Genomic DNA, 52,780 nt, shown 5'->3' with positions numbered 1-52,780 from the left:
ACGTGTCAGCCTTCAGGAAGGCTGACACCACAAACGAATTCGTTCGAGCCCAGACGATGAGCGCCATATTCCACCACATACCCCGTCCCTCGGCGCTGGGCTTCGATATAGGCCGTACGCTGATCAGCGTAAACGTCGACAAAGTGCCACGGATGACGGTCTCTCAATACGCCCCACCCCAGTACCCACCCTGGATTGTAAGGATCGGCAGGCAGGTTCCTCGTAAGACTACGGATACTCATCCGAGACTCCTGTATTGAACGGTTGAATGAGTGGGCTCAACAGGTGTAGAGGATGGTGTAGGACGCATCACACTTGGGTACGATTACGACCGGTTTTTCGAACAACAGGTTGCCGTGAGTGCTTGTTGTGAAGTGCGCCTTCTCCAGACGCGCCCACAGGCCCAAATCATGTATTTCAATGCGCGTGGCAACCCGCGCCTGGTGGCTGAGTTCATGTTGGATTCGTTCTACAACATCGCGCGCTTCTTCTTCTGTCATGACAATGGCTCCTGTTGAATCAGAGACGTCCACGTTCCGTGGATGCTGGGCCGGAGACGGGGATGCCTGTCTAAGTAGAGCGCAATATGTGGGCCTTGGTGACCTTCTCCGACGAACGTAACAGACCCGATAGCTGTTCAAGGCCAGAGTAGATCAGGGCTGATGTGATGTCGGGACAGATAAACACAGCAAGGACTGCTAGTCTCAAGGTACCTGTTGATCGCTTTGGCTGAACCTCGCGCGGCAGTAGGGGTCATCAAGTAAGAGACCCACGATTTATTGCGTTTTGCGTTGCCAGTTTCTGAAAGGTTGGCTCGCTATGATCAGGCTCATCAGGTGAACACCTTCCGCAAAGGAGTCAGGCAATGGACTATTCCAGCATGGTCGAATCTTTGAACAAGATGCTCGAGGCGGCATCGGACGAGCGTGAGCGTGTGCAGGCGTGTGTAAAGGCCAAGGACACAGGTAAGAAGCCGCATACCGAAGCGCAGGATGCCGAGGTCATGGCACAGCTGCCAGTATCTCAAGTGTGGGTATATGAGGGGCGCAGCCGTAAAGCGACCACATCAGCCTGTGCGGTTCGAAGTCATGGCCGTTGAGCGTGGTGCTCATCAGTCTACAACCGCCACCGCAGTGGCCTGCGACCCTGACGGGCAGGGCCGCTGCCTATTGCGCAGAGCTCGAGTGAAGTGCCCCTGGTTCAACCCTCGAACTGAATCACCATTCGGCCCTTGATGCGCCCATCGAGCATCTCTTCGAAAATCTGGTTGATGTCCTCGATGGGACGCAGGCTGACTTTTGGCACCACCTTGCCTTCGGCAGCAAATTGGAAGGCCTCTTGCAGGTCCTGGCGCGTACCCACCAGCGAACCGATGACCTCAATGCCATCAAGTACCAGGCGTGGGATGTTCAGGTTCATCGCTTCCGATGGTAGGCCTACGGCAACCAGTCGCCCACCGGCACGCAGCGCGTCAACGGCCGAATCGAAAGCGCCCTTGGCCACGGCGGTAACCACAGCGGCATGGGCGCCACCGGTCTGGGCCTGGATGACCTTCGCGGCATCCTGGCTGGAAGGGTTGATGGCAAGATCGGCACCCAGTTCAGTCGCAAAGCGCAGTTGTTCTTCGTTGACATCGACCGCAATGACCTTGGCATTGAAGACATTCTTGGCGTACTGCAGTGCCAGGTTGCCCAGCCCGCCAAGCCCGTAGATCGCGATCCATTGGCCGGGACGAATATTGGATGTCTTTACTGCCTTGTAAGTCGTCACGCCTGCGCAGGTAATGCTGCTGGCCTCGGCAGACCCTAGCCCCTCCGGTACCTTTACCGAGTAGTCGGCCTTGACGATGCAGGCTTCGGCCATGCCACCGTCTACGGTGTAACCGGCGTTCTTGACCTGTCGGCACAGTGTCTCATTGCCGCTGGTGCAATACTCGCAGTGACCGCAGCCCTCATAAAACCAGGCCACGCTGGCGCGGTCGCCTGGTTTGAGGGACGTTACGCCAGGACCGACCTCCTGTACCACGCCAATGCCTTCATGGCCCAGCACAACACCCGTCTTGTCGCCGAAGTCGCCGTTCTTGACGTGCAAGTCAGTGTGGCAAACGCCGCAACACTGCATTTTCAACAGCGCCTCGCCGTATTCGAGTGGGCGAATACATTTTTCGACCACCTCAACGCGACCGCCTGGGGCTACGACAGCAGCTTTCATGCGAACCTCCGTGTCTATCCGGTTGACTTGAAAATAGCCCACGCACAATAGCGCCAGCGTGCAAGTGAGAAACTGCCGCAGGTCATAGAAAGGCAGGGGCGTGGAGGGCGGGGACAAAAAGAAAAGCCCGCGGCAAGAATGCGGCGGGCTGCAAGAACATACGGAGCAGGTTCAGATTGCCAAGGTGAATGTCATCATTTCGTGAACGGAAGGTGATGGATGCGTCGTGCGCCAAGAAAATGTGCGAGACGGCAGTGACAGGCCCTGCAGAGCGACCGACAAAAAAACGCCCGCCAGGAACCAGCGGGCCAAGAACGTTTTGAAGGGAGAGCCGCTACATTGGACGCGTGGAATTAACCTGGAATTAAATCACTGCGGCGTTGACCTCAGAGGCAGTTGAGCCTATACAAGCGTGCCACTTGAACTAAGGCCCATTATGCGCGACGACGACCTGCACGAACCTGAGCATGATCACTTGCTGGATCATGAGTTTCTTCATGACGAACAAGACCCGTTCGAGCCGGATGCTCACGGGGCGCAAGACGAAATCGAGGAGTCGTCGTTTGAGGAACTCGAAGAGGACGAGCGCAATCATCCTGCGTGGTTCGACGACTGCGAAGATGAGTAATGGCAAACCAGCAAAGGGCAGGCAGCAAAAAAGGCGCCCTGGGCGCCTTCTTCAGGATGTGGTGCGAGTGGCGGGACTCGAACCCGCAAGGCTCACGCCGACAGATTTTAAGTCTGCTGTGTATACCAATTCCACCACACTCGCACGTTTGAAAGGGCCACGGGTGGCCGGCTCGCTTCAGACAGAAGGGCTGTGCAATCAAGGCGGCTTTATAACCCACCGTTATAGCAGAGTCAACCTTGGCTGCCGTATTCCGCACATCACATCCCATCACGAGCAGCCGATTGACAGTGTCATGAGCTTGGCCCAATGTTAGCCAAGTCACTGGATGTGATGGTCGGGCTGACGACTGCGCAACGACGGTGAACAGCGTGTATCAATGCCTGAGATGTAGTCGTTTGGATTATGTTTACCTGCCGTGCCGGTGGAGCTCGCATGGTTTCAACTGATTGCCAGGTCAATTCAGAAATGCCTGCTCATCGTTACGAGCAATTGGTCCAGTCCGTGGTGGACTATGCCATCTACATGCTGGACACCACCGGTCATATCGCCTCGTGGAATGCTGGCGCCCAGAGAATCAAGGGCTATAGCGCCGATGAAGTGGTGGGCCGTCATTTTTCTCTGTTCTTCACGCCTGAAGACTGCGCCGAAGGCAAGCCGGAGCAATTGCTGCGTCAAGCGCTTGAGCACGGCGTGTCGCGGCATGAAGGGTGGCGCCAGCGCAAAGACGGCACGCGCTTCTGGGCACTGGTGGCCCTCGATGTGGTGCGCGATGATCAAGGCCAGATCGTCGGGCTTGCCAAGGTCACGCGGGACATTACCGATCGACGCGAGTCGGCGATGCAGCTGGACGCCGTCAGAGCGCAGTTGTTCGAGGCCCAGAAGCTCGAGGCGCTGGGTCAGCTGACCGGGGGGCTGGCACATGATTTCAACAACCTGCTGACCATCATTCTCAGCTCTGCGCGCTTGGCCCTTGCCGCATCCGACCCAGAGCGCGCTCAGCGCATGCTGCACAATATTCTCGAGGCTGGCCAACGCGGCACCGACCTGACCCGTCAACTGCTCAGCTTTGCCCGCCACCGCAAGCTTGAGGTGACCTGTATCGAGCCGGCCAAATTGATCGACGCTACCCATGGACTGCTTGTTCATGCACTGCCCAGTTCGGTCACACTGGATGCGCGGGTGCAGCCTGATCTACCCAGCATCGAAGTGGATGCTGGTCAGTTACAAATGGTGCTGCTCAACTTGCTGTTCAATGCCCGGGATGCCATTGCCGAGGAAGGCCACATCGTCCTGACCGTCGAAGCGGTATTGCTGACAGGCGAGGTCGACGGCCTGCATGGCCGCTTCGTGTGTTTCGAGGTGCAGGACAGCGGCGAGGGCATGGCGGCGGATGTGCTGCCACGTATTTTCGAACCCTTCTTCACCACCAAGCCGTTCGGCAAGGGTACCGGCCTGGGCCTGAGCCAGGTGTACGGATTTGCCAGGCAAAGCGGCGGTGCCATCAGTGTGCACAGCGAGCTGGGGGTCGGCACCCGCATGCGGCTTTATTTGCCCGTCCATTCAAGCCAGCCAGGTGTCGAGCCGTAAGGGGCGCAGCATGACTCAGACACTCAAGCGATTGCTGACAGGTATCGACGGGCTCGATGCCCTGCTCAAAGGTGGGTTGGTGGCAGGGGCGTCGTATATCGTGCAGGGCCCACCTGGCGCAGGCAAGACGATTCTGGCCAACCAGCTGGCCTGCGAGCATGTGCGCAAGGGAGGGCGGGCGCTGGTGGCAACCTTGCTCAGCGAGTCCCATGAGCGGTTATTTCAGTACCTGGGCACGCTGGACTTCTTCGACCCCTCGATGGTCGGCGACCAGATTCAGTTCGTTAGCGCCTTCGATACCCTGGAACAGGATGGCCTTGATGCCGTGGTCCGGTTGCTCAGGCAGGAGATCAGTCGACACAAGGCCAGCCTGCTGATCGTCGATGGCGTCCTCAATGCTCGCGTACATGCCGAAACATCGCTCGATACCAAAAAATTCGTCTCGGCACTACAAGGTCATGCGGCTTTTGCCGGCTGCACCGTACTGTTGTTGACCAGTGCGCGGCTTGAGGAAGGCAGCCCTGAGCACACGATGGTCGACGGCGTGATCGAACTGGGTGAGCAGATGGTGGGTAGCCGCGCCGTTCGCACGATTCAGTTGCGCAAGACCCGTGGCAGTGGCGCCTTGTCCGGGCGCCACGAGTGCCTGATCGACGATACCGGTGTGACGGTGTTTCCGCGTCTGGAGTCCTTGTTCGCCAAGCCCGTTGCGCCCTGCAATGCAGCCGCATCACGAATCAGCAGCGGTGTGTCGACGCTCGACGACATGCTCGATGGCGGTCTGTCCGCCGCATCGGTCACGCTGCTGATGGGCCCCTCGGGCATTGGCAAGACGTCGCTGGGCATGGCATTTCTGGCGGCCAGCACACCCCAGGCCCCCGGTTTGCATTTCGGCTTCTATGAATCACCCGATCGCCTGCACAGCAAAGCGGCTTTACTGGGGTACGACTTTGCAGCCATGGAGCAGGCCCAGAGCCTGACACTGTGCTGGGAGCCCAGTACGCAGGTGCTGTTGGACCAGCTGGGTGCGCGCTTGATCGAACAGGTACAGGCAACCGGCGCCAAGCGAGTACTGATCGACAGCCTGGGCGCGTTGAGCCGCCTGGCCACGGAGCCCGGGCGCCTGAATGCCTTCTTTCGCGCGCTGACCGGGGAGCTGCGCGCTCGCCAGGTGAGTGTGATGCTGACCTGGGAAATGCGCGATATCTTCGGTGCGGAGATCAGCGCGCCGGCGCCCGACTTGTCCAGCATCGTCGACAACCTGGTGCTGATGCGATTCGTGGAGCATGACGGCACCTTGCGCCGCATGCTCTCAATCCTCAAAGTGCGCGACAGTGCTCACGACGCGTCCTTGCATGAGCTTGTGATCGCTTCAACGGGAATCACACTGCGCAGAGCATTCGAAGGCACCAGTGGGGCCCTTTCTGGCACAGCCGTGCCGCAAGGGAGCCTGTAGGTTTCAGTTACATGAAGACCGTGCTGATCGTCGACGACGAATACCTGATAGCCGACATCTTGGCGTTTGCCCTGGAGGATGAAGGGTATGCAATCGAAAAGGCGAGTAACGGCCGAAAAGCACTGGAGATACTCAACCGGGTGCAGGTGCAGTTGGTTATCACCGACTACATGATGCCCGTACTCAACGGCCAGGAGCTGGTGCGTGCCATGCGGGCTGACCCTGCGTTACAGACGCTGCCGGTCATCCTCATGAGCGGCGCACAGGCCAACGAGGGATGCCCGGCATTATTCGCAGCAATATTCGACAAGCCATTCGACATGGGCGAGATGATTGCGACCGTGCGTGGCCTATTGGGCGGCTGAGGCTTTGGGCGCATCCCTGCTGCCCGCTTGAATGACCAGTGTCAGTCGTCTTGCTTTTCAGGGGCCGGGCTGCCGGCCTGGATGCGTTTGAAAATCTCCTCGCGGTGCACTTGAACATCCTTGGGTGCGTCGATGCCTATCCTCACCTGCATCCCTTTGACGCCCAGAATGGTGACTTTGATGTCGTCGTTGATGACGATGCTCTCGCCAACCTTACGGGTGAGTATCAGCATGTACTTCTCCTTGGTGATAAAAAAGTCCGCAGGCCATGTGCTCTGGCGGTGGGAGCCTATCCCTTTTCCTTCTCATTAAAGACGCTTCAGAGGCCTAGTAATTCCCAGAATGTCAAAATCTATGGCACGCAAAGGGGAAGCGGACAGCCAGGCGTTCCATGAAGGCTTTGTAGGACAAGGTGCTCTGTGTTGAAGGATAGTGATGGCGTCGTTCAATGGGAAATACCTTTGCATCATCGGTTGGATAGACGCGCTCAATGTGCGGCCTGCTGTTCCAATGCCTTGAGAAAGACCAGCAACGCGACCTCTTCCGGGTCCAGCCCCTTGCGTACTCGGCTCTTGGGCAAGGCGGCCAGGCGCCCGAGCGTGTAGTGCTCCAGTACCGCTGGGTGGATATAGCAGCGTCGGCATACCGCAGGGGTGTTGCCAAGGCGCGAGGCGACTTGCTTGACGATGGCAGCGACCTGGCGTTTGGCCTCGGTTTCCGGCTCCCAGGCCAAGGGCCTGAGCAGGTCCAGCGCAAGGCTGCTGCCGGCCCAGGTACGGTAGTCCTTGGCCGTGAAGTCGGCGCCAGTCAGCTGTTGCAGAAACTGATTGATGTCGCTCGAACCAATGCTGTGACGCTGGCCATCGGCATCGAGATACTGAAACAGTGCCTGGCCGGGCAGTTCCATGCAACGCTTGAGCAAGGCCGCCAGGCGTCGGTCGCGCAGCGTTACATCGTGTTCGACACCACGCTTGCCGCGGAACTGAAAGCGGATGGTACTGCCCTTGACCTCTACATGTCGATTACGCAGGGTTGTCAGCCCGTAGGACTTGTTGTCGCGCATATAGCGCTGGTTGCCAATGCGGATGAGGGTATGGTCCAGCAGGCTGACCACCAGGGCCATGACCTTTTCACGGTCAAGGCCCGGTCGAGACAAGTGGGCTTCCAGTTGTGAGCGCAGCTTTGGCAACGCCTGGGCGAAGGCGAGCATGCGGCCGTACTTGTGCTGGTCACGGGTTTCACGCCACTGGGCATGATAGCGGTACTGTTTGCGGCCACGGGCATCGCGGCCAGTGGCCTGCAGGTGCCCTTGCGGGTCTGCGCATATCCAGACATCGGTGTAGGCCGGTGGGATTACCAGTGCAGCGATACGTGCCAGTGTTTCAGGGTCGCGTACCCGTTCACCGTTGGCGTCCAGGTAGATGAAGCGGTCGCGCCAGCGGCGGCGAGTCAAACCGGGCTGGCTGTCGTCGACGTAATGCAGCGTTTCGGGAAGCGGGCAGTCGAGCATGGGCGGCAGGCCTCGATCAAGTCACTGATCAATGGACAACAGCCGCTTGGCCGTTGCTCCATTTCCGCACGTTAGCTGAGCAATGCAACCGATTTGATCTGTGCATACAGGCGCTGGCCTGGGTGCACCCCAAGCTGGTCCGCCGAGAAACGGGTAATGCGGGCGAGCAGGATGCTACCGTCGGCATCCAGGCTGACCAACAGATGGGCTGGGTTGTCGGCAGCGTGGGTGTCGCGTACCTGAACGTGCACTCGGTTAAGGATGCTTGAGGTGCCGTCAGCGGTGAGCGCCAGGCTTACGTCGCGCGCATGGACCTTGACCCGCAAGGCGCTGCCCAGGGCGCGCATGGGGTGTGCGAAACGTAATACGAGCCCTTCGTTGCCAGGCAGGCGCAGCTCAAGCAGATCGTAGTGCGAGTCGTGCCCTGTCACCTGGCCTTCGAGCACCACACCGGCATCATCGCCCTGGGCCAGCGACAAGTCCAGACGGGCCAAAGTAGGCGCAACCGGACCGCTTACCACCACACGTCCGTGCTCGAGCAACACCACATGGTCCGCCAGGCGTGCCACTTCGTCCTGGGCGTGGCTGACATAGACCACGGGTACGTCCAGCTCCTCGTGCAAGCGCTCGAGGTAAGGCAGGATTTCGCGCTTGCGGGGCCCGTCAAGAGCGGCCAGGGGCTCATCCATCAGCAGCAGTCGGGGGCTGCTGAGCAGCGCACGGGCAATCCCGACGCGTTGCGCCTCGCCTCCCGATAACGTCGAAGGTCGGCGCGCCAGCAGGTGACTGATACCCAGCAGCTCGCTGGCATGTTCCAGGCTTACCTTGCGCTGGCTCGACGGGACACGGCGCCAGCCGAACTCCAGGTTGCTACGTACGCTCAGGTGTGCAAACAGGCTGGGTTCCTGGAAGACGTAGCCCACCGGGCGCCGGTGGGGCGGTAGAAAGACGCCGCGAGCGGTGTCCTCCCAGACCTCGCCATTGACTTGCACATACGCCTGACCAGGGCGCTCCAAACCGGCCAGGCAGCGCAGGCAACTGGTTTTGCCAGACCCGGAGTGCCCAAACAAGGCGCTGATACCGCGCCCTGGCAGTTGCAGGTCGACGTCCAGCGTGAAAGCGTCGCGTGCCAGTTTCAGGCGTGCCACGATCGAGTGCGTCATGTCAGTTCCAGCCCGTATTGCCGCGTTTGCCTGCGTACAGCAACAGCAGCACCAGGAAAGAGAACACCAGCATGGCGCCTGCGAGCCAGTGAGCCTGGGTGTAGGCCATCGCCTCGACGTGGTCGAAAATCTGCACGGACACCACGCGGGTCTTGTCGGGAATGTTGCCACCGATCATCAGCACGACACCAAACTCGCCTACGGTGTGGGCAAAACCCAGGATGCTGGCAGTGATGAAGCCAGGACGGGCCAGTGGTAGCGCCACATGCACGAAACTGTCCCAGGGCCCGGCGCGCAGCGTGGCCGCCACTTCCATGGGGCGTTTACCGATGGCGGCAAAAGCGTTTTGCAGCGGCTGGACCACAAAGGGCATCGAGTAGATGACCGAGCCGATCACAAGGCCCGAGAAGCTGAACACCACACTGTCCAGGCCCAGTGCTGCAATCGCTTGGCCAAGCCAGCCATGCGGGCCTAGTGCGATCAGCAGGTAGAACCCGATCACCGTAGGCGGCAGCACCAGAGGCAGGGCAACGATGGCACCTATCGGGCCGCGAAGCCATGACCGAGTGCGTGCCAGCCACCAGCCGATGGGTGTGCCCACGATCAACAGGATCAGGGTGGTCAGGCTGGCCAGCTTCAGGGTAAGCCAGATGGCGCCAAGGTCACTGGCATCGAGCGGCATCAGATTTCATAGCCGTAGGCTTTGATCACCGCAGCTGCCTTGGGGCCCTTGAGGTAGTCCACCAGGGCCTTGGCAGCCGGGTTGTCCTTGCCTTTTTCCAGGATCACTGCGTCCTGGCGGATGGGGTCGTGCAAGGAAGCCGGGACGATCCAGGCCGAACCACTCTGTACCTTGCCATCCTTGAAGATCTGCGACAGCGCCACGAAGCCCAGCTCTGCATTACCGGTAGATACGAACTGGAAGGCTTGGGTGATATTTTGACCCTCGACCCATTTGGCGCGCGTCGCCTCGGTCAACTTGAGCTTTTCCAGCACTTGCGTGGCCGCCAGGCCATACGGCGCGGTCTTTGGATTGGCGAGTGAGAGGTGCTTGTAGGCATTGCCTTGCAAGACCGCGCCCTTGTCATCCACATACCCAGGCTGGGCCGACCACAGGGCCAGTGTCCCGACGGCGTAGGTAAAGCGTGAGCCCGGCACGATGGCGTTCTCTTGCTCGAGCTTGGCCGGGGTGCTGTCGTCTGCTGCCAGGAACACTTCGAAGGGGGCACCGTTCTTGATCTGGGCATAGAACTGCCCGGTAGCGCCGTAGGCTGCGATCAACGTATGGCCGGTGTCCTTCTCGAAATCCTTGGCGATGGCCTGGATTGGCGCGGTGAAGTTGGCGGCGACAGCCACCTGGACCTCGTCGGCCCAGGCAGTGTTCAGCGTGATCAGGCTGGCGAGGGCGGCTAGATGGGGCAGGGGAGAACGCATTGGGACAGCTCCTGGTTTTCGTTATATGCCTGACTATATAGCGCTTCGCCAGTTGCCTGCAGCTGTTTTTGTTGAATAGAGGTTGGAGCAAGTTTCGAGCGGTCCAGCTAGCGGCTTAGTCGAGCCAGTGCTTTGTCTGCAATGTCACGGGTCAGGTCTGCAGCGGACATGTGCCGGCCAAGGCGCAGTGCCTGGCCTGCCCAAAGGTTGCTGAAGCCACTGTCGCCTCGAGCCTCAGTGATCGCTCGCAACGGCATCAACGCGCCACCTGCCAGTGGAAACCGCGGTGCCTGCGCGCTCATGGGGCCCAGATCGCGCATCAGGCGATTATTGATGCCGCGGGCCGGGCGGCCAGTGAACAGGTTGGTCAGGGCTGTGTCGCTGGCCGGCGCACTGTGCAGCGCCTGCCGGTGAAACGACGACACGTTGGCCTCGGGGCAGAACAGGTACGCAGTTCCGATCTGCACCGCAGACGCGCCCAGTGCCAATGCGGCCAGCAAACCACGATGATCGGCAATACCACCGGCCGCGATCACCGGTACATCGACGGCATCGGCCACTTGCGGCACCAGGGCAAGCGTACCGATTTGGGTGGTGATGTCTTCACTGAGGAACATGCCGCGATGTCCCCCAGCCTCATAGCCCATGGCGATGATCGCATCGCAGCCACGGTCCTGTAGCCAGCGCGCCTCTTCGACAGTGGTGGCACTGGACAGTACCCGGGCGCCGCTGGCTTTGACCCTGCGTAGCAGGTCAGCTTGAGGCAGGCCGAAGTGGAAACTCACCACTTCAGGGCGCAGTTCCTCAACCAGCTGACAGCTCTGTTCGTCGAAGGGGGCGCGGTTGGACACCGGTGCAGGTGCTTCGAAATCAGCCCCCAGCGCTCGATAGTAGGGTTCAAGCGTCTGCTTCCACGCGGTCAGGGCGTCGGCATCGCAAGCCGGTATCTGGTGGCAGAAGAAGTTCAGGTTCAGGGCGCGGCCAGGGCTGGCGGCTCGAAAGGCTGCGATGTGCTCGCGTACCTGCTGGTGGGTGAGCATGGCGCAAGGCAGGGCGCCAAGACCACCGGCCTGGCTTACCGCAATGGCCATCGCCGTGCCCGATGCCCCAGCCATCGGCGCTTGAAGGATGGGCCTTTCGATACCCAGCAAATCGAGAATACGGCGATCGGGCCACTGACTCATGCAACGCTCCTTCAGCGCAGTGAATGGGGGCTGGGCGATTAGAGTGCCTTGCTGACCTGGATGTCGCTGACCTTGTCGACGTCTTCACCATGGATCTTGCGCAGGGCTTGCAGGGCCTGTTCCGGAGAGTCGTCTGACATGAGGGCGAAGTCCCAGCGGCGCTGGCCTTCGAGCTTGTATTTGATGACGTACTTGATGGTCTGGGTCATGGCTGGCCTTACCTGAGTTGCGACGAGGAACGGCGGATGATCTTGATCTTGTGCGTGAGGCTGGGCTTGCGCGTGACCGAGATCGGACGGGTCGTCACGGTATCGATGGTGATGTTCCAGAAACCGGTGCTGGGCACGGTGATCTTGGCGGGGAACTTGTCGAAGTGGCCGCCGTGATAGGTGTGACGACCGCCATTCTTGAAGCTGCGAAAGTTGGCGTCGTTCATCAGACGGATGTTGCAGCGCTGGGAACACTCGATGACGACGATGTCGTCCTCGTTGAGGTGCTCGCGCTGGTGTACGAATTTCATGTGTGGCTCCGCAAAGTCTGGTTTTGCAAACGCGCACGATACCACGATGCGCGGTGAGCGCGCCGGGCGGCTGATCGGGCGCAGATAAATCTGCCAGTCCAGGGAGCAAAAGAGCCAGATCACGGTCGAACGGGGTTCGTGATGACAGAGGTGCAGCAGATGAAGTGGATGTTGGCGGCGTGGATGCTGACCCTGGCCGGGTGCGCCAGTGTGTCTGACCTTGAACAGTCCCATGAGACGATGGATGTGATGTCAGGCAAGACGCCACGTGAATATGCCGACTGCGTGAAGGCGCGCCTGGCCGACTCGCGTGGCCCGTTGACGGAAGAGAAACGCGGCGATGGATTGCGTCTGATCGTGCCGCAGAAGTTCTCGCCAGGCGAGGGACCAGGCGCGCTTCTGGATATCAGCCAGCGTGGCAACAATGGCAGCAGCATCAAGTTGCATGAGCGTCTGAGCAACTTCCCATTGCGTCCGGGTGATGTGCGCAAAGCCGCGACGGCTTGTATTTCCGGGGATTGATCCAGCGCAAGTGACCCTCCTCCTTTTGCTTATATGTTTTGGGCCTAAGCATATAACAATAGAAAAGGAGGTTCGTGATGAGACCGTTCAGCGTCATGGTGATCGGTGGCCTGATGTCCCTGGCCTGGGCATCGGCCCACGCTGCAGATGGCCAGAAAGTCTTTACTCAAGGGGGCGCAGACCCCGCTGCCCTGGCCTGCATCGGGTGCCACGGTGCCGATGGCAACGGCATCGGCGCAGCAGGCTTCCCCAGGCTCGCTGGCCTGCCGGCCGCCTATTTGAGCAAGCAATTGCATGACTGGCGCAGGGGTACTCGACAGCAGGCAGTGATGGCGCCCTTGGCAAAGGCGTTGTCCGAGGACGAGATCACGGCTGTGAGCGCCTACCTGGCCAGCTTGCCGGCACCGGCAACCGGTGACCTGCGCCGTCAGCAAATTGCCGATGATCCAACGCTGCGGCTTGCGCTTTATGGCGACTGGGACCGGCACATCCCCGGATGTATCCAGTGCCACGGCCCTGGCGGTGGCGGGGTGGGCGAGCACTTCCCTCCGTTGTCAGGCCAGCCTGCAGCTTACCTGGTGGCACAACTCAACGCCTGGCGGGATGGAACGCGCAGTAACGATCCCAACCAGCTGATGGTCGGCGTGGCCAAGGCCATGACCCCTGACGAGATCACGGCCGTTGCCGAGTTTTTCGCCCGTCCCGCCAACCTGGAGGCCAAGCCATGAAGCCTTTGCTTACAGCCCTGCTGCTGGCCGCAGGCAGCGCTCACGCCAACCCCGTGACCATGGAGGACCAGTCCCAGCTCAAGGTGCCGGATGCAAAGGCGCAGCCGCGCTTCGTGCCGCCGGCCGAGGGCGAGTTGCCGGACAATGCGTTCGGCAAGATGGTGCGCGAGGGGCACGCCCTGTTCGTCGATACCCGGCGACTGATGCCTGAAGCGGTTGGCAACGGCATGAACTGCAGTAACTGCCACCTAGATCAAGGGCGCATGGCGCACTCGGCCCCCCTGTGGGGCGCCTATCCGATGTACCCGGCTTACCGCAAGAAAAACGACAAGGTCAACACCTATGCCGAGCGAATCCAAGGTTGTTTTCAATTCAGCATGAATGGCAAACCGCCGGCGGCTGATAGTCCGCAGATGACTGCGCTGTCGGTTTATTCCTACTGGCTCTCTACCAAGGCGCCGACCGGGGTCGAGTTGGCCGGGCGAGGTTATCCGGAAGTGGCGCCGCCAGCGGGTGGCTATGACTTCACGCGTGGGCAGAAGGTGTATCTCGAACAATGTGCGATCTGCCACGGCAAGCAGGGCGAAGGGCAGAAGGTGGCGGGCGAGTATGTGATGCCGCCGCTCTGGGGCAGGGACGCCTACAACTGGGGGGCGGGCATGCACCGGATCAATACGGCGGCGTCATTCATCAAGTACAACATGCCACTGGGTCGACCGGGCTCGCTCAGCGACCAGCAAGCCTGGGATGTGGCGGCCTGGATAAACCGGCACGAGCGGCCCCAGGACCCACGGTTGGTAGAGGGCTCCATCGAGAAAACGCGCCTGAAGTTCCATGCCAATGACGGGGTCAACCTCTATGGCCAGAAGGTCGAGGGGGTGTTGATCGGGCAGGGCACCGGTCACTGATGACCGGGCAAGGGCCTGGAGGGGTGACGTACCGGTCAGGAATATTGGGCGACCCTTTGAACTATCCGTGAGCGGTTGCCTCTATGTTCCCAACGATCGGCCACAGGCGGGGCATTGTAAGGTGACCGCCGCCTGATTAGACTGCGCCGTAACCCCCAGGCCTAGCCTTTGTTAAGGACGTTTATGATCAAGAAATGCTTGTTCCCGGCAGCCGGCTATGGCACTCGCTTCCTGCCCGCCACCAAAGCCATGCCGAAGGAAATGCTGCCAGTGGTCAACAAGCCGTTGATCCAGTACGGCGTTGAGGAAGCATTGGATGCAGGGTTGAGTGAGATCTCCATCGTTACCGGTCGCGGTAAGCGCGCGCTGGAAGATCACTTCGACATCAGCTACGAGCTGGAAAACCAGATCAAGGGCACCGACAAGGAGAAGTATCTGGTAGGCATTCGTCGCCTCCTGGACGAGTGCTCGTTCTCCTACACCCGTCAGACCGAGATGAAAGGCCTGGGCCACGCTATCCTCACCGGCCGTCCGCTGATCGGCGACGAGCCCTTCGCCGTAGTGCTGGCGGACGACCTGTGCGTCAACCCTGAAGGCGACGGCGTGCTGACCCAGATGGTGAAGCTGTACAACCAGTTCCGTTGCTCGATCGTCGCCATTCAGGAAGTCGATCCGCAGGAAACCAACAAGTACGGTGTCATTGCCGGCGACATGATTCGTGACGACATCTTCCGTGTGACCAACATGGTAGAGAAACCAAAACCTGAAGATGCCCCGTCCAACTTGGCCATCATCGGCCGTTACATCCTGACCCCGGATATCTTCGACATCATCGCCAATACCGAACCCGGCAAGGGCGGCGAAATCCAGATCACCGACGCCTTGCTACAACAGGCCCAGAATGGCTGCGTAATCGCGTACAAGTTCAAAGGCCAGCGTTTCGACTGCGGTGGCGCCGAAGGCTACATCGACGCGACCAACTTCTGCTTCGAGAACTACTACAAGACCGGCAAGGCCTACTGAGCCCCTGCTGCAAGCCAGGCGCGTTTTTTCTTGCCGCCTGATGCTTGAAGCTTGAAACTGCCGGTACCAAGCTGCAAGTGACAAGCCACGCTGCCCGTTGTGCAGTCTGCCGCTTGAAGCTTGCAGCTTTTTTTTGGAGAACGAAAAGTGGCCTACGATTTTGATCTGTTCGTGATTGGCGCCGGCTCCGGTGGCGTGCGCGCCGCACGGTTCGCTGCCGGTTTTGGCGCGAAGGTAGCGGTTGCCGAGAGCCGCTACCTGGGCGGCACCTGTGTCAACGTGGGGTGTGTGCCTAAAAAGCTGCTAGTGTACGGCGCCCATGTGGCCGACGAACTGGAGCAAGCGGCTGGATACGGCTGGACCTTGGAAGAAGGGCACTTCGACTGGGGTACGCTGATCGCCAACAAGAACCGTGAAATCGAACGGCTTAATGGCATCTACCGCAACCTGCTGGTCAACAGCGGCGTAACCCTGATTCAAGGCCATGCGCGCATGACCGGGCCCAACGAGGTCGAGGTCGAAGGTCAGCGCTACAGCGCCGAGCACATCCTGATCGCCACCGGCGGCTGGCCCCAGGTGCCGGACATCCCTGGCAAGGAATTGGCGATCACCTCCAACGAAGCGTTCTACCTCAAGGACCTGCCGCGGCGGGTGCTGGTGGTGGGCGGCGGCTACATCGCGGTGGAATTCGCCGGGATCTTCCAGGGGCTGGGCGCCGCGACCACGTTGCTGTATCGCGGCGATCTGTTCCTGCGCGGCTTCGATGGTTCGGTGCGTACCCACCTCAAGGAAGAGCTCGAAAAACGCGGGCTCGACTTGCAGTTCAATGCTGACATCCAGCGCATCGACAAACTCGAGGATGGCAGCCTCAAGGCGACGCTCAAGGACGGGCGCGAACTGGTTGCCGACTGCATCTTCTACGCCACCGGCCGGCGACCGATGCTGGACAACCTTGGCCTGGAAAACACCGGGGTCGAACTGGATGACAAGGGCTATGTGCGAGTAGACGATCAATACCAGACCACGGCGCCCTCGATCCTGGCCATTGGTGATGTGATCGGCCGCGTGCAACTGACGCCTGTGGCACTGGCTGAAGGTATGGCCGTGGCCAGGCGTTTGTTCAAGCCGGAGCAGTACCGCCCCGTGGACTACCAGAACATCCCCACGGCAGTGTTCAGCCAGCCGCCTATCGGCACGGTAGGGCTCACCGAAGAACAGGCCGTCGAGCAGGGCTATGAGGTCAAGGTCTTCGAAAGCCGCTTCCGCGCCATGAAGCTGACCCTCACCGACATCCAGGAAAAGACCCTGATGAAGCTGGTGGTGGATGCCAAGACCGACAAGGTGCTCGGTTGCCACATGGTCGGGCCGGATGCAGGCGAGATCATCCAGGGCCTGGGCATCGCGCTCAAAGCGGGCGCGACCAAGCAACAGTTCGATGAAACCATCGGCGTGCACCCCACGGCAGCGGAAGAATTCGTGACCATGCGCACGGTGACTCGCTGACTCAACCCAGGCCGCACGCAACGTGCGGCCTGGTTGCGCGGTGGCGGTTAAATAGCCGCAGCCCCACGCCGCCGCATCCATGGGTTGCCGCGCGCTTGGGCAACACTGGGTTAGGCCGCCCTTGACCGGTCTGGCTCATAGCCAAAACCAATCATAAGCATCATGTTTGCCAATGAGCCTTTATCGGTCCATGCGGTTAGGATTCTCTCCGTCAACTGATTTCAACCCATGAAGGAGCGTCTCTCATGCCTATCATCAACAGCCAGGTCAAACCGTTCAACGCCACTGCCTACCACAAGGGCGAGTTCGTCCCGGTCAGCGAAGCCGACCTGAAAGGCAAATGGTCTGTCGTGTTCTTCTATCCAGCCGACTTCACTTTCGTGTGCCCGACCGAGCTGGGTGACCTTGCTGACAACTACGCCGAGTTCCAGAAACTGGGCGTTGAGATCTACGGTGTTTCCACCGACACCCACTTCACCCACAAAGCGTGGCACGACACCTCGGACACCATCGGCAAGATCCAGTACCCATTGATCGGCGACCCGACCCATGTGATCGCCCGCAACTTCGACGTACTGATCGAAGAAGCCGGCCTGGCTGACCGCGGTACCTTCGTGATCAACCCCGAAGGCCAAATCAAGATCGTCGAGCTGAACGACGGTGGTGTAGGTCGTGACGCTACCGAGTTGCTGCGCAAGGTCAAGGCTGCCCAGTACGTCGCCGCGCACCCAGGCGAAGTCTGCCCAGCCAAGTGGAAAGAAGGCGAGGCGACTCTGGCGCCGTCGCTGGATCTGGTCGGCAAGATCTGATTCTCGCCCGATAAGCGCCTGTGCAGCGGCAGCGCCGCGCGGGCCTTGCGGGATGAGCAGCCAGTCATGTGCCACACGCGGGCGGTAAGCAGCCGCCACAGCTGAACCACTTACCGCCCCGTCAAACGCCCGGGCGACTTTGCCTGGGCGTTTTTGTATCCGAGTTTTGAAAAAGGAAATCGCCCGTATGTTGGACGCCACGCTTAAATCGCAACTGAAAACCTACCTGGAGCGGGTCACCCAGCCGATCGAGATCGTTGCTTCCCTCGACGACGGTGCGAAGTCCCGCGAATTACACGACCTGCTGGTGGAAATCGCCGGCTTGTCCAGCCTCATCACCCTGCGAGCCGATGGCGACGACGCCCGCCGCCCTTCGTTCTCGCTCAATCGCCCCAACGGCGACATCAGCCTGCGTTTCGCCGGCATTCCCATGGGCCACGAGTTCACGTCCCTGGTGCTGGCGCTGCTGCAAGTGGGCGGCCACCCCTCCAAGGCCAGCCTGGAAGTGATCGAGCAGATCCAGGCGCTGGAAGGGGAGTTCAGCTTCGAGACCTACTTCTCGCTGTCCTGCCAGAACTGCCCGGATGTGGTTCAGGCATTGAACCTGATGGCGGTGCTCAACCCCAACGTACGCCATGTGGCCATCGACGGTGCACTGTTCCAGGCTGAAGTCGATGCCCGCCAGATCATGGCCGTGCCCAGCGTGTACCTCAACGGTGAGGTGTTCGGCCAGGGGCGCATGGGCCTTGAGGAAATTCTTGGCAAGATCGACACCAACGCCGGCGCGCGTCAGGCCCAGAAGCTCAATGCCAAGCAGGCGTTCGATGTACTGGTCGTGGGCGGTGGCCCGGCAGGTGCCTCTGCCGCCATCTATGCAGCGCGCAAGGGTATCCGCACCGGCGTGGCCGCCGAACGGTTCGGTGGGCAGGTGCTCGACACCATGGCCATCGAGAACTTTGTGTCCGTGCATGAAACCGAAGGCCCGAAACTGGCCACCGCGCTTGAAGAACACGTCAAGCAGTACGAGGTGGACATCATGAACCTGCAGCGCGGTGAAGCACTGATTCCGGCTACCGACGGCGGCCTGCATGAAGTGCGCATGGCGAGCGGGGCTTCGCTCAAGGCCAAGACCGTCATCCTGGCCACCGGCGCTCGATGGCGCGAGATGAATGTACCGGGTGAACAGCAATACCGTGGCCGCGGCGTGGCCTACTGCCCGCACTGCGATGGCCCATTGTTCAAGGGCAAGCGCGTGGCGGTGATTGGTGGCGGTAACTCCGGCGTGGAAGCGGCGATCGATTTGGCAGGTATCGTGGCGCAGGTGACGTTGATTGAATTCGATAGCCAGCTGCGTGCCGATGCGGTGCTGCAACGCAAGTTGCACAGCTTGCCTAACGTGACGGTCATCACCCAGGCATTGACCACCGAAGTGATCGGCAATGGCGAGAAAGTGACTGGCCTGCGCTACAAGGACCGGACCAGCGACATCGAACATGAGCTGGCGTTGGAGGGAATTTTCGTTCAGATCGGTCTGTTGCCGAACACCGATTGGCTCAAAGGCACCGTTGAACTGTCGGCACGCGGCGAAATCATCGTCGATGCCAAGGGGCAGACCAGTATTGCGGGCGTGTTCGCTGCAGGTGACGTGACGACGGTGCCCTACAAACAGATCGTGATCGCCGTTGGCGAAGGGGCGAAGGCGTCTCTGGCCGCCTTCGACCACCTGATCCGCACCTCGGCCCCTGCATAAGCGACATTTCGGCAGAGCCGCAACCCTCGCATGCACTGGCCGTGCTCTACGGCGCAGCGCATGCGTGGGTTTTGTCATGGGCCTGGCTAAACCCCCGTGGCATGAGGGTGTCTATGCTTACATGCAGACCCTTCAGGAGCCACGCCATGACCCTGATCAGCCGCGAACCCTGGTGGCTAGTGCCGCCAAAGCCTGGGCAGACTGAACAAGACCTGCACTGGGGCTACCTTGAGATCTACAGTAACGGCCACACCGTATTCGTCGATCAGCGCCCAAGCGATCGTGAAATGGCCGAGCGCAAGAGCTGCCGCAACTTCCCCAAATCAGACCGTTGAAGCCTAGCCGCCAAGTGCGTCCAGGCGAGCTTCCAATGCAGCGATACGCGCTTCCAGTGCTTCGATTCGATCCTGCGCGGCCGCGCCGGTACCGCTGCGCGTTGGACCTTCCTGCTGCCTTGCGGCCAGAATGGTTTCGATTTCTGCCGGGTCACCCAACCCATGCGTGTAACGGTCTTCCCGCTGACCGGCCTGACGCGGCAGGTGCACGGCCAAGTTACGTGATACCAGGCGCTCGAGCTGGTGGCGGACCTGGTCAGTGTCGTCGAAGTCGTGCAGGCGGTTGCTGCGGGCTAGCAACTCGCTGAGGGTCTGCGGGCCACGCAGGAACATCAGCCCCATCAGCACCAGCTGTGCAGGCACCAATTCCAGCGCCTTGTCCACCCGGTGTTCCCAGCGGTCGGCGCGGCTGCCCATCTGCAGGCGTGCCATCTGCTGTGCTTCGAGGTTGCGCAGCGCCTGGCCCACTTGGCCCTGGGTAAGGTTCATCACCGGTTCGCGGCTGGTCTTTTGGTTACAGGCCAGGAGCAGGGCGTTGAGGGTGAGTGGGTAGCTTTCCGGGCTGGTGGCCTGTTTTTCGATCAGCGAGCCGAGCACGCGAATCTCGACGCTGTTCAAGCGACCTTCAGTGGGGGTGTCTTGCTCGGACATGGCCCTGTCTCATTGCTGGGAAAAGGCCATTAGCGTAGGTAAATGAGGGGAGGGCCGCAAGACGGCCCGGCTGAATCAGGCGCTGCGGCGCTCCTCGGCCTGGCAAGCGGCTGCAGTGAACAGCACGTCGGTGGAGGAGTTGAGTGCTGTTTCGGCAGAATCCTGCAGCACGCCGATGATGAACCCCACCGCCACGACCTGCATGGCGATTTCACTGGGAATACCGAACAGGCTGCAGGCCAGCGGGATGAGCAGCAGGGAACCGCCGGCCACGCCTGACGCACCGCAAGCACAGACCGCCGCTACCACACTGAGCAACACGGCCGTGGGGAGATCCAAGGGAATGCCCAAAGTGTGCACCGCCGCCAGCGTCAATACGGTGATGGTGATTGCAGCGCCGGCCATGTTGATCGTGGCCCCCAGCGGAATGGATACCGAATAAGTATCCTCATGCAGCCCAAGCCGTTCGGACAACGCCATGTTCACAGGGATATTGGCTGCCGAACTGCGGGTGAAAAATGCAGTAATACCGCTTTCGCGTAGACACAGCAGGGTGAGCGGGTAGGGATTGCGACGGGTTTTCCAGAACACGATCAGCGGGTTCATGACCAGGGCGACGAACAGCATGCACCCGATCAGCACCGCCAGCAGGTGCAGGTACCCCAGCATCGCTTTCAGCCCGGACTGAGCCAAGGTGGCGGTGACCAGGCCGAAGATGCCCAGTGGCGCAAAGCGAATGACAATGCGCACGATCAGCGTAACGCCATTGGACAGGTCGTCGACCACCTTGCGGGTGGTGTCACCGGCGCGGCGCAATGCGATGCCCAGGCCGATCGCCCAGGTCAGTACGCCGATGAAATTAGCGTTGAGCAGCGCGTTGATCGGGTTGTCGACCGCACTGAGCAGCAGGTTCTTCAACACCTCGCTGATGCCGCCCGGTGCACTTAGGGTGGCATCGGCTGTGTTCAGTACCAGGTGCGAAGGAAACACCATGCTGGCAACCACCGCCACGACAGCCGAGGCGAACGTGCCGAGCAAGTACAGCCACAAGATGGGACGGATGTGGGTTTCCTGTCCGTGTCGATGATTGGCAATCGATGCCATGACCAGGATGAATACCAGCACGGGTGCCACCGCCTTCAAGGCACTGACGAACACCGTACCGAAAAAGCCCAGGTCGCGGGCGACGGCTGGCGCGATCAGGGCAAGGGCGATACCTGCCACCAGACCGATCACGATTTGCGTCACCAGGCCGGTGCGGTTGAGAAGGCGAAGGAGCGGTGTCATGCGCAGCGAGGTCCCGAAATCTGAAAAGGGCTGGACTTTACCATAGACCTTGGCCAGGCACTTGCTGGCCGTTGTCAGGAAACGCTACCAGTTGAACAGTTCGCGTCGTGCCCCTTCGGTGATGGCAACGATGCCAGGATGCTTGACCTTGCGCTCGACTGAAATGGCGTAGAAGGACTCGTTCACGGCCTCGGTTTGCCCGATCAGTTGTACGCCATATTGGCGACACACTTCTTCGGCAATCACGCTGGGCGCCACGAAGATGCCACTGCCAGACTGCCCGAACGCCTGCATCAGGGCACTGTCGTCGAACTCCCCGACGATTCGCGGTTGAATGTGTTGCTCACCGAGCCAGCGCAGAAGGCGGCTGCGCAGTACGGTTTCCTGCCCGGGTATGAGCAGCGGCGCATCGTGCAGGCATTCAGGAAACGGACCGGCATGCCGAGCGGCTAATGCTGGGGTGGCAAAAAAGCTCAGGCCACATTCGCCCAGTTTCTGGCTATAACCTTTGATGTCCAGGTGCGGCGGCATCGGGCTGTCTGAAATGACCAGGTCCAGCCGCTGAATGGCAAGGTCGGCCAAAAGCCGCTCCAGCTTGTCCTCACGGCAGTTGATGCGCAGCACATTCTCAAGCTCCATGGTCGGTGCCAATAATCGATAGACAATGGATTTGGGCACCACGTCAGCCACCCCGACCCGGAACAGGATCTGCTCCTGGGGGCCGGCACGCAGCATGGCTTCAAGCTCTCCCCCTAGCTGGAACATCTGCTCGGCGTACGTGAGCGCCTGGCGTCCGGTTTCAGTCAATTCCAATTGCCGACCAACCCGCTGGAATAACTCGACGCCATAAGCCTGTTCCAGCAGCGTGATCTGCCCGCTGATGGTCTGTGGCGTCAAGTTCAATTGCTCGCTGGCGCGAACGATGCTGCCGGTTCGGGCTACCACCCAGAAGTAGTGAAGCTGGCGATAGTTAAGCATGAGCGCAAAGGCCAATTCGAAAAAACCGAAGTATATCGCTTGAAAATACGAATTTTACAGAAGTGTTGCGCCGACTAGAATCCATTTCATTCAGGCTGATACGAGCCTGCGCACATCATTCCGGAGGCGCCTATGCTGTATTTCAAATCAATGGGTACTGCGCTGGTCATGGGCATGACGCTGATAGTACTGGCCGGCTGTGATCAGGCTGAGAAGTCTGCGCAGCAGGTGCTTGACCAGGCAGCGAAGTCGGCCCAGCAGGTTATCGAGCAGACCAATCAGGCTGCCCAGCAGGCCTTGAGCGACGCGCTGGGGCCCGAGAAGCAAGAGCCCGAGCAAGATGACACCGCCTCCAAAACCCAGGACATTTGATCCCCAACCCGCGTGACAGGATGTGAACAATGGAATATTTGCTGGAACTTGCCGCTAGCCCCACAGCCTGGGTGGCGCTTGCCACGCTGGTGGCCATGGAAGTAGTACTGGGTATCGACAACCTGATCTTCATCTCCATCCTGACCAACAAGCTGCCCGTTGCGTATCGCTCCAAGGCACGTCGCATCGGCATCAGCATGGCACTGGTGATGCGTCTGGCACTGCTGAGCACCGTTGCCTGGATCGTGCAACTGACCGACCCTGTGTTCGAGGTGTTTGGCAACGCCTTCTCCTGGAAGGATGTGATCCTGATTGCCGGCGGCCTGTTCCTGCTGTGGAAGGCCACCAAGGAAATTCACGAGAACGTCGACCCACACGGTGCCAAGGAAGAGTCCAAGGCTTCTTCTACCGTCACCTTGGGCTTTGCCGCAGCGATTTTCCAGATTCTGTTGCTCGATATCGTGTTCTCGGTAGACAGCATTATCACTGCCGTAGGCATGACCGAACATTTGCCGATCATGATCATCGCAGTGATTACCGCCGTGATCGTGATGATGGTGGCGGCCGATCCGTTGGCCAACTTCATCAACGACAACCCTACCGTTGTCATGCTGGCGCTAGGTTTCCTGATCATGATCGGCATGACATTGATCGCCGAGGGGTTCGGCGCCCACGTGCCCAAAGGCTATGTGTATGCGGCCATGGCATTCTCGACCGCTATCGAGATTCTGAATATTCTGGCGCGTCGGGCACGCCTCAAGCGTGAGGCCAAGCAAGGATGACAGCAGGCGGGGCGCATGGCGCCCCATTCGCTGCATGCTTCAGGTGGGTTCAGTGCGCCGCTGCTGCGCGTGGAGCACGCCGTGCAGGGGCGGGTTGAGGGCGTGGCTGTGTTTGCGCAACGGGTTGAGCGTGCCGCCGTGCGATGCGCAGTACGCCCCAGAGCATGGCTGCCGCAACGCTGAGCCACATGCACACCAACATGATGATTGCCAAGGTCATATTCATTCGTGCCTCCATCTCTACGGCGAGCGCTTGATACGCCAGCGATTGCCTTCCAGACACTTGATTAGTGTAGCCCCTGCATCGGTACGTTCCATCGAATAACGCCTGCGGCGCCGAGCTGATTCGTCAACATACCCTGTCGGACTGTACCGCCGCCGTTGTGGGACCTATCATCGCGAACACAGCAGGGCGCTGCCTGCCCTGCGTTTGAGCAAGCGAGTACCCATGCCCACTTTCACCTCGTCGTCGCCGACCAAGGCCGTTCGTCAGCTCATCCTGGCGTGTTGGTTGGGTGTCACCTTGGCAGGTTGTGCCGGGACACCCTCTACCGCACTCCAGGGCCTGCCCCAGCGGGTGGAGCTCAGCAGCGTTCCGTTCTACCGCGGTAACGCCAACCACAGCGCAGCCATGGCATTGGCCGCGGTCCTGTCGCAGCAAGGTGCGCCCATCACGCCAGGGTTGCTCGATCAGCCGCTGAACCTGCCCATGGGCCTCGACAGCCTCGATACCAGCATTGCGCGCGTTGCGCGGGACTACGGGAGGGTGGTGTACCCCTTGGACAAGCGGCTCGATGCCTTGTTGACGCAGGTTGCCGCTGGAAACCCGGTGCTGGTTCGCTATCAGGACGGTTCGGCATGGTGGAGCGAACCCAGGTATGCGGTCTTGATAGGGTATGACCGATACAAACAGCGCGTGCTGATGCGTGCAGGCATGCAACGCCGCCTGGTGATGGCATTCGACGATTTCGCCTCTGCCTGGGCGAAGGAGGGGCGCTGGGCAATCCTGGTGCAGTCGCCGGGGCAGTTGCCGGCGAACGTCGATCGTCAGCGCTGGCTGCAGGCCGCTGACGAACTGGCGCGTGCGGGTCAGGAATTAGCGGCCAGGCAGGCCCTGGACAGCATCAAGTGAGACCGCTCGCCTCAAGGGTCACGCGGTCACTGTAAGAGCGGCCTTGACGGGGCGCCGGAGCGGCTGCGGCCCAGCGATCTCGAATGAACAGCATCACGCCAAGTGGCAGCCCTTTACGGGCTGCCATGCCTTAGCTCAGAAGCCCAGGCGGTCACGCAGGCTGTAGTACCAAGCGCCCAAGGCACTGAAAGGCACGCGCAGCATCTGACCGCCCGGGAACGGGTAGTGGGGCAGCCCGGCGAAGGCATCGAACCGCTCCGCCTGGCCACGCATCGCCTCGGCCAGGACTTTGCCTGCCAGGTGGGTATAGGTGACCCCGTGGCCCGAACACCCCTGGGAGTAATAGATGTTGTCACCGATCCGGCCTACTTGTGGCAGGCGCGACAACGTCAGCAGGAAGTTGCCGGTCCAGGCGTAATCGATCTTGACGTTTTTCAGCTGCGGGAAGGCCTTGAGCATCTTCGGACGGATGATCGCCTCGATGTTGGCCGGGTCCCGTGCCCCATATACCACGCCGCCGCCAAAGATAAGGCGCTTGTCACTGGTCAGGCGATAGTAGTCGAGCAGGTAGTTGCAGTCTTCGACGCAGTAGTCCTGCGGCAGCAAGGTGTGCGCCAGTTCATCGCCCAAGGGTTCGGTCGTGATGACCTGCGTACCGCAGGGCATGGACTTGGCGGCAAGCTCTGGGACCAGGTTGCCCAGGTAGGCGTTGCCCGCCACGATGATGAACTTGGCGCGCACTTTGCCCTGTGGGGTATGCACGACCGGGTTCGCGCCACGCTCGATGCGCACGGCCGGGGTTTGCTCATAGATGGTACCACCCAGCGATTCGACGGCAGCAGCTTCGCCGAGGGCCAGGTTGAGCGGATGGATATGACCGCCGCTCATGTCGAGCATGCCGCCGATATAGTTGTCGCAGGCCACCACTTCGCGGATGCGCTGTTGATCCATCAGCTCCAGCTGGTTGTGGCCGAAACGTTCCCATAGGCGCTTTTGCGATTCCAGGTGACCCATCTGTTTGCTGGTCAGTGCAGCGAAAACGCCACCATCCTTCAGGTCGCACTGGATGTTGTACTTGGCCACCCGCTCGCGGATGATGCGCCCGCCCTCGAAGGCCATTTCGCCCAGCAGCTGCGCCTGGCGGGCACCCACGGTGCGCTCGATGACATCGATGTCGCGGCTATAGCTGTTGACGATCTGGCCACCGTTGCGGCCCGAGGCGCCGAAGCCAACCTTGGCCGCTTCGACGACGCTGACCTTGAAGCCGTTTTCTAGAAGGAACAGGGCGCTGGACAAGCCGGTGTAGCCCGCGCCAATGATGCAGACATCGGTTTGCACCTCACCCTGCAGCGCCGGACGTGGCGGCACCGGGTTGGCCGAGGCGGCGTAGTAGGACTGGGGGTAGGGGGTGTTAGCCATGCTGCAGAACCTCGTGTTTTATATTTTTAACGAATGTAGCGATGCTATCAATAATAATAAACCCCCGCTAGTCATCCGCTGAAAATCGTGAACACCGCCTGCGTCTGACGCTTCTTTATAAAGAGTTTGCAATTCAGTGAGTTAGCGCAAAAAAAACTGTTGACACGCTTTTGTAATTACGTAGAATGCGCACCACGACAGGCACATAGCTCAGTTGGTTAGAGCACCACCTTGACATGGTGGGGGTCGTTGGTTCGAGTCCAATTGTGCCTACCAAATTAAAGAAGGGTGATCCGAAAGGGTCACCCTTCTTGCGTTTGGCGTGGGAAAGTTTGGCATGGCTCCCGTCCGAGCCGTGTTCGAAAGTTTATGATTTATATCGAAAAAAAGCTTTACAGGTGCTCAGCAGATCTCTAATATGCGCACCACACGACAGGCACATAGCTCAGTTGGTTAGAGCACCACCTTGACATGGTGGGGGTCGTTGGTTCGAGTCCAATTGTGCCTACCAAATCCCAGAAAGGGCGATCAGAAATGGTCGCCCTTTTTGCATGTCTGCTTGAATCAGCGTGTAACCTTTGGCCGCAGTCCGGTTCACGGCCTCGCGTGGTAGAATCCGCCTCTTCCAACCTGGAGGTAGACGCGTGCGCAAACTGGCGGTGGTAATGGCAGTCCTGGCCCTGGCGGGGTGTGACAACGAGGTGGAGGGCGTGCACAAGCGTGTGGCCGAACACCTGCAAAATCCCAAGACCGCCAAGTTCGGTAACGTGCGCATCGATACCCAGGGTACGATCTGCGGTCAGGTGCGTGGCAAGGACGATACCGGCCAATACCAGGCCTACCGCAGTTATGTGGCCATCAAACGCGACGGTCAGTACGAAATCATTGTCGACGACAATGGCAATAACCTGCGTATCCGGGAGCTGTGCGGGGGCGCCGAATTGCAGCGCCGTGCGCAGGCGCTCGAAGGTGAGCCCGCGCCTGAGGGCTGGGACGTCGAAGTCATCCAGGGCGCCAACATGGGTGCGCTCAGCGACATGACCGCGCGTCTGATCGAGAAGGGCATACCGTCTTCGGTGGAGTACCGGGACGGCAAGCCTGTGGTCCTGCTGGGGCCATTTCCGACCCGGGAGCAGGCGCAGGCCCGTCGCGATGAAGTCATGGCCAAGCTTGGCACCGATTCAGTGGTCATCCAGCACGGCGTAGCCCGCTAAGCGCTCGTAGCCGGTCGATCAGCTACACGCCTTGAGGTCGACCGGTCCCACGAACTCATTGCCGCGCCCCATCAGGCACCCAACCCGCTGGTTGCGTTGATATTCCCAGGGCTGCGGCGGATACGTCTTGTTCCACGCCTCGAATAGCTGACGGTCCTGCCTGGAGAGGCGCAAGTTGTATTGCTTGCTCATATAGAAGTAGGTGCGTGCAATCATGCCGCGGATCGAAGGCCGCGGCATGACCTTTCTGGCCTTGAAGTCCACTTGGGTAAGGCACTTGCCGTATTGCCCGCGTTGCTCTGGCAGCCAGCCGAAGCTGTAGTTGCTGCGGTCGCCGTTGACCTCTCCCACGCTTGGCACCAGGTTGTGCAGATCGGCTTCGGCGCGTTTGTATACCTCGTCGTGCTGCGAGCAGGCCTTGCGACCACCGCTCTGCCAGCACTGGCGCAGATGGCCGATTTGCCAGGCCGGCACGATGTGTTCCCACTCGATGCGTGAAGCGCGTTGGGCATTCTTGCGTGGTGCATACCCACATGAAGCCATATCGACTTTGTTGCCGTTGTATTTGCAACCGCAATAGAACTCGGTGGATTGTGGAGCGTAGAGTTGCCTGGCGACCTTCTTTGCCTCCTGGAACGTGCGGGGCGCATCGGCATGGGCAAGCGGAGCCATCAGCAGGCAGGCAGCTGCAATAAGCGAAACTCTCATGCGCGGTCAGTCTTCCTTGGGCACAGTCCAGAAAATCTGCACGCCGCCATCGTCACGGTGGGCGAGGGTGACATTGTCATTTTCGGCAATCTCGGCCAGCAACGTGTCCCAGTCTTCCGGTGTTTCCTGTTCCAGGCGAAAGATCAAAGCCGCCCGGCTGCGCTGGGCAATGGGGTTGTTGATGATTTTCTGGATGCGCATGCCCAATTGTTGGTAGCTGGCAGGTGAGGGCGAGGAGGTAGACACAGGCATTTCCTTGTTTTGCTGTATGCACGTACAGTATTTTACTGTAAGGGATTTCGCAACAGCTTGAAGGGAAAGTTCTGCGGCTCGTCCTCGTCATGTTCGCGATCCAGGCCAAGGTCTGCTGTAATAGCGGCACTTTCCGGAAATTGCTCATGTATCGATTGGTCTTACGCGTTACCTCTTCCACACACCTCGCTTTGCTGTTTGTCGGTGGTTTTACTGCTCACACTGAGGCCTGGGCCGACCCGTCGACCGCGATCGTTATCGATCCGATGGTCGTCACCGGCGCCTACGCCCCTACCAGCAGCTTCGACCTGCCGTTTTCGGTGGACACGGTCGACCTGTCCAATGGCACGAATGGCCAACTTGGCGTCAACTTGTCAGAGGTCCTGACCAAGGTCCCTGGCCTGGTGGTACAGAATCGCCAGAACTATGCCCAGGACCTGCAGATATCATCACGTGGCTTTGGTGCTCGCTCTGCATTTGGCGTACGCGGCATCAAGCTGCTCAGCGATGGTATCCCCGCCAGCACCCCGGACGGACAGGGTCAGGCAGCCACGCTGAACCTGGATGTGGCCGACCGCATCGAGGTATTGCGCGGCCCGGCCGCTACGCTGTATGGCAGCAACGCTGGCGGTGTCATCCAAATGTTCAGCCGTGATGGGGAAGGGCCGGCTCGCCTTGGTGCCGAAACAACATTTGGCAGCGATGGCTTTAGCAAACATCACTTGTCGGCGCAGGGGGGCAACGAGATCGGCGGATTCGTGCTGGATGCTTCGCGTATGGACACCGATGGTTACCGTGACCATAGCGCGGCCAAGCGCGACCAGACGTTCGCCAAGGTGCACATCAAGCCGGACGCCGATTCACGCCTGGCGCTGATTTACAGCAGCCTGGAACAGAACAACACGCAAGACCCGCTGGGTCAGCTTTGGTCCAGCTACAAGCACGACCCACGTTCGGTCGCTGATGGCGCAAGGGCCTACAACACGCGCAAGAGTATCGACCACCAACAGGTGGGCATGAACTACGAGCGCTACGTTGGCGACGCTACCCTTCAGTTCAATCTCTACGCGGGGCGCCGGAGCGTGGTGCAGTACCTGTCGATTCCTCGGCAGGTCGCTTCCAATAGTCAGCGCGGTGGCGGTGTGGTCGATTTTGACCGCGAGTTTCACGGCGGTACGCTGCGCTGGATTCAGCCAGTACTGGCCGTGCCTGGGCATTTCACGTTCACCGTGGGTGCCGACTACGACCAGAGTACGGATGACCGCAGGGGCTACCAGAACTTCCGTGGCGAGCAGCTTGGGGTCAAGGGCGAGCTCAAGCGCGACGAGAAAGACATTGCTACCAGCCTGGACCCGTATGTGCAGGCGCACTGGGAAATTGCCAATTGGACCAGCGAGCTGGGCGTGCGCTACAGCACCATGAAGATGAAGGTCGATGACCACTACCTGGAAAACGGTGACGCCAGCGGTGCCAAGCGCTATCAGCAGGCCAACCCGACGCTGTCTGTGATGTATGCCTTCACGCCTGATCTGCGTGGCTACGCCAGCCTAGGAAAGGGCTTCGAAACGCCTACACAGGCCGAAATGGCCTATGCGCCAGGCTTGCAGGAAAGCTTCAACTTCGGGCTGGAACCTGCCACCAGCAAGCAATATGAGCTAGGGGTGAAATATCGCCTGGGCGCCGCCACACGGCTGAACGCAGCCCTGTTCGAGATCCGTACGGATAACGAAATCGTGGTCGATAATGCCACCTACGGTCGCACCAGTTACCACAATGCCGGGCAGACCGTGCGCCGTGGTTTCGAAGCCAGCTTGCAGAGCGACCTTGCCGAGCGCTGGCAGACCACTTGGGTGTACACCCATACCGACGCTCGCTATGCCGACGACTTCAAGCAAGGCGGACAAGTCATCGACAGTGGCAACCGCTTGCCGGGTGTGCCGCGAGACAACCTGTATGCAGAAGTGGTGTGGAAACCCACCACGTCGGTCAGCATGGGGTTCGAGGGGCAGTACCGCAGCAAGGTGTTCGTTGAGGACAGCAACCAGCAGAAAGCTGCGCCCGCCTATGCTGTGTTCAACTGGCGCACGCGCTTCGAGCAACAGGTCGGCCCTTGGACGTTCCATCAGCTGGTGCGCCTGGACAACCTGTTCGACCGTCAATACGTGGGTTCGGTGATTGTCGGTGACAGCAACAAACGCTATTACGAGGCAGCCCCGGGGCGTTCATGGTACGCCGGTGCTGGCTTGGAATATCAGTTCAGATAGGGTGCCTGGTAACGCTGAAGCCGATGATCGGCTTCAGCGTTGATGGGATCAATATTCCCAGAAAATCCGCTGCAGCTCCTTGCTGTCCTGGGTCTTGGTCATGGCGACCATGGCCAGGATGCGCGCTTTCTGCGGGTTCAGGTCATGGGCCACTACCCAATCGTTCTTGTCGTCAGGCTGCTCGGCGTTGCGCAGCACGAAACCGCCCTGGTTGACGTGGGAAGAGCGAATGATCTGCACGCCGTTCTTGCGCAGCTCCTGCAGTGCAGGCACCACGCGCGAGGATACCGAACCGTTGCCGGTACCTGCGTGGATCAGCGCCTTGGCGCCGTTCTGTGCCAAGGCCTTGTAGGCGGTATCGGTCACGTTCCCGTAGCCATAGGCAATGTCCACCTGAGGCAGGCTGCTGATCTGCTTGATGTCGAATTCCGAATCCAGGGTGTGGCGCTTGGCTGGCAGGCGGAACCAGTAGGACTTGCCTTCCACAACCATGCCCATCGGGCCCCAAGCGCTTTTGAAGGCCTCGGTCTTGATGTTCACGGACTTGCTGACGTCACGGCCCGACTGGATTTCATCATTGAGCGTCACCAGCACGCCCTTGCCACGCGACTGCTTGTCGCTGGCGACGGCGACGGCGTTGTACAGGTTGAGCATGCCGTCTGCCGACATGGCGGTGCCGGGGCGCATGGAGCCGACGACCACGATAGGCTTGTCGGTTTTCTCGACCAGGTTCAGGAAGTAGGCGGTTTCTTCCAGGGTATCGGTACCGTGGGTGATGACGATGCCATCCACGTCCTTGCTGTCGGCCAGCTCAGCCACCCGCTTGCCCAGCTTGAGCAGATCGTCGTTAGAGATGCTCTCGGAGGCGATCTGCATGACCTGTTCGCCACGCACGTTGGCCAGCTCTGCCAGTTCAGGCACGCCGGCGATCAATTTGTCGACGCCCAACTTGGCGGCCTGGTAAGTAGCGCTATTGGCGGCGCTGGCACCGGCCCCGGCAATCGTGCCGCCGGTTGCCAGGATGACCACGTTGGCGAGCTTTTGCTGGGTCTTGGCTTGATCGGCCGAAACCGTAGCGGGCAGGATCAGCAGCAGGGCGAGTGCGCTGGGGGCAAAGGATTTCAGTGCGGCATTCATCGTTTTTGTGCTCTCTTCCTAATGAGATGGTTTTTAGTGCGTCGCGCAGTCGCTAAGGCATGTTCCGTACCAGATCGCCGATAGCCTCTGTAACAGCTGGTGACAGAGCGTTCGGGCAGGTTCATTCCTGCCGCGTGCGTTGATGAGGGTGACGTCTTGTTGGAGGCGTCGAATGACGTGCGCAATCAGGGCCGGAAGTATTTCATCCGAAAACCCGAATATTGGTAGGAAAACGTATTCGGTTATCCGGAAATTTACGGATAATCTCGCTCGGGTTTCAGCTGTAGGTATTTGACAAACGCTTGGCGCGTTCGCATAGTTACTCAGCGCAAACGTTTGCTTTCCGATAAAAAAACAAGATTCGGAGTCATCGCCCATGAAACTGCCGTTCCCAGGCCGCTTGCTGGCCGTCGCTGTTCTTTCGTCCTTGTCCATCGCCATGCCATTTTCGGCGGCTCATGCCGAAGACAAGCCCAAGGTGGCGTTGGTCATGAAATCATTGGCCAATGAGTTTTTCCGCACCATGGAAGACGGTGCCAAGGCCTACCAGCAAACCCACGCAGGCGAATTCGACCTGGTTGCCAACGGCATCAAGAACGAGACCGACACAGGCGAGCAGATCCGCATCGTCGAGCAGATGGTCAACGCCGGTGCCAAGGCGCTGGTGATCGCGCCGGCAGACTCCAAAGCCTTGGTCTCAGCTGTGAAAAAAGCGATGGACAAGGGTGTGGTGGTAATCAACATCGACAACCGACTTGACCCCGAGCTGCTCAAGAGCAAAGGCATCAGCGTACCCTTCGTAGGCCCTGACAACCGCAAGGGCGCGCGCCTGGTGGGCGAATACTTGGCCACGGAAAAACTCAAGGCGGGCGATCAGGTGGGCATCATCGAAGGCGTGCCGACCACGACCAATGCCCAGCAGCGTACCGCAGGCTTCAAGGATGCGATGGACGCTGCACAGATCAAGATCGTCTCCACGCAGAGCGGCAATTGGGAAATCGACAGAGGCAATGCCGTCGCCGCGTCCATGCTCAACGAATACCCTGATCTCAAGGCATTGCTGGCAGGCAACGACAGCATGGCCCTGGGTGCGGTCTCGGCGGTGCGCGCGGCTGGCAAGGCTGGCCAGGTGCAGGTGGTCGGTTACGATAACATCAATGCCATCAAGCCCATGATTGCCGACGGCCGCGTACTGGCCACGCTTGATCAGGCAGCCAGTCAGCAAGCCGTTTTCGGTATCCAGGCCGCGCTGAAAATGGTCAAGGGCGAGAAACCGGATGTGGATGCCGATAACGTCATCCAGACCCCGGTCGAACTGATCACGAAGCAACCTTGATGCTGCCAGGAGACACGGCGATGTCCGCATCGGCCCTTGACATGGTCCTGGCTGCCCGCGGCCTCGGCAAGACGTACGCCCAGCCAGTGCTGGGCGAGGTGTGCCTGGAGCTGCGTGCCGGCGAGGTGCTGGCCTTGACCGGCGAAAACGGCGCTGGCAAGAGCACCTTGTCCAAGTTGATCAGCGGCCTGGAAACCCCCACTGCCGGGCACATGCTCTACCGCGGGCAGGCCTATGCGCCGGCCAGTCGTCGCGAGGCCGAGCGCCTCGGCGTGCGCATGGTGATGCAGGAACTGAACCTGTTGCCCACCCTGACCGTGGCAGAAAACCTGTTTCTGGACAACCTGCCCAGCTGCCTCGGCTGGATCAGCCAGAAGCGCCTGCGCCAGATGGCCGTCGATGCCATGGCCCAGGTGGGGCTGGAGGCCATTGACCCCGATACCCCGGTCGCAGAGTTGGGCATCGGTCACCAGCAAATGGTCGAGATTGCCCGCAACCTGATCGGAGATTGCCACGTGCTGATCTTCGATGAGCCCACCGCCATGCTGACCGCGCGCGAGGTGGAATTGCTGTTCACCCAGATCGAGCGCTTGCGCGCCCGGGGGGTGGCTATCGTCTATATCTCCCATCGGCTCGAAGAACTGCAGCGCGTCGCTCAGCGTATCGTCGTGCTGCGCGATGGCAGGCTGGTATGCGACGAACCGATCCAGCGCTACAGCAGCGCCGAGTTGGTCAACCTGATGGTTGGGCGTGAACTGGGCGAACACATCGACCTGGGTCGCCGCTCGTTAGGTGGTCCACTGCTCAGGGTGGACAAGCTCAGCCGGGGCGAGAAGGTGCGGGAGGTGTCCTTTGAAGTCCGTGCTGGGGAGATCTTCGGTATCTCCGGGCTGATCGGCGCGGGCCGTACCGAGCTTCTGCGGTTGATCTACGGCGCCGACCGCGCCGACAGCGGTAGCATTGCCCTGGGCCAGCCGCCGCTGCCGGTCACCATCGATTCGCCAAAGTCCGCCGTCAACGCGGGTATTGCCCTGATCACCGAAGATCGCAAAGGCGAAGGCCTGCTGTTGAGCCAGTCGATCAGCGCCAACATCGCCTTGGGCAACCTGGGTGCGGTGTCGCGGGCTGGCGTCCTGAACCGCCAAGCCGAACGCGACTTGGCCGAGCGGCAAATACAGGCCATGCGCATTCGCAGTGCCGGCGCTGATCAGGTGGTCGGCGAGCTGTCTGGTGGTAATCAGCAGAAGGTGGTGATCGGCCGCTGGCTCGAGCGCGATTGCCAGGTCTTGCTGTTCGACGAGCCGACGCGCGGCATCGATGTCGGTGCCAAGTTCGACATCTACGGTTTGCTCGCCGAACTCGCTCGGCAGGGCAAGGCCCTGGTCGTGGTCTCCAGCGATCTGCGCGAGTTGATGCTGATCTGCGACCGCATTGCGGTCTTGTCTGCCGGTCGGTTGATCGACACCTTCGAACGTGACCACTGGACCCAGGACCAGTTGCTGGCGGCAGCCTTCGCCGGCTATCAGAAACGTGACGCACTGCTGCACCCTGCAGCCCCCAGGATGGACGCATGAAAACCACACCGCTCGAAAACCAAAGCGCTGCCCCGGCACGCCGCAGCGGCACCTACTTGGGCCTTGGTACTTACCTGGGGCTGGCCGGCGCCTTGCTGGCGATGATCGTGCTGTTCTCGATGCTGAGCAGCCATTTCTGGTCATACGGTACGTTCAGTACCCTGGCCAACCAGATACCTGACTTGATGGTATTGGCCGTGGGCATGACGTTCGTGCTGATCATCGGCGGCATCGACCTGTCGGTCGGTTCGGTGCTGGCCCTGGCCGCATCGACGGTCAGCGTGGCGATTCTTGGCTGGGGCTGGAGCATCGTGCCGGCTGCACTGCTGGGCATGGCGGTGGCCGCATTGGCTGGCAGCGTTACCGGCGTCGTCACCGTGGCCTGGCGCATCCCTTCGTTCATCGTCTCGTTGGGTGTGCTGGAAATGGCCCGCGGCCTGGCCTATCAGTTCACCGATTCGCGCACGGCCTACATCGGCGATGCCTATGCCTGGTTCTCCAACCCGATAGCCTTTGGTATATCACCCGCGTTCATCATCGCCTTGCTGGTGATCGTGATCGCTCACCTGGTGCTCACCCGTACCGTATTCGGGCGCTACCTGATCGGGATCGGCACCAATGAAGAAGCCGTGCGCCTGGCCGGTATCGACCCGCGCCCCTACAAGGTACTGGTCTTCGCCCTGATGGGGCTGCTGGCTGGCCTGGCTGCGTTGTTTCAGGTGTCGCGCCTGGAGGCGGCCGACCCCAATGCGGGCTCCGGCCTGGAGTTGCAGGTGATTGCCGCCGTCGTGATCGGCGGTACCAGCCTGATGGGTGGGCGTGGCTCGGTCATCAGCACCTTTTTTGGCGTGCTCATCATTTCCGTGCTGGCAGCGGGCCTTGCGCAGATCGGTGCCAGCGAGCCAACCAAACGCATCATTACCGGCGCTGTGATCGTCATTGCCGTGGTGCTCGACACTTATCGCAGCCGGCGCGCAGCCCGGCGGAACTGAACCATGGCAACCATCAAAGACGTCGCGGCCCTGGCAGGGATTTCTTACACCACCGTGTCCCACGTGTTGAACAAAACGCGTCCGGTGAGCGAGCCTGTTCGGCTCAAAGTCGAGGCCGCCATACGGGAGCTTGACTACGTGCCAAGCGCCGTCGCGCGGTCGCTGAAGGCACGCAGCACGGCCACCATCGGCTTGCTCGTGCCCAATAGCGTCAACCCCTATTTCGCCGAGCTGGCCCGCGGCATTGAAGACGCGTGCGAGCGCAATGGCTATTGCGTGATCCTGTGCAATTCCGACGACGACCCTCAAAAGCAGCGTAATTACCTGCGGGTGCTGTTGGAAAAGCGCATCGATGGGCTGGTGGTCGGGTCGGTAGGGCAGGATGACGACTTGTTGCAAAGCCTGGCAGAGGTGCGCACACCCATGGTCATCGTGGACCGAGAGCTCGAAGGCGTCGATGCCGACCTGGTGCGGATCGATCATGAGCTGGGCGCCTACCTGGCTACACGCCATCTGTTGGAGCTTGGCCATCGGGATATCGCCTATATCGGTGGGCCAGCAGAAACCGGGGTGACGCAGATGCGCCTGGGCGGTTTTCGTCGGGCCTTGGCCGAGGCGGGCGTCACCGTGGCCCCTGAGCGTGTGCGCCATTGTGACTTCACCAGCCCAGGCGGCCACGCTGCAGCTGCCGAGCTGCTGGCAGGGACGCGGCCGACGGCCATCTTTGCGGGCAACGACATGATCGGGTTCGGCGTATTGCGCGCAGCGGCCGAGCGCCACATCGACGTGCCGGGTGCGCTGTCGGTCATCGGCTTCGACGACATCGAGCTGAGCCGCTACGTCTACCCACCCTTGACCACTGTGGGGCAGTCCATCCGCGAGCTTGGCGAGAGCGCTGCGGCGCTGCTGCTGGCGCGTATCGCTCAGCCTTGCAATAGCCCAGCGCAGCAGCGCATCGTCACCCCGCGCATCGTATTGCGCGAGTCCACCGGGCCGCGCCCGGACCTGTTCAACGATTACCGCTAAGGAAACCGCATGAGTGCCAAGGTCGTGGTAGTCGGCAGCCTCAACATGGACCTGGTAGCGCGCGCTCAGCGCCTGCCACGGCCTGGCGAGACATTGGCCGGCGATACCTTCTTCACCGCTGCCGGAGGCAAGGGTGCCAACCAGGCCGTGGCGGTCGCGCGGCTGGGCGCCAGCGCGGCAATGATCGGCTGCGTCGGCGACGACGCCTACGGCTTGCAATTGCGCAATGCCCTGGAAGTGGAAGGCATTGATTGCCAGGGCGTGGTCACCTGCGCCGGCGTGTCCACGGGGGTGGCGATGATCACCGTCGACGCGGCCAGCCAGAACTGCATCGTCATTGTGCCTGGGGGCAATGGGTTGCTGGTACCCGACGCCGTAGCGCGCTTCGACGGCTTGCTGCAGGCGGCGCAGGTGATCATCTGCCAACTTGAAGTGCCATTGCCTACCGTGGCCTGGACCTTGGCCAGAGGCCGTCAGCTCGGCAAACGGGTGATACTCAACCCAGCGCCAGCAACAGGGCCGTTGCCCGCCGAATGGTTCAACCATGTCGACTACCTCACGCCCAACGAAAGCGAGGCCGAGGCGTTGACCGGTGTTGCCGTGCATGATCAGGCCAGCGCTTTGCTGGCAGGCACGCGCCTGCTCGCGCTGGGAGCTGGCAAAGTGATCATTACCCTCGGCGCCCAAGGTGCCTTGCTGATCACGCCCGATGGCCACCAGCATTATCCGGCACCCGTGGTAAAAGCCTCGGACACCACCGCCGCAGGGGACACCTTCATCGGAGGCTTTGCGGCGGGGTTGGTGCAGGGCCTGGAGGAGGGCGAGGCAATCCGCTTCGGGCAACGGGCGGCTGCCGTGTCGGTGACCCGGGCCGGCGCGCAACCTTCCATCCCCAGGCTCGCGGAGCTGCTGCCATGAAGAAGACGCCGCTGCTGAACATTGCACTGTCCCGGGCCATTGCCAGCATGGGCCATGGCGACATCCTGATCATCGGCGATGCCGGGTTGCCCGTACCGCACGGCGTGGAGCTGATCGACTTGGCTGTCACCCCAGGGCTGCCTGATTTTGCCAGTGTGCTGCGGTGCGTCTTGAGCGAGCTGCAGGTCGAGCGGCACGTGCTGGCCGAAGAGATACAAACCGTGGAGCCGCCGGCGTTTGCAGAAATCGAGCGCCTGAGCGACACGCTGGGCGAGCGTGACTACATGCCCCACGAAGCGTTCAAGGTGCTGTCGCGCAAGGCCCGTGCCATGGTGCGCACGGGCGAGTGCCAGCCTTACAGCAACATCGCCCTGGTGTCCGGTGTAACCTTCTGACACCGACGGTCCTTACTCGATATCCACTGGCAACAGGAGTGCCCTCGTCATGCTAAAACCCCTGCTTCAAGGACTCGCCCTCATGGCTGCAGCGTCTGCCGTACAAGCGGCACCTATCGACCTGATCATCGACACCGATCCGGGGGCTGACGATCTGGTTGCGCTGTTCCTGGCCATGGCCTCGCCTGATGAGCTGAAAATTCGTGCCATCACGACAGTCGCCGGCAATGTGCGCCTGGAGAAGACCGCACGTAACGCCCGTCTTGCCCGCGAATGGGCTGGTCGCGAGGATGTTCCGGTATACGCCGGTGCGGGTCGCCCATTGGTGCGCGCCCCGATCTACGCGGCTCAAGTGCACGGCGAAGAAGGCGTCACCGGGGTTGAAGTGCATGAACCCAAGCAGCCTCTGGCGAGCGGCAACGCTGTTCAGTACCTGGTCGACACCCTAGGTGCGGCGCCGCCCCACAGTGTGACCCTGGCCATGCTCGGTCCGCAGACCAACCTGGCTCTGGCCTTGATACAGCGCCCGGAGATCGCTCAGGGCATCAAGGAAGTGGTGGTGATGGGCGGGGCTCACTTTAACGGTGGCAACATCACGCCTGTGGCCGAGTTCAACCTGTATGCCGACCCGCACGCGGCCGCTGTGGTGCTGGCAAGTGGCGTGCCGTTGACCTACCTGCCCCTGGATGTGACCCATAAGCTGTTGACCAGCGAAGCACGGCTCAAGCAACTGGCTGGCGTCAATACGCAGGCCAGCAAGCGTGTGGTGGATATCCTCAATGCCTATATCACCCATGACATGGCGTTGTACGGGATGCCCGGCGGCCCGGTGCATGACGCCAGCGTCATTGCCTATCTGCTCAAACCCCAGCAGTTCAGCGGCCGGCGCATTCACATGTCAATCGATACCCGCGAGGGCCCTACCTTCGGCCAGACCGTGGCTGATTGGTACGGGGTGCTCAAGCAACCGGCCAATGTCATGTGGGTGGAGGAGGGGGATGCTCAGGGGCTGTTCGACCTGCTCAGCGAGCGGTTGGCGCGTTTGAAGTAGCAGGGCGTGGTGCATACCGTTCGACAACCTGGTCGATGAAGCCGCGCGCTGCTTCTGCGCCGCGGTCACGTACCAGGAGGTCGATGGCGATCAGCAGCAGCTCCTCCGGGGTGCTGGGGCTATAGGCGCTCTGGCCCTCGGCCCATTTGACCTTGATGTCGGCATCGATGCTGTGGGTGCTCATGAAAAGCTCTCGCTTGCGGCGCGGGATGAAAGAACGAATGACCAAACCGGGTATTCGTAGCAGGCACTATGCCTTCACTTCTTAAAGTAAATCATGACTTTGCAGGCCAAACCAAGCGGCGTGTGGGCCGAATGGTAAAATTCGGTCACGATTGTCTTCCCCCATCAGCCGCCGGGATGGTGCAGACTTGGCCAGTTTTGCAACGAATTTAGGGTGGGGCTGTCGGATCAGGCAGTTCCCAAATGATCTAGGAGGCTTCATGTTACGTACCCGTGCTTATCTGGCGACCCTGGCGGTGGCTGCTGTCCTGGCGGGCTGCAGCACTGGTGGCGACTCCAGTGGCGGTCAAGTGCCTGAGGCACCTGCGGGCGATGATGGTCGCTGCCAGGCCAGCGGCGCTGATTTTGCAGTGGGCAAGATGGGTAGTGCAGAGCTGCTGGAGCAGGCCCGCAAGGCGAGCGGCTCGCAAATGGCGCGCATACTCAAACCCCACGATGTGGTCACCCTGGAATACCGCTCGGAGCGGCTGAACTTGAATGTCGATGAGCAAGGGCGTGTGACACGCGTTAACTGCGGCTAAAGATTTGCCCCGCGTATGGAGGGCATCGGTGCCCTGTGCGCGTTGAGCTGTCAAAGCCAAGGCAAAAAAAACCCGCCACGGGGGCGGGTTTTTTTACGGCTGTCCGAATTACTCCGGACGAACCTGCGCAGCCTGCATGCCCTTCTGGCCGCGCTCGGCGACGAAGGAAACAGTTTGGCCTTCTTTCAGGCTCTTGAAGCCGTCAGATTCGATGGCTTTGAAGTGAACGAACAGGTCGTCGCCGCCGCCTTGTGGAGTGATGAAGCCGAAGCCTTTTTCATCATTGAACCATTTGACGGTGCCGGTTTGGCGATTGGACATGGGTGAATCTCCAGAACATTTAGTATTTTCGGTGGTGCAATGCGGCCAAAGCTACGGAGCACCGGTGCATCATAGTCTAATTCTGCGGCTGTCGCGTCTTTTTACCTTCGTGGCAGGTTGATCCAGCGCAATTTATCGCCGGACACGCGCAGCTACATAACATCAGCTTTTAGGTGCGCAGGCCTGTTTAACGACGTTTTGCGCCTTTTGCATGAGTTTGGCGTCCACGCCATCCTTGCTGTCGAGGTCAGCAATTTCAGCGTCGGAGAAATTCTTCTTGATCGCTTGTGCGCCACATTCGCAGTGCTTTTTCGCTGCGGCGGCATCAACGCCCTGGCCAGCGGCAACTTGCGTGCATTGGGCCATATAGGCACCTTCCTTGCCGGCAGGGAAGTTGCCGGCGTTCGCGGCCATTGGCATCAGCAGGGCGCCAGCGGCCGCCAGGGCCAGAAGAGACGGAACTCGCATAACCGATTACTCCTTGGGTCAGTTCTCATCAAGAGTAGTTGTTTCCACAAGTCTGATAGGGAAGCTGTCGCGGAAGTTCACCATCAGTGGCAATTTCCAAATATTCCTGCGCGCGGCTCTGGCTGCGTGCTAGCATGCCCGGCTTGCAGCTGAGCACGTCCCCGCTGCAGTTCTATTTTCTTTCCAGTCACTCTGGTTCGTCCCCGCAAGCCCAAAGGCTTCTGCCACTGTGAGGCAGGCTTCCCGTCAACGGAAGGCAGGTTCGGATCTTGTACTGGCTCATCCCAACCCACGTGACCTTTGGTAGGGGTCACCACTAGGAGAGGAGGCGCCAATGCCCACCATTACTCTTCCCGATGGCAGCCAACGTTCGTTCGATCACCCCGTGTCCGTTGCCGAGGTCGCCGCATCCATCGGCGCTGGTCTGGCCAAGGCCACCGTTGCCGGCAAGGTAGACGGCAAGCTGGTCGACGCCTGCGACCTGATCCAGAACGACGCTACCCTGCAGATCATCACCCCCAAAGATGAAGAGGGACTGGAGATCATTCGTCACTCGTGCGCCCACCTGGTTGGCCATGCGGTGAAGCAGCTGTATCCGACCGCCAAGATGGTGATCGGCCCGGTGATCGACGAAGGCTTCTACTACGACATCGCTTACGAGCGGCCCTTCACGCCGGATGACCTGGCGGCCATCGAGAAGCGCATGCAGCAGCTGATCGATACTGACTACGACGTCATCAAGAAAATGACCCCGCGCGCCGAAGTCATCGACGTGTTTACTGCCCGTGGCGAAGACTACAAGCTGCGCCTGGTCGAGGACATGCCAAACGAACAGGCCATGGGCCTGTACTATCACGAAGAATACGTGGACATGTGCCGCGGCCCGCACGTGCCCAACACCCGCTTCCTCAAGGCATTCAAGCTGACCAAGCTGTCCGGCGCCTACTGGCGCGGCGATGCCAAGAACGAACAGTTGCAGCGGGTATACGGCACCGCCTGGGCCGACAAGAAGCAGCTGGCGGCCTACATCCAGCGCATCGAAGAAGCCGAGAAGCGCGACCATCGCAAGATCGGTAAGCAGCTCGACCTGTTCCATCTGCAGGAAGAAGCACCGGGCATGGTGTTCTGGCATGCCAATGGCTGGACTGTTTACCAAGTGCTTGAGCAGTACATGCGTAACGTTCAGCGCGAGAACGGTTATCAGGAAATCAAGACCCCGCAAGTGGTCGACCGTATTCTGTGGGAGCGTTCCGGCCACTGGTCCAACTACGCCGAGAACATGTTCACCACCTCGTCCGAGAGCCGTGACTACGCGGTCAAGCCGATGAACTGCCCGTGCCACGTGCAGGTCTTCAACCAGGGGCTCAAGAGCTACCGCGACCTGCCGCTGCGTCTGGCCGAGTTTGGCGCGTGCCATCGCAACGAGCCGTCTGGCGCCTTGCACGGCATCATGCGTGTGCGTGGCTTCGTACAGGACGATGCCCACATCTTCTGTACCGAAGAACAGGTCAAGAAAGAAGCCGCCGACTTCATCAAGCTGACCCTGGACGTCTACAAGGACTTTGGTTTCAGCGACATCGCCATGAAGCTGTCTACTCGTCCGGCCAAGCGCGTTGGCTCCGAAGAGCTGTGGGACCGTGCCGAGGGAGCGTTGGCCGATGCCCTGAATGAATCTGGCCTGGAGTGGGAATACCAGCCAGGGGAGGGCGCTTTCTACGGGCCGAAGATCGAGTTCACCCTGCGTGACTGCCTTGGCCGTAACTGGCAGTGCGGCACCCTGCAGTACGACCCGAACCTGCCGGAGCGCCTGGACGCCAGCTACATTGCCGAAGACAACAGCCGCGTGCGCCCGGTCATGCTGCACCGTGCCATTCTGGGTTCGTTCGAGCGCTTCATCGGCATGCTGATCGAGCACTACGCCGGCGTATTCCCTGCCTGGCTGGCGCCAACCCAGGCGGTGATCATGAATATCACCGACAAACAGGCCGATTTCGCCCTTGAGGTTGAGAAAACTCTGAATGGTAGCGGTTTCCGTGCCAAGTCGGACTTGAGAAATGAGAAGATCGGCTTTAAAATCCGTGAGCATACTTTGCTCAAGGTCCCGTACCTTTTGGTTATAGGGGACCGCGAAGTCGAAACGCAGACCGTAGCAGTGCGTACTCGCGAAGGCGCTGACCTGGGCTCCATGCCCGTCGCCCAGTTCGCTGAGCTCCTGACGCAAGCGGTTTCCCGGCGTGGTCGCCAAACAACGGAGTAATGACTATTAAGCGTGAAATGAGAAATGATAAACGTGCTGTACCGAAGGCCCCGATCAACGAGAATATCTCGGCCCGCGAGGTTCGGTTAATTGGCGCAGACGGCGAGCAGGTTGGCATCGTCTCGATTGATGAAGCGCTTCGTATCGCTGAAGAAGCGAAGCTGGATCTGGTGGAAATCTCTGCAGACGCGGTTCCACCCGTCTGCAAGGTGATGGACTACGGCAAGCACCTCTTCGAGAAGAAGAAGCAGGCCAACGAAGCCAAGAAAAACCAGAAACAGATCCAGATTAAAGAAATCAAGTTTCGTCCAGGGACGGAAGAAGGGGATTACCAGGTAAAACTACGCAACCTGGTACGTTTCCTTACCGAAGGGGACAAGGCCAAGATCTCTCTGAGATTCCGTGGTCGTGAGATGGCCCACCAGGAGCTGGGCATGGAGCTGTTGAAGCGGGTTGAAGCTGACCTGATCGAATACGGTTCCGTCGAGCAGCATCCTAAGATGGAAGGACGCCAGCTTATGATGGTCATCGCCCCCAAAAAGAAGAAGTAATCTCCCGGGCACGGCAGGCCTGATGATTATTGTGTAATTTTTATCGAATGCGGAGTTCCAACATGCCAAAAATGAAAACCAAGAGCGGTGCTGCGAAGCGCTTCCTGAAGACCGCTTCGGGCTTCAAGCACAAGCACGCTTTCAAGAGCCACATCCTGACCAAAATGTCGACCAAGCGTAAGCGTCAACTGCGCGGTGCCAGCTTGCTGCACCCGTCCGACGTGGCAAAAGTCGAGCGCATGCTGCGCGTACGTTAATTCTGGTTAAGATAGAGGAAGTTACTCATGGCTCGTGTTAAGCGTGGCGTCATCGCCCGTAAGCGTCACAAGAAAATTCTGAAACTGGCTAAAGGTTACTACGGTGCACGCTCGCGCGTATTCCGTGTTGCCAAGCAAGCGGTCATCAAGGCAGGCCAATATGCCTACCGCGACCGTCGCCAGAAGAAGCGTCAGTTCCGCGCACTGTGGATCGCTCGTATCAACGCCGGTGCCCGCACCAACGGTCTGTCCTACAGCCGTCTGATTGCTGGCCTGAAGAAGGCTTCGATCGAAATCGACCGTAAGGTTCTGGCCGATCTGGCAGTGAACGAAAAAGCGGCGTTTGCTGCGATTGTCGAGAAAGCTAAAGCCGTTCTGGCTTAAGTACCCGCGACAATCACCCGGCGGCGCCTGCGTCGCCGGGCATTGAACGTCATCGATAGGGGAAGAGCCTTCAAAGCTCTTCCCCTATTTTCGTATCTGGAGTCTGTACATGGAAAACCTGGATGCGCTGGTCTCCCAAGCCCTGGAGGCCGTGGAGCGCGCTGAAGACATCAATGCCCTGGAACAGATCCGGGTCAACTATCTCGGCAAGAAGGGCGAGCTGACCCAGGTGATGAAGACCCTGGGCAACCTGCCAGCCGAGGAGCGGCCCAAAGTGGGCGCGCTGATCAATGACGCCAAAGAGCGCGTCACCGTTGTGCTGAACGCACGCAAGGCAGCTTTCGAAGAAGCCGAGCTCAGCGCTCGTCTGGCTGCCGAATGCATTGATGTGACCCTGCCAGGCCGTGGCCAGGCCACCGGTGGCCTGCACCCCATCACCCGTACACTCGAACGCATCGAACAGTTCTTCACGCACATTGGCTACGGCATTGCCGAAGGCCCTGAAGTCGAAGACGACTATCACAACTTCGAAGCGCTCAACATCCCCGGCCACCATCCGGCCCGGGCGATGCACGATACCTTCTACTTCAATGCCAACATGTTGCTGCGTACCCACACCTCGCCGGTGCAGGTGCGGACCATGGAGTCTACCCAGCCACCTATTCGCATTGTCTGTCCTGGCCGCGTCTACCGCTGCGATTCGGATATCACCCACTCGCCGATGTTCCACCAGGTCGAAGGCCTGCTGATCGACCGTGGCATCAATTTCGCCGACCTCAAGGGCACCATCGAAGAATTCCTGCGCGTGTTCTTCGAAAAAGAACTGGCGGTGCGTTTCCGTCCATCGTTCTTCCCCTTCACCGAGCCGTCTGCCGAAGTGGATATCCAGTGCGTCATGTGCTCGGGCAATGGCTGCCGCGTGTGCAAGCAGACCGGCTGGCTGGAAGTAATGGGCTGCGGCATGGTGCACCCGAACGTGTTGCGCATGTCGGGCATCGATCCTGAGCAATTCCAGGGCTTTGCCTTCGGCATGGGTGCTGAGCGCCTGGCCATGCTGCGCTATGGCGTCAACGATCTGCGTTTGTTCTTCGACAACGACCTGCGGTTCTTAGCCCAATTCCGCTAAGCCAATCGACGCAACCTTCAGGAGAAGAACAGCATGAAATTCAGTGAACAGTGGCTGCGCGGTTGGGTAAACCCGCAAGTCTCCCGTGACGAACTGGTGGCCCGCCTGTCCATGGCCGGCCTGGAAGTCGACAGCGTGACCCCCGCTGCCGGCCAGTTCAGCGGTATTGTGGTGGGTGAAATCCTTGCCACTGAACAACACCCGGACGCCGACAAGCTGCGTGTGTGCCAGGTCAGCAATGGTCAGGAAACGTTCCAGGTGGTTTGCGGCGCGCCTAACGCACGGCCTGGGATCAAGATCCCCTTCGCCATGATCGGCGCCGAACTGCCTGGTGACTTCAAGATCAAGAAGGCCAAGCTGCGCGGTGTGGAGTCATTCGGCATGCTCTGCTCGGCGGCCGAACTGCAGATCAGTGAAGAAAACGATGGCCTGCTCGAACTGGCCAGCGATGCGCCGGTAGGCGAAGACATTCGCCAGTACCTGAGCCTGGATGATGCCAGCATCGAGATCGGGCTTACGCCCAACCGCGGTGATTGCCTGTCGATCGCCGGCCTGGCCCGCGACGTCAGCGCGCTGTACGATGTGCCGGTCACCCGCCCGCTGGTGCCAGCCGTGGCTGCCGCGCACGACGAAGTGCGCCAAGTCGAGGTCCACGCGCCGGCAGCTTGCCCACGTTACCTGGGGCGGGTCATCCGCAATGTCGACCTGAGCAAGCCGACGCCGCTGTGGATGGTCGAGCGTCTGCGCCGCAGCGACGTGCGCAGCATCGACGCTGCCGTCGACATCACCAACTATGTGATGCTCGAACTCGGCCAACCCATGCACGCCTTTGACTTGGCAGAGATCAACGGCGGCATTCGCGTACGCATGGCCGAGGAAGGCGAAAAGCTGGTGCTGCTCGACGGCCAGGAAGTTGCACTGCGTGCCGACACCCTGGTCATTGCCGACCACACCCGCGCCCTGGCCATCGCTGGCGTCATGGGCGGTGAGCACAGCGGCGTCGACACCGCTAAAACCCGTGATCTGTTCCTGGAAAGCGCTTTCTTCGAGCCGATTTCCGTCGCAGGCAAGGCCCGCTCCTACGGGCTGCACACCGACGCCTCGCACCGTTATGAGCGCGGCGTCGATTCCCAGCTGGCCCGCGAGGCCATGGAGCGCGCGACCGCATTGCTGCTGGAAGTGGTAGGCGGTGAAGCCGGCCCTGTTATTGAAGCCGTCAGCGAGCAACACTTGCCCAGCATTGCCCCGGTTACCTTGCGTGCCGATCGCATCGCCCAGATGCTTGGCATGGAAATGGACCCGTCCCAGGTCGAGCAGTTGCTCAACAACCTTGGTCTGGCTACCCAGGCAGACGGAGCAGGGCAGTGGACGGTCAACGTTCCGAGCCACCGCTTCGATATCAGCCTCGAAGTCGACCTGATCGAAGAGCTTGCGCGTCTGTACGGTTATAACAACCTGCCCGTGCGCTACCCGCAAGCGCGCCTGGCGCCGCAAGCACGCCCGGAAACCCGTGGCGAGCTGCCAAACCTGCGTCGTCTGCTGGTTGCTCGTGGTTACCAGGAAGCCATTACCTACAGCTTCATCGATCCGAAACTGTTCGAGTTGTTCAGCCCAGGCGTAGAGCCACTGTTGCTGGCCAACCCCATCTCCAGCGACATGGCGGCCATGCGTGCGTCCCTGTGGCCGGGCCTGGTCAAGGCATTACAGCACAACCTCAATCGCCAGCAGGACCGCGTGCGCTTGTTCGAAAGTGGCCTACGTTTCGTTGGCCAACTGGGCAACTTGGCACAGGAACCGATGATTGCCGGCGTCGTTACAGGCAGCCGCTTGCCTGAAGGCTGGGCCAACGGCCGCGACACCATCGACTTCTTCGACGTGAAGGCCGATGTGGAAGCCCTGTTGGGTTATTCCGGTGCGCTGGGCGACTTCACCTTCGTCGCTGGCAAGCATCCAGCCTTGCACCCTGGTCAGACCGCCGAAATCCAGCGTGAAGGTAAGACCGTTGGCTATCTGGGCGCGCTTCATCCAGAGCTTGCAAAAGCCCTGGACCTGGACCGCCCGGTCTTCGTTTTCGAGCTGGTGCTGGCCGATGTGGTCGAAGGCCGGTTGCCGAAATTCAGCGAGTTGTCCAAGTTCCCGGAAACCCGTCGTGACCTGGCGTTGATCGCAGGTCGTGATGTAGCGTCTCAAGACGTGCTTGACGTAATTCGTGACAATGCAGGCGAATGGCTCACAGACCTCAGGCTGTTTGATGTCTACCAGGGTAAAGGCATTGATCCTGATAGAAAAAGCCTGGCAGTCGGCTTGACCTGGCAGCATCCATCGCGCACTCTTAACGACGATGAGGTGAACACTACCTTGCACACTATCCTCACCTCGCTCGAACAAAGGTTGAACACCACGTTAAGGAAATAACGGCATGGGTGCTCTGACGAAAGCTGAGATGGCCGAGAGGCTGTACGAGGAGCTGGGGCTTAACAAGCGTGAGGCCAAGGAGCTGGTCGAGCTGTTTTTCGAAGAAATTCGGCACGCACTTGAAGAGAACGAGCAGGTCAAGTTGTCCGGTTTCGGCAACTTCGACCTTCGCGATAAACGTCAGCGGCCGGGCCGCAACCCCAAGACTGGGGAAGAAATCCCGATCACCGCACGGCGCGTCGTCACCTTTCGTCCAGGGCAGAAGTTGAAGGCCCGGGTTGAGGCCTATGCTGGAACCAAGCCATAACGACGAACTGCCCCCCATACCGGGCAAACGGTACTTCACCATTGGTGAGGTCAGCGAACTTTGCGCTGTAAAACCGCACGTGTTGCGGTATTGGGAGCAGGAGTTCGATCAGCTCAATCCTGTGAAGCGACGGGGCAACCGGCGGTATTACCAGCGCCAAGACGTGCTGATGATCCGCCAGATTCGCGCCCTGCTTTACGATCAAGGCTTCACCATCGGCGGGGCGCGGTTGCGGCTTTCCAGTGATGAGGCCAAGGATGAGTCGAGCCAGTACAAACAGCTGATTCGCCAGATGATTGTCGAGTTGGAAGATGTGTTGGTGGTGCTGAAAAAGTGACCGGTTTTTAGAATGAGTGGAAATTTTTGAAAAAAAGCTTCCATTAATCAAAAGGTTAGGGTATCTTCTTCATCGTTCTCAGCGGTAACGAGAACATGCTTCAAAGCCCAGTCGGGGCGTAGCGCAGCCCGGTAGCGCACTTGCATGGGGTGCAAGGGGTCGAGTGTTCGAATCACTCCGTCCCGACCATTATATTCAATGACTTAGGCCATTTCCGAAAGGGGTGGCCTTTTTCATGTGCGTGACTTTTACGTAACTTCTCAGGTTGTTACGCGTGTCTCTTCTTCAAAATAGTTAGCACAGGCACGTACGAACCTGTGGCCGACAGTTCATTTGCTGCCTCTAAGCCTTGGGCAGTGGCAATTTGAGAATGCCTGGATAATCCAGGTGTGAATTGCGGTCACCTGTGGCCAGCGGGCCGGCGAGTAGCGTGCTTATAGCTGTACGGGGTGTCGGGCGCGTACGGGTAAATGAGCCGGCCGTCAGGTGTTTTCCTGTAATACCGCTTTGAAGTTGCGCCATCCAGACAGAGAGCTACCTTCTAGGTTCACCATTCGAGTACGACTTAAGTCGGAGGAGGCTGGTATGCGGCGCCGCGGCAGCGTTTATTGGGGATGGGCTGATGTGAATCTCCATCACCGAGTACACGAAGAAGTCTTGGCCGACGGTACTTACATTGATGTGCAGGTACGTCTCTCGCGCACAGGCAGCACTCAATTGTTCATAGGCATTTACGCCTCAGGAGGCTTACCGATCCTGGAAGAGGCGTTCGATGCTCGACCCGGAGAATTCATGACCAGAGCCCTGGCCTGGGGGGTAGGTCGGGCGCGCAGCATAGCCATCGATCAGAAAGGTGAATTTGATCAGCTAGGCTCTGCGTGAAAGGCTATCTGACCAATCGACTGCGATCCTGGCCCTTCGAATCAAGCGCAGCGCGAAGTAGACGGGTTGTCTTTTGATTAATCAATGAACTCGAGCCTGACCCCCACTGGGTGAGTCCGCCAAAACCACCTCTCGGATTGAGCGTTTTGCCAAGTACATCGCAGCATCAGCTCTTTCGAGTGCTTGCCCGACCAAAATATGAGGTTGGCGATCAGCGTTTAATCGAGAGCTCGGTGGACTTGACCAGCCAGCTGCACATTGGTTTGAAGCAGGTGCGCAAGCATGGCTACCCTAGGGAACACGCGTACATGTAAGCTTGGATGCCCTACACAGATAAGTGCAAACAGGAGGTTCGATATGAGCAAGGTAGCCAAACCATTTTACTTCGCTGCAATGCCGCTGCTCGCCGTGGGTGCGGCGTTTGCCGCCGTGGGCGCATCGGGGCAGGCCGCTTTTGGCTACACCGCAGTGGGGATGCTGGTGCCTGGGATGGCATTATTGATCGCCGGGTATCGTCGGCGTCAATGAAAGCCTGTAGGCGGGTTGACGCTGGCTTCCAGCAGACCGTGTTGGACCACGCGCAGGCTTAACAGCCGTCGTGTCAATTGCCACCAAATCAAGCAGTCTGCAAGTAATGTCGGCTGTGGTGCCGAGTGCTCAGTGGTATTCAAGGCGGCAGGCAAGCCTGCCACCTTCGAACGACTTACTTCCAGTCACCGCCTTCAACAATCACCGCAGCAGGATCGGTATCAGCCGCCAGTTGTGCACGCACGTACTGATCATACAACTTGAGCAGGTACTTCTCCTTGCCCAGGCTCGCCAGTTCGGTATTGACCCACTGTTGCAGCTCGGCATTGCCCTTTTTCACCGCTGGCGCGATTGGCGCTTCGTCGCCTAGTTTCTGCGGCAATAGGCGATAGCCCGGATTCTGCTTGGCCCATCCGAACAGCACCAGGTTGTCTTGCGCATAGGCGTCACCGCGACCATTTGCCAGCGCTTGCAAGGATTCAGAGTTTTTCTCGAACTTGAGCAGCTTCCAGTCCGGGTGATTTTTCGTCAGCCACACGTCAGCAGTTGTTCCTGCAGTGACAATGACGGTTTTGCTTGCCAGGTCATCCAGGCGTTGGACCGTGCTTTTCTCCGGTACCAATGCCTGCACCGCCACACGCAGGTTAGGGTTGGTGAAATCCACTACCTGAGCGCGCTCGGGCGTCACGGTCATGTTGGCCAGGATCAAGTCCACCTTGTCGCTTTGCAGAAACGGAATGCGACTAGCTGGCTCTACCACGACGAATTCGATCTTTTTTTCATCGCCCAGCAGATCCTTTGCAAAGCGGCGGCCAAGGTCCGTGTCGAAGCCAACGTAATCGCCTTGTTCGTTGACAAAACCGAAGGGGGGCTTGTCACTGAATACGCCTACGATCAATTTATCCCGAGCTTTTATCTTATCCAGATACCCTTCAGCGTGGGCAGCGGCGCTGCCGATTAGCAGACCGACAGCCAGCAGTGGAAAAACGAGGGCAGTTTTTAGTTTCACGATGCATTCCTCTTGGGCAGATTTTCTACATAGGAAAACTTCTCCAGAAACTGCTGCGCGCGTGCGGTCTGCGGGGAGCTGAAGAATGTTTCAGGGGTACTCTGTTCAGTGATACGACCGCCGTCCATGAACAGGACCCGGTCAGCCACTGCGCGGGCAAAGGCCATTTCATGGGTGACGATCAAAAGCGTCATGCCACTGTCGGCAAGGTCCAGAATCACCTCCAGCACCTCCTTGACCATTTCCGGGTCGAGGGCGGCAGTGACCTCGTCGAACAGCATGACCTTCGGGTGCATGCACAGGGCACGAACAATCGCGATTCGTTGTTGCTGACCGCCAGACAATTCGCGCGGCCAGGCATCGCGCTTGTCCAGCAGTCCAACCCGCGCAAGCAGCGTTTCGGCCTGGGCGCGCACTTGGTGAACGGGACGTTTTTGCACGTTGACAGGGCCTAGCAAAATATTGTCAAGCACGGTCATGTGCGGGAACAGGTGATAGCTTTGAAACACCATGCCTATCTCTTGGCGCACCGCACGCCAACCGCCATTGCCGGGCAATTGGCGTCCAGCAAAGCGGTATGTTCCCGCGTGGCCCAGTTCGAGGCCATTCAAGCAGCGCAGCAAGGTACTTTTGCCGCAGCCGCTGGGGCCGAGAATCACCACTACTTCACCCTCACGAACGGACAGGTCGATATCGTTTAAAACTGGATTACTGCCAAAGTTCTTGGAGAATCCCGCCAGTTCAATCAATGCAGTCATGAGTGATTCCATCGCCGTTCGAGCACACGCGACGCGGCTGACAGCGGATAACAGGCCAGAAAGAAGAATGCGAAGAGAAACCCGTAGATCAGCACCGATTCATAGGTACGCTCGATGATCTGCTGTCCGATCTTGATCACGTCCACCACGCCAATCAGCACTGCCAGCGAACTCGTCTTGATCAGCCGCGTGAACACGTTGATCAGCGGGGGCGTCATTCTGCGCAAGGCTTGGGGCAGGAGCACTTTGACGTATAACTGCGGCAGGTTCAGGCCGATCGCCAGGCCCGCCTCACGTTGGCCGCGGGGTAGGGAGCGTAGCGCGCCACGGACCACCTCACCCACTTCGCAAGCGCCCCATAGCGACAGCACCAGCACAGCGCACCAAAATCCCGAAATACTCCACCCCAGAAAGATCGGCATACCGAAGAAAAACAGGTAAAGCCAGACCAGCACCGGTATGGCCCTGAACATCTCCAGGTAGACGATCAGCACAACGTCGATCCAGCGCACCCCCAAGTTGCGCACTACGCCGTAGAGCATCCCGCCCAAGCTGCTGAACACTATGGCCAGCAACGAGATTCCTAGTGTGCGGCCTATGCCGATCGCCAGTTGTGGCGCGGACACCCACAATAGATCAATGCCCGAACTGGCCATGTTGCAACCTCCTTTCCAACATACGCAGCAGCAGCGATAGCGGGACGAACAGCAGAACGCAGAGCAGCGTCATGACCGCAAGCATTTCGTAGGTCTTGTAGTAAAGGGCGATATAGTTCTTGGTGGTGTAGAGGATTTCCGGCACCGCTACAGCAGACACAACTGTGGTTTCCTTGAGCAGAAACACGAAGTTGGCGAACAGCGCCGGTGTACTGAGGATGCCGGCCTGCGGCAGGATGACGTAGCGAAGCAGCTGCCAGCGCGACAGACCAATGGCCAGACCTGCCTCGATCTGGGCGGCAGGCACGGCGTCGATGCCTGCGCGTAGAATTTCCGTGAGGTAGGCGCCACCGAGAAAGGTCATGGCGATGATCGCCGAAGCGAACCCAGAGACCCGTAAGCCGATGCTGGGCAAGGCGAAGTAGATGAAAAACAGTTGGATCAGCAGCGGCGTGTTCCGTGCAATTTCAACGTACACCCGCACCATCGGTTGAAGCACAGGCACTCGGAACATCACAATCGCGGCGTTTAGAGATGCCACGCCGAGCGACGTGACAATGGCAATCAGCCCCACTTGCAATGTGACGCCGACTGCCGAAACGAACGCGGGTAAGGTGGACAGGGCGAAAGCAA

At 59.9% G+C, this 52,780-nt stretch carries 62 protein-coding genes and 4 tRNA genes; 39 read left to right on the top strand and 27 right to left on the bottom strand.

What is annotated here, in order from left to right:
* Window positions 1–5: 5 nt before the first annotated feature.
* Together ACK59L_RS00330 and ACK59L_RS00325 are read right to left on the bottom strand one after the other, a co-directional pair.
* Entirely contained in the window at window positions 6–242 is a 237-nt protein-coding gene (locus ACK59L_RS00330; protein WP_144964532.1) for a hypothetical protein, read from the bottom strand.
* A gap of 36 nt (window positions 243–278) precedes the next feature.
* The gene (locus tag ACK59L_RS00325; RefSeq protein ID WP_144964533.1) at window positions 279–500 is read right to left on the bottom strand and encodes a hypothetical protein; all 222 of its coding nucleotides are present in this window, start codon (window positions 498–500) and stop codon (window positions 279–281) included.
* A 365-nt stretch (window positions 501–865) separates the two neighbouring features.
* On the opposite strand from ACK59L_RS00325, the gene ACK59L_RS00320 reads away from it, so the two are divergent.
* Window positions 866–1,099, top strand: coding sequence for a hypothetical protein (locus tag ACK59L_RS00320; protein WP_409271128.1), 234 nt, complete (start codon window positions 866–868; stop codon window positions 1,097–1,099).
* A 101-nt stretch (window positions 1,100–1,200) separates the two neighbouring features.
* Here ACK59L_RS00320 and adhP read toward each other — a convergent pair whose 3' ends face one another.
* Window positions 1,201–2,211, bottom strand: coding sequence for an alcohol dehydrogenase AdhP (gene adhP / locus ACK59L_RS00315; protein WP_409271126.1), 1,011 nt, complete (start codon window positions 2,209–2,211; stop codon window positions 1,201–1,203).
* A gap of 436 nt (window positions 2,212–2,647) precedes the next feature.
* On the opposite strand from adhP, the gene ACK59L_RS00310 reads away from it, so the two are divergent.
* Entirely contained in the window at window positions 2,648–2,839 is a 192-nt protein-coding gene (locus ACK59L_RS00310) for a hypothetical protein (RefSeq protein ID WP_409271124.1), read from the top strand.
* Between the two features lie 59 nt (window positions 2,840–2,898).
* On the opposite strand, the gene ACK59L_RS00305 is transcribed toward ACK59L_RS00310, so the two are convergent.
* A tRNA-Leu gene (locus tag ACK59L_RS00305) sits at window positions 2,899–2,983 on the bottom strand.
* A gap of 291 nt (window positions 2,984–3,274) precedes the next feature.
* On the opposite strand from ACK59L_RS00305, the gene ACK59L_RS00300 reads away from it, so the two are divergent.
* From ACK59L_RS00300 to ACK59L_RS00290, 3 genes are read left to right on the top strand one after another with little or no spacing between them, the layout of a single operon-like run.
* Entirely contained in the window at window positions 3,275–4,429 is a 1,155-nt protein-coding gene (locus tag ACK59L_RS00300; RefSeq protein ID WP_409271122.1) for a two-component system sensor histidine kinase NtrB, read from the top strand.
* Window positions 4,430–4,439: 10 nt separating this feature from the next.
* Window positions 4,440–5,885, top strand: a complete 1,446-nt coding sequence (locus ACK59L_RS00295) for an ATPase domain-containing protein (RefSeq protein ID WP_409271120.1) — start codon at window positions 4,440–4,442, stop codon at window positions 5,883–5,885.
* A gap of 11 nt (window positions 5,886–5,896) precedes the next feature.
* Window positions 5,897–6,250 carry a response regulator gene (locus ACK59L_RS00290; RefSeq protein ID WP_409271118.1) on the top strand — a complete coding sequence of 118 codons (354 nt, stop codon included), beginning with the start codon at window positions 5,897–5,899 and terminating at the stop codon, window positions 6,248–6,250.
* Between the two features lie 41 nt (window positions 6,251–6,291).
* Here the strand turns inward: ACK59L_RS00290 and csrA are convergent, their stop codons facing one another.
* The 8 genes from csrA to ACK59L_RS00250 all read right to left on the bottom strand — a co-directional run bounded on the left by csrA (window position 6,292) and on the right by ACK59L_RS00250 (window position 12,061).
* Window positions 6,292–6,483, bottom strand: a complete 192-nt coding sequence (gene csrA, locus ACK59L_RS00285) for a carbon storage regulator CsrA (RefSeq protein WP_058637808.1) — start codon at window positions 6,481–6,483, stop codon at window positions 6,292–6,294.
* Between the two features lie 254 nt (window positions 6,484–6,737).
* Window positions 6,738–7,760, bottom strand: a complete 1,023-nt coding sequence (locus ACK59L_RS00280; RefSeq protein WP_058637807.1) for a DNA topoisomerase IB — start codon at window positions 7,758–7,760, stop codon at window positions 6,738–6,740.
* 71 nt (window positions 7,761–7,831) lie between these two features.
* Window positions 7,832–8,923 (bottom strand): molybdenum ABC transporter ATP-binding protein, encoded by a 1,092-nt coding sequence (gene modC / locus ACK59L_RS00275; protein WP_409271115.1) that lies wholly within the window; start codon window positions 8,921–8,923, stop codon window positions 7,832–7,834.
* A gap of 1 nt (window position 8,924) precedes the next feature.
* Complete coding sequence (gene modB / locus ACK59L_RS00270; protein WP_058637805.1) at window positions 8,925–9,605, bottom strand: molybdate ABC transporter permease subunit; 681 nt, start codon at window positions 9,603–9,605, stop codon at window positions 8,925–8,927.
* Window positions 9,605–10,357 carry a molybdate ABC transporter substrate-binding protein gene (modA, locus tag ACK59L_RS00265; RefSeq protein WP_409271113.1) on the bottom strand — a complete coding sequence of 251 codons (753 nt, stop codon included), beginning with the start codon at window positions 10,355–10,357 and terminating at the stop codon, window positions 9,605–9,607. Before modA ends, modB begins: the two co-directional genes overlap by 1 nt.
* A gap of 107 nt (window positions 10,358–10,464) precedes the next feature.
* On the bottom strand, window positions 10,465–11,541 hold the full coding sequence (locus ACK59L_RS00260; RefSeq protein ID WP_409271111.1) for an NAD(P)H-dependent flavin oxidoreductase: 1,077 nt from the start codon (window positions 11,539–11,541) through the stop codon (window positions 10,465–10,467).
* 38 nt (window positions 11,542–11,579) lie between these two features.
* The gene (locus tag ACK59L_RS00255) at window positions 11,580–11,750 is read right to left on the bottom strand and encodes a hypothetical protein (protein WP_167339645.1); all 171 of its coding nucleotides are present in this window, start codon (window positions 11,748–11,750) and stop codon (window positions 11,580–11,582) included.
* Window positions 11,751–11,758: 8 nt separating this feature from the next.
* Window positions 11,759–12,061, bottom strand: coding sequence for a DUF1883 domain-containing protein (locus ACK59L_RS00250; RefSeq protein ID WP_027916110.1), 303 nt, complete (start codon window positions 12,059–12,061; stop codon window positions 11,759–11,761).
* Window positions 12,062–12,220: 159 nt separating this feature from the next.
* On the opposite strand from ACK59L_RS00250, the gene ACK59L_RS00245 reads away from it, so the two are divergent.
* The 8 genes from ACK59L_RS00245 to ACK59L_RS00210 all read left to right on the top strand — a co-directional run bounded on the left by ACK59L_RS00245 (window position 12,221) and on the right by ACK59L_RS00210 (window position 19,639).
* On the top strand, window positions 12,221–12,583 hold the full coding sequence (locus tag ACK59L_RS00245; protein ID WP_027916109.1) for a hypothetical protein: 363 nt from the start codon (window positions 12,221–12,223) through the stop codon (window positions 12,581–12,583).
* Between the two features lie 77 nt (window positions 12,584–12,660).
* Window positions 12,661–13,311, top strand: a complete 651-nt coding sequence (locus ACK59L_RS00240) for a c-type cytochrome (RefSeq protein ID WP_409271108.1) — start codon at window positions 12,661–12,663, stop codon at window positions 13,309–13,311.
* Window positions 13,308–14,219 (top strand): c-type cytochrome, encoded by a 912-nt coding sequence (locus ACK59L_RS00235; RefSeq protein WP_409271106.1) that lies wholly within the window; start codon window positions 13,308–13,310, stop codon window positions 14,217–14,219. Before ACK59L_RS00240 ends, ACK59L_RS00235 begins: the two co-directional genes overlap by 4 nt.
* A 183-nt stretch (window positions 14,220–14,402) precedes the next feature.
* Window positions 14,403–15,242, top strand: coding sequence for a UTP--glucose-1-phosphate uridylyltransferase GalU (gene galU / locus ACK59L_RS00230; protein ID WP_058603367.1), 840 nt, complete (start codon window positions 14,403–14,405; stop codon window positions 15,240–15,242).
* 147 nt (window positions 15,243–15,389) lie between these two features.
* Window positions 15,390–16,745 (top strand): glutathione-disulfide reductase, encoded by a 1,356-nt coding sequence (gene gorA, locus ACK59L_RS00225; protein WP_409271104.1) that lies wholly within the window; start codon window positions 15,390–15,392, stop codon window positions 16,743–16,745.
* A gap of 245 nt (window positions 16,746–16,990) precedes the next feature.
* Window positions 16,991–17,554: an alkyl hydroperoxide reductase subunit C gene (gene ahpC / locus ACK59L_RS00220; RefSeq protein WP_028686434.1), complete on the top strand. Its 564-nt coding sequence runs from the start codon at window positions 16,991–16,993 to the stop codon at window positions 17,552–17,554.
* 187 nt (window positions 17,555–17,741) lie between these two features.
* Complete coding sequence (gene ahpF, locus ACK59L_RS00215; protein ID WP_196142141.1) at window positions 17,742–19,304, top strand: alkyl hydroperoxide reductase subunit F; 1,563 nt, start codon at window positions 17,742–17,744, stop codon at window positions 19,302–19,304.
* 146 nt (window positions 19,305–19,450) lie between these two features.
* Entirely contained in the window at window positions 19,451–19,639 is a 189-nt protein-coding gene (locus ACK59L_RS00210) for a hypothetical protein (protein WP_058603364.1), read from the top strand.
* A gap of 3 nt (window positions 19,640–19,642) precedes the next feature.
* Here ACK59L_RS00210 and ACK59L_RS00205 read toward each other — a convergent pair whose 3' ends face one another.
* From ACK59L_RS00205 to nhaR, 3 genes are all read right to left on the bottom strand, one after another.
* Complete coding sequence (locus tag ACK59L_RS00205) at window positions 19,643–20,290, bottom strand: YceH family protein (RefSeq protein ID WP_409271100.1); 648 nt, start codon at window positions 20,288–20,290, stop codon at window positions 19,643–19,645.
* A 75-nt stretch (window positions 20,291–20,365) separates the two neighbouring features.
* Window positions 20,366–21,577: a serine/threonine transporter SstT gene (sstT, locus tag ACK59L_RS00200; protein ID WP_409271098.1), complete on the bottom strand. Its 1,212-nt coding sequence runs from the start codon at window positions 21,575–21,577 to the stop codon at window positions 20,366–20,368.
* 84 nt (window positions 21,578–21,661) lie between these two features.
* Window positions 21,662–22,555 (bottom strand): transcriptional activator NhaR, encoded by an 894-nt coding sequence (gene nhaR / locus ACK59L_RS00195; RefSeq protein WP_409271096.1) that lies wholly within the window; start codon window positions 22,553–22,555, stop codon window positions 21,662–21,664.
* Between the two features lie 132 nt (window positions 22,556–22,687).
* Between nhaR and ACK59L_RS00190 the strand changes: the two genes are divergently transcribed.
* Window positions 22,688–22,927, top strand: a complete 240-nt coding sequence (locus ACK59L_RS00190) for a hypothetical protein (protein WP_058603360.1) — start codon at window positions 22,688–22,690, stop codon at window positions 22,925–22,927.
* Window positions 22,928–22,956: 29 nt separating this feature from the next.
* Window positions 22,957–23,709, top strand: a complete 753-nt coding sequence (locus tag ACK59L_RS00185; RefSeq protein ID WP_027916097.1) for a TerC family protein — start codon at window positions 22,957–22,959, stop codon at window positions 23,707–23,709.
* 49 nt (window positions 23,710–23,758) lie between these two features.
* Here the strand turns inward: ACK59L_RS00185 and ACK59L_RS00180 are convergent, their stop codons facing one another.
* Window positions 23,759–23,935, bottom strand: coding sequence for a hypothetical protein (locus ACK59L_RS00180; protein ID WP_182138758.1), 177 nt, complete (start codon window positions 23,933–23,935; stop codon window positions 23,759–23,761).
* Window positions 23,936–24,157: 222 nt separating this feature from the next.
* Between ACK59L_RS00180 and ACK59L_RS00175 the strand changes: the two genes are divergently transcribed.
* A complete protein-coding gene (locus ACK59L_RS00175) occupies window positions 24,158–24,841 on the top strand; it encodes a peptidase C39 family protein (RefSeq protein ID WP_409271094.1) in 684 nt (227 codons plus the stop codon).
* A 135-nt stretch (window positions 24,842–24,976) separates the two neighbouring features.
* On the opposite strand, the gene ACK59L_RS00170 is transcribed toward ACK59L_RS00175, so the two are convergent.
* The gene (locus tag ACK59L_RS00170) at window positions 24,977–26,260 is read right to left on the bottom strand and encodes an NAD(P)/FAD-dependent oxidoreductase (RefSeq protein WP_409271092.1); all 1,284 of its coding nucleotides are present in this window, start codon (window positions 26,258–26,260) and stop codon (window positions 24,977–24,979) included.
* Window positions 26,261–26,459: 199 nt separating this feature from the next.
* Between ACK59L_RS00170 and ACK59L_RS00165 the strand changes: the two genes are divergently transcribed.
* The 3 genes from ACK59L_RS00165 (at window position 26,460) to ACK59L_RS00155 (ending at window position 27,474) form a co-directional block, all read left to right on the top strand.
* Window positions 26,460–26,536, top strand: a tRNA-Val gene (locus tag ACK59L_RS00165).
* 158 nt (window positions 26,537–26,694) lie between these two features.
* A tRNA-Val gene (locus ACK59L_RS00160) sits at window positions 26,695–26,771 on the top strand.
* A 133-nt stretch (window positions 26,772–26,904) separates the two neighbouring features.
* Window positions 26,905–27,474: an SPOR domain-containing protein gene (locus tag ACK59L_RS00155; protein WP_409271090.1), complete on the top strand. Its 570-nt coding sequence runs from the start codon at window positions 26,905–26,907 to the stop codon at window positions 27,472–27,474.
* 18 nt (window positions 27,475–27,492) lie between these two features.
* Here the strand turns inward: ACK59L_RS00155 and ACK59L_RS00150 are convergent, their stop codons facing one another.
* Entirely contained in the window at window positions 27,493–28,182 is a 690-nt protein-coding gene (locus ACK59L_RS00150; RefSeq protein WP_182138755.1) for an endonuclease, read from the bottom strand.
* Between the two features lie 6 nt (window positions 28,183–28,188).
* Window positions 28,189–28,434: a DUF1654 domain-containing protein gene (locus ACK59L_RS00145; RefSeq protein WP_058603354.1), complete on the bottom strand. Its 246-nt coding sequence runs from the start codon at window positions 28,432–28,434 to the stop codon at window positions 28,189–28,191.
* A 266-nt stretch (window positions 28,435–28,700) separates the two neighbouring features.
* Here ACK59L_RS00145 and ACK59L_RS00140 point away from each other — a divergent pair, with 266 nt between their 5' ends.
* On the top strand, window positions 28,701–30,698 hold the full coding sequence (locus ACK59L_RS00140; protein ID WP_409271292.1) for a TonB-dependent receptor family protein: 1,998 nt from the start codon (window positions 28,701–28,703) through the stop codon (window positions 30,696–30,698).
* 48 nt (window positions 30,699–30,746) lie between these two features.
* Here the strand turns inward: ACK59L_RS00140 and ACK59L_RS00135 are convergent, their stop codons facing one another.
* Window positions 30,747–31,835, bottom strand: coding sequence for an asparaginase (locus ACK59L_RS00135; protein WP_409271087.1), 1,089 nt, complete (start codon window positions 31,833–31,835; stop codon window positions 30,747–30,749).
* Window positions 31,836–32,211: 376 nt separating this feature from the next.
* Here ACK59L_RS00135 and ACK59L_RS00130 point away from each other — a divergent pair, with 376 nt between their 5' ends.
* Genes ACK59L_RS00130 through ACK59L_RS00100 form a run of 7 tightly spaced genes read left to right on the top strand, consistent with a single transcriptional unit; the run spans window position 32,212 to window position 39,127 of the window.
* Complete coding sequence (locus ACK59L_RS00130; RefSeq protein WP_409271085.1) at window positions 32,212–33,171, top strand: sugar ABC transporter substrate-binding protein; 960 nt, start codon at window positions 32,212–32,214, stop codon at window positions 33,169–33,171.
* A gap of 20 nt (window positions 33,172–33,191) precedes the next feature.
* Entirely contained in the window at window positions 33,192–34,745 is a 1,554-nt protein-coding gene (locus ACK59L_RS00125) for a sugar ABC transporter ATP-binding protein (RefSeq protein WP_409271083.1), read from the top strand.
* On the top strand, window positions 34,742–35,737 hold the full coding sequence (locus ACK59L_RS00120; protein WP_058603349.1) for an ABC transporter permease: 996 nt from the start codon (window positions 34,742–34,744) through the stop codon (window positions 35,735–35,737). The genes ACK59L_RS00125 and ACK59L_RS00120 overlap by 4 nt, the downstream gene beginning before the upstream one ends.
* Before the next feature lie 3 nt (window positions 35,738–35,740).
* Window positions 35,741–36,763, top strand: a complete 1,023-nt coding sequence (locus ACK59L_RS00115; protein ID WP_409271081.1) for a LacI family DNA-binding transcriptional regulator — start codon at window positions 35,741–35,743, stop codon at window positions 36,761–36,763.
* Window positions 36,764–36,772: 9 nt separating this feature from the next.
* The gene (rbsK, locus tag ACK59L_RS00110; RefSeq protein WP_409271079.1) at window positions 36,773–37,681 is read left to right on the top strand and encodes a ribokinase; all 909 of its coding nucleotides are present in this window, start codon (window positions 36,773–36,775) and stop codon (window positions 37,679–37,681) included.
* The gene (gene rbsD / locus ACK59L_RS00105) at window positions 37,678–38,076 is read left to right on the top strand and encodes a D-ribose pyranase (RefSeq protein WP_409271077.1); all 399 of its coding nucleotides are present in this window, start codon (window positions 37,678–37,680) and stop codon (window positions 38,074–38,076) included. The genes rbsK and rbsD overlap by 4 nt, the downstream gene beginning before the upstream one ends.
* 49 nt (window positions 38,077–38,125) lie before the next feature.
* On the top strand, window positions 38,126–39,127 hold the full coding sequence (locus ACK59L_RS00100; protein WP_409271075.1) for a nucleoside hydrolase: 1,002 nt from the start codon (window positions 38,126–38,128) through the stop codon (window positions 39,125–39,127).
* Here ACK59L_RS00100 and ACK59L_RS00095 read toward each other — a convergent pair.
* Entirely contained in the window at window positions 39,099–39,311 is a 213-nt protein-coding gene (locus ACK59L_RS00095) for a hypothetical protein (RefSeq protein WP_058603344.1), read from the bottom strand. The two genes, ACK59L_RS00100 and ACK59L_RS00095, sit on opposite strands and share 29 nt — an antisense overlap.
* 259 nt (window positions 39,312–39,570) lie before the next feature.
* On the opposite strand from ACK59L_RS00095, the gene ACK59L_RS00090 reads away from it, so the two are divergent.
* Window positions 39,571–39,891 (top strand): I78 family peptidase inhibitor, encoded by a 321-nt coding sequence (locus ACK59L_RS00090; protein ID WP_058637784.1) that lies wholly within the window; start codon window positions 39,571–39,573, stop codon window positions 39,889–39,891.
* A 108-nt stretch (window positions 39,892–39,999) separates the two neighbouring features.
* On the opposite strand, the gene ACK59L_RS00085 is transcribed toward ACK59L_RS00090, so the two are convergent.
* Both ACK59L_RS00085 and ACK59L_RS00080 read right to left on the bottom strand, forming a co-directional pair.
* Window positions 40,000–40,212, bottom strand: a complete 213-nt coding sequence (locus ACK59L_RS00085) for a cold-shock protein (RefSeq protein ID WP_012273095.1) — start codon at window positions 40,210–40,212, stop codon at window positions 40,000–40,002.
* Window positions 40,213–40,374: 162 nt separating this feature from the next.
* The gene (locus tag ACK59L_RS00080) at window positions 40,375–40,680 is read right to left on the bottom strand and encodes a hypothetical protein (RefSeq protein WP_058637782.1); all 306 of its coding nucleotides are present in this window, start codon (window positions 40,678–40,680) and stop codon (window positions 40,375–40,377) included.
* A gap of 334 nt (window positions 40,681–41,014) precedes the next feature.
* Between ACK59L_RS00080 and thrS the strand changes: the two genes are divergently transcribed.
* The 11 genes from thrS (at window position 41,015) to ACK59L_RS00025 (ending at window position 49,724) form a co-directional block, all read left to right on the top strand.
* Window positions 41,015–42,937 (top strand): threonine--tRNA ligase, encoded by a 1,923-nt coding sequence (gene thrS / locus ACK59L_RS00075; protein ID WP_027916077.1) that lies wholly within the window; start codon window positions 41,015–41,017, stop codon window positions 42,935–42,937.
* Entirely contained in the window at window positions 42,937–43,488 is a 552-nt protein-coding gene (gene infC, locus ACK59L_RS00070; RefSeq protein WP_178091251.1) for a translation initiation factor IF-3, read from the top strand. The genes thrS and infC overlap by 1 nt, the downstream gene beginning before the upstream one ends.
* Before the next feature lie 62 nt (window positions 43,489–43,550).
* Window positions 43,551–43,745 carry a 50S ribosomal protein L35 gene (rpmI, locus tag ACK59L_RS00065; protein ID WP_003250667.1) on the top strand — a complete coding sequence of 65 codons (195 nt, stop codon included), beginning with the start codon at window positions 43,551–43,553 and terminating at the stop codon, window positions 43,743–43,745.
* Window positions 43,746–43,772: 27 nt separating this feature from the next.
* Window positions 43,773–44,129, top strand: a complete 357-nt coding sequence (rplT, locus tag ACK59L_RS00060; protein ID WP_003250671.1) for a 50S ribosomal protein L20 — start codon at window positions 43,773–43,775, stop codon at window positions 44,127–44,129.
* A 109-nt stretch (window positions 44,130–44,238) separates the two neighbouring features.
* The gene (pheS, locus tag ACK59L_RS00055; RefSeq protein WP_058603341.1) at window positions 44,239–45,255 is read left to right on the top strand and encodes a phenylalanine--tRNA ligase subunit alpha; all 1,017 of its coding nucleotides are present in this window, start codon (window positions 44,239–44,241) and stop codon (window positions 45,253–45,255) included.
* A gap of 33 nt (window positions 45,256–45,288) precedes the next feature.
* On the top strand, window positions 45,289–47,670 hold the full coding sequence (gene pheT / locus ACK59L_RS00050; protein ID WP_409271070.1) for a phenylalanine--tRNA ligase subunit beta: 2,382 nt from the start codon (window positions 45,289–45,291) through the stop codon (window positions 47,668–47,670).
* A 4-nt stretch (window positions 47,671–47,674) separates the two neighbouring features.
* On the top strand, window positions 47,675–47,977 hold the full coding sequence (ihfA, locus tag ACK59L_RS00045; protein WP_003250679.1) for an integration host factor subunit alpha: 303 nt from the start codon (window positions 47,675–47,677) through the stop codon (window positions 47,975–47,977).
* Entirely contained in the window at window positions 47,958–48,314 is a 357-nt protein-coding gene (locus tag ACK59L_RS00040; RefSeq protein WP_003250681.1) for a MerR family transcriptional regulator, read from the top strand. The genes ihfA and ACK59L_RS00040 overlap by 20 nt, the downstream gene beginning before the upstream one ends.
* 112 nt (window positions 48,315–48,426) lie before the next feature.
* A tRNA-Pro gene (locus ACK59L_RS00035) sits at window positions 48,427–48,503 on the top strand.
* 396 nt (window positions 48,504–48,899) lie between these two features.
* Entirely contained in the window at window positions 48,900–49,196 is a 297-nt protein-coding gene (locus ACK59L_RS00030) for a hypothetical protein (RefSeq protein ID WP_409271068.1), read from the top strand.
* Window positions 49,197–49,553: 357 nt separating this feature from the next.
* Window positions 49,554–49,724, top strand: a complete 171-nt coding sequence (locus ACK59L_RS00025) for a hypothetical protein (RefSeq protein WP_409271066.1) — start codon at window positions 49,554–49,556, stop codon at window positions 49,722–49,724.
* Window positions 49,725–49,899: 175 nt separating this feature from the next.
* On the opposite strand, the gene ACK59L_RS00020 is transcribed toward ACK59L_RS00025, so the two are convergent.
* The 4 genes from ACK59L_RS00020 to ACK59L_RS00005 all read right to left on the bottom strand — a co-directional run.
* Window positions 49,900–50,733: a transporter substrate-binding domain-containing protein gene (locus ACK59L_RS00020; protein ID WP_409271064.1), complete on the bottom strand. Its 834-nt coding sequence runs from the start codon at window positions 50,731–50,733 to the stop codon at window positions 49,900–49,902.
* On the bottom strand, window positions 50,730–51,491 hold the full coding sequence (locus ACK59L_RS00015) for an amino acid ABC transporter ATP-binding protein (RefSeq protein ID WP_196135769.1): 762 nt from the start codon (window positions 51,489–51,491) through the stop codon (window positions 50,730–50,732). Before ACK59L_RS00015 ends, ACK59L_RS00020 begins: the two co-directional genes overlap by 4 nt.
* Window positions 51,488–52,147 (bottom strand): amino acid ABC transporter permease, encoded by a 660-nt coding sequence (locus ACK59L_RS00010; RefSeq protein WP_196127627.1) that lies wholly within the window; start codon window positions 52,145–52,147, stop codon window positions 51,488–51,490. The genes ACK59L_RS00015 and ACK59L_RS00010 overlap by 4 nt, the downstream gene beginning before the upstream one ends.
* Window positions 52,128–52,780: amino acid ABC transporter permease (locus tag ACK59L_RS00005; RefSeq protein WP_409271061.1), on the bottom strand; the 653-nt coding region annotated here is incomplete at its 5' end. The genes ACK59L_RS00010 and ACK59L_RS00005, both read right to left, overlap by 20 nt.

Origin of the sequence: Pseudomonas sp. KCJK9111 (genome assembly GCF_046231935.1) — a bacterium.
Lineage (GTDB): Bacteria > Pseudomonadota > Gammaproteobacteria > Pseudomonadales > Pseudomonadaceae > Aquipseudomonas > Aquipseudomonas parafulva_B.
The sequence above is the reverse complement of the archived record's forward strand: the minus strand, read 5'-3'. Positions and strand labels throughout refer to the sequence as shown.

What these genes read in the sequence shown, in the direction of transcription:
- galU (WP_058603367.1), top strand. Translation starts at nt 14,403, where the DNA reads ATGATCAAGAAATGCTTGTTCCCGGCAGCCGGCTATGGCACTCGCTTC.
- ACK59L_RS00210 (WP_058603364.1), top strand. Translation starts at nt 19,451, where the DNA reads ATGACCCTGATCAGCCGCGAACCCTGGTGGCTAGTGCCGCCAAAGCCT.
- rbsK (WP_409271079.1), top strand. Translation starts at nt 36,773, where the DNA reads ATGAGTGCCAAGGTCGTGGTAGTCGGCAGCCTCAACATGGACCTGGTA.
- ACK59L_RS00245 (WP_027916109.1), top strand. Translation starts at nt 12,221, where the DNA reads ATGAAGTGGATGTTGGCGGCGTGGATGCTGACCCTGGCCGGGTGCGCC.
- nhaR (WP_409271096.1), bottom strand. Translation starts at nt 22,555, where the DNA reads ATGCTTAACTATCGCCAGCTTCACTACTTCTGGGTGGTAGCCCGAACC.
- ACK59L_RS00175 (WP_409271094.1), top strand. Translation starts at nt 24,158, where the DNA reads ATGCCCACTTTCACCTCGTCGTCGCCGACCAAGGCCGTTCGTCAGCTC.
- ACK59L_RS00190 (WP_058603360.1), top strand. Translation starts at nt 22,688, where the DNA reads ATGCTGTATTTCAAATCAATGGGTACTGCGCTGGTCATGGGCATGACG.
- infC (WP_178091251.1), top strand. Translation starts at nt 42,937, where the DNA reads ATGACTATTAAGCGTGAAATGAGAAATGATAAACGTGCTGTACCGAAG.
- ACK59L_RS00010 (WP_196127627.1), bottom strand. Translation starts at nt 52,147, where the DNA reads ATGGCCAGTTCGGGCATTGATCTATTGTGGGTGTCCGCGCCACAACTG.
- ACK59L_RS00025 (WP_409271066.1), top strand. Translation starts at nt 49,554, where the DNA reads ATGAGCAAGGTAGCCAAACCATTTTACTTCGCTGCAATGCCGCTGCTC.
- ahpC (WP_028686434.1), top strand. Translation starts at nt 16,991, where the DNA reads ATGCCTATCATCAACAGCCAGGTCAAACCGTTCAACGCCACTGCCTAC.
- ACK59L_RS00040 (WP_003250681.1), top strand. Translation starts at nt 47,958, where the DNA reads ATGCTGGAACCAAGCCATAACGACGAACTGCCCCCCATACCGGGCAAA.
- sstT (WP_409271098.1), bottom strand. Translation starts at nt 21,577, where the DNA reads ATGACACCGCTCCTTCGCCTTCTCAACCGCACCGGCCTGGTGACGCAA.
- adhP (WP_409271126.1), bottom strand. Translation starts at nt 2,211, where the DNA reads ATGAAAGCTGCTGTCGTAGCCCCAGGCGGTCGCGTTGAGGTGGTCGAA.
- ACK59L_RS00145 (WP_058603354.1), bottom strand. Translation starts at nt 28,434, where the DNA reads ATGCCTGTGTCTACCTCCTCGCCCTCACCTGCCAGCTACCAACAATTG.
- ACK59L_RS00330 (WP_144964532.1), bottom strand. Translation starts at nt 242, where the DNA reads ATGAGTATCCGTAGTCTTACGAGGAACCTGCCTGCCGATCCTTACAAT.
- rpmI (WP_003250667.1), top strand. Translation starts at nt 43,551, where the DNA reads ATGCCAAAAATGAAAACCAAGAGCGGTGCTGCGAAGCGCTTCCTGAAG.
- ACK59L_RS00170 (WP_409271092.1), bottom strand. Translation starts at nt 26,260, where the DNA reads ATGGCTAACACCCCCTACCCCCAGTCCTACTACGCCGCCTCGGCCAAC.
- ACK59L_RS00125 (WP_409271083.1), top strand. Translation starts at nt 33,192, where the DNA reads ATGTCCGCATCGGCCCTTGACATGGTCCTGGCTGCCCGCGGCCTCGGC.
- ACK59L_RS00185 (WP_027916097.1), top strand. Translation starts at nt 22,957, where the DNA reads ATGGAATATTTGCTGGAACTTGCCGCTAGCCCCACAGCCTGGGTGGCG.
- ACK59L_RS00280 (WP_058637807.1), bottom strand. Translation starts at nt 7,760, where the DNA reads ATGCTCGACTGCCCGCTTCCCGAAACGCTGCATTACGTCGACGACAGC.
- ACK59L_RS00130 (WP_409271085.1), top strand. Translation starts at nt 32,212, where the DNA reads ATGAAACTGCCGTTCCCAGGCCGCTTGCTGGCCGTCGCTGTTCTTTCG.
- ACK59L_RS00030 (WP_409271068.1), top strand. Translation starts at nt 48,900, where the DNA reads ATGCGGCGCCGCGGCAGCGTTTATTGGGGATGGGCTGATGTGAATCTC.
- modA (WP_409271113.1), bottom strand. Translation starts at nt 10,357, where the DNA reads ATGCGTTCTCCCCTGCCCCATCTAGCCGCCCTCGCCAGCCTGATCACG.
- csrA (WP_058637808.1), bottom strand. Translation starts at nt 6,483, where the DNA reads ATGCTGATACTCACCCGTAAGGTTGGCGAGAGCATCGTCATCAACGAC.
- rplT (WP_003250671.1), top strand. Translation starts at nt 43,773, where the DNA reads ATGGCTCGTGTTAAGCGTGGCGTCATCGCCCGTAAGCGTCACAAGAAA.
- ACK59L_RS00240 (WP_409271108.1), top strand. Translation starts at nt 12,661, where the DNA reads ATGAGACCGTTCAGCGTCATGGTGATCGGTGGCCTGATGTCCCTGGCC.
- modC (WP_409271115.1), bottom strand. Translation starts at nt 8,923, where the DNA reads ATGACGCACTCGATCGTGGCACGCCTGAAACTGGCACGCGACGCTTTC.
- ACK59L_RS00255 (WP_167339645.1), bottom strand. Translation starts at nt 11,750, where the DNA reads ATGACCCAGACCATCAAGTACGTCATCAAATACAAGCTCGAAGGCCAG.
- ACK59L_RS00300 (WP_409271122.1), top strand. Translation starts at nt 3,275, where the DNA reads ATGGTTTCAACTGATTGCCAGGTCAATTCAGAAATGCCTGCTCATCGT.
- ACK59L_RS00325 (WP_144964533.1), bottom strand. Translation starts at nt 500, where the DNA reads ATGACAGAAGAAGAAGCGCGCGATGTTGTAGAACGAATCCAACATGAA.
- ACK59L_RS00150 (WP_182138755.1), bottom strand. Translation starts at nt 28,182, where the DNA reads ATGAGAGTTTCGCTTATTGCAGCTGCCTGCCTGCTGATGGCTCCGCTT.
- ACK59L_RS00090 (WP_058637784.1), top strand. Translation starts at nt 39,571, where the DNA reads ATGTTACGTACCCGTGCTTATCTGGCGACCCTGGCGGTGGCTGCTGTC.
- modB (WP_058637805.1), bottom strand. Translation starts at nt 9,605, where the DNA reads ATGCCGCTCGATGCCAGTGACCTTGGCGCCATCTGGCTTACCCTGAAG.
- ACK59L_RS00260 (WP_409271111.1), bottom strand. Translation starts at nt 11,541, where the DNA reads ATGAGTCAGTGGCCCGATCGCCGTATTCTCGATTTGCTGGGTATCGAA.
- ACK59L_RS00205 (WP_409271100.1), bottom strand. Translation starts at nt 20,290, where the DNA reads ATGTCCGAGCAAGACACCCCCACTGAAGGTCGCTTGAACAGCGTCGAG.
- ACK59L_RS00135 (WP_409271087.1), bottom strand. Translation starts at nt 31,835, where the DNA reads ATGAATGCCGCACTGAAATCCTTTGCCCCCAGCGCACTCGCCCTGCTG.
- ACK59L_RS00310 (WP_409271124.1), top strand. Translation starts at nt 2,648, where the DNA reads ATGCGCGACGACGACCTGCACGAACCTGAGCATGATCACTTGCTGGAT.
- ACK59L_RS00115 (WP_409271081.1), top strand. Translation starts at nt 35,741, where the DNA reads ATGGCAACCATCAAAGACGTCGCGGCCCTGGCAGGGATTTCTTACACC.
- ACK59L_RS00320 (WP_409271128.1), top strand. Translation starts at nt 866, where the DNA reads ATGGACTATTCCAGCATGGTCGAATCTTTGAACAAGATGCTCGAGGCG.
- pheS (WP_058603341.1), top strand. Translation starts at nt 44,239, where the DNA reads ATGGAAAACCTGGATGCGCTGGTCTCCCAAGCCCTGGAGGCCGTGGAG.
- ACK59L_RS00015 (WP_196135769.1), bottom strand. Translation starts at nt 51,491, where the DNA reads ATGACTGCATTGATTGAACTGGCGGGATTCTCCAAGAACTTTGGCAGT.
- ACK59L_RS00235 (WP_409271106.1), top strand. Translation starts at nt 13,308, where the DNA reads ATGAAGCCTTTGCTTACAGCCCTGCTGCTGGCCGCAGGCAGCGCTCAC.
- ACK59L_RS00120 (WP_058603349.1), top strand. Translation starts at nt 34,742, where the DNA reads ATGAAAACCACACCGCTCGAAAACCAAAGCGCTGCCCCGGCACGCCGC.
- ACK59L_RS00100 (WP_409271075.1), top strand. Translation starts at nt 38,126, where the DNA reads ATGCTAAAACCCCTGCTTCAAGGACTCGCCCTCATGGCTGCAGCGTCT.
- ACK59L_RS00250 (WP_027916110.1), bottom strand. Translation starts at nt 12,061, where the DNA reads ATGAAATTCGTACACCAGCGCGAGCACCTCAACGAGGACGACATCGTC.
- ahpF (WP_196142141.1), top strand. Translation starts at nt 17,742, where the DNA reads ATGTTGGACGCCACGCTTAAATCGCAACTGAAAACCTACCTGGAGCGG.
- ACK59L_RS00095 (WP_058603344.1), bottom strand. Translation starts at nt 39,311, where the DNA reads ATGAGCACCCACAGCATCGATGCCGACATCAAGGTCAAATGGGCCGAG.
- rbsD (WP_409271077.1), top strand. Translation starts at nt 37,678, where the DNA reads ATGAAGAAGACGCCGCTGCTGAACATTGCACTGTCCCGGGCCATTGCC.
- ihfA (WP_003250679.1), top strand. Translation starts at nt 47,675, where the DNA reads ATGGGTGCTCTGACGAAAGCTGAGATGGCCGAGAGGCTGTACGAGGAG.
- ACK59L_RS00290 (WP_409271118.1), top strand. Translation starts at nt 5,897, where the DNA reads ATGAAGACCGTGCTGATCGTCGACGACGAATACCTGATAGCCGACATC.
- ACK59L_RS00085 (WP_012273095.1), bottom strand. Translation starts at nt 40,212, where the DNA reads ATGTCCAATCGCCAAACCGGCACCGTCAAATGGTTCAATGATGAAAAA.
- ACK59L_RS00295 (WP_409271120.1), top strand. Translation starts at nt 4,440, where the DNA reads ATGACTCAGACACTCAAGCGATTGCTGACAGGTATCGACGGGCTCGAT.
- pheT (WP_409271070.1), top strand. Translation starts at nt 45,289, where the DNA reads ATGAAATTCAGTGAACAGTGGCTGCGCGGTTGGGTAAACCCGCAAGTC.
- ACK59L_RS00180 (WP_182138758.1), bottom strand. Translation starts at nt 23,935, where the DNA reads ATGAATATGACCTTGGCAATCATCATGTTGGTGTGCATGTGGCTCAGC.
- ACK59L_RS00140 (WP_409271292.1), top strand. Translation starts at nt 28,701, where the DNA reads ATGGTCGTCACCGGCGCCTACGCCCCTACCAGCAGCTTCGACCTGCCG.
- ACK59L_RS00080 (WP_058637782.1), bottom strand. Translation starts at nt 40,680, where the DNA reads ATGCGAGTTCCGTCTCTTCTGGCCCTGGCGGCCGCTGGCGCCCTGCTG.
- thrS (WP_027916077.1), top strand. Translation starts at nt 41,015, where the DNA reads ATGCCCACCATTACTCTTCCCGATGGCAGCCAACGTTCGTTCGATCAC.